Source organism: Priestia sp. MDV22-iso46, from assembly GCF_058629175.1.
Map to the genome: position 1 here is coordinate 1 of NZ_JBZVWT010000007.1, position 56,437 is coordinate 56,437.

The window sequence follows — 56,437 nt, forward strand, 5'->3', positions numbered from 1 at the left end:
CATGTATTAGGCACGCCGCCAGCGTTCATCCTGAGCCAGGATCAAACTCTCCGAAGAAATGTTTGACTTGCTCAATTAAAAAATAAAATTTAACGTTGACGTTTGTCGCTTTGTTCAGTTTTCAAAGTTCAACCGCCGCTCTTAAGCGACTTTTTAATCTTACCAGTTTATCTCTTTCTTGTCAACAACTTTTTTAAGAAGTTTTTTCAAGTTTTTGATAAATTTAGTATCGCTCATCGGCGACGTATATAAATTTATCACGGATATTTTAAAGCGTCAATAGATTTTTTAAAATAAATCGTGTTTTTTTAGAAAAACCTTTTATCCAGGCTATAAAGTCATATGTCAGGGTATCTACACGTCATAACCGCACCGTATCAGATACCCTTTATCCTCTCTATCATTTCGCCACATAGTGTCTATGGTACAAACTCTTTCCCTTGGTTTCTACTTTTTTTACCATAATGATATCTTTTTCAATTAAAAACTCAAGAAGTATTCCTAAATCAATAGCATAAGGGCGTATTTCGGGATGATGAACCAGTTCATTAAACGTCCATTCCTGCTTTTCACTTTTCATAATATGAACAAGATGCTTGGCACCCAATTCAGTTTTTTTATTTACTAGAAATTCACTCGCTAAGAAAAGCAGCTCTAAACGCTTGCTAACCTCTTCTTGGCTAATAATTAGTTCTTCGTAAAGACGATGAATTTCAGGTTCTATTTTTTTCACTTGGTTCCATACTGTCACTTCTGGGTGAAATCCATTTTCCAACACAGACAGTCGTGCTAAATGATGAAGAGCATGAATGACATGATTGAATGCATCTAAATAATGATTAGACGCATAAAAGTCTTTTCCTTCTTTAAATCGGCGAATCAACTTAGCAAACTCGACACCTATTCTCTTTGTCCGATCTTCTCTAGGGAAATCAATTAAGCGTTTCTTTAAATTTTCCATATATTCGTTGCGATCAAATAGCACTTTACCATTTAAGATCCAATCAATAATACGGCGGTTCGTCCCATTCATAATCCATTCACTCATTTGCTGTTCAGAAGCCATATAAAGTGCCGCACGCTCATTTTCATATTCGTATTGTTTAATAAAAAGAGACGTTTCTGTAGTTTTGGTCACAATAAATAAGATAGCATCCAAATTATCCGTCACTGGAGATTCTGATTTCTTTTTTTCAATCAGTAAAATACCTAGTGTGTCTTTATTGCTAGCTCTTTCTTGATATATTGGCCGTAAAACATCTTCCATTTTGAGCTCTCCTAACTGTAATAAACAAATATTTTTCAAACTTTTAAAGGCTATGGACTAAGATTTCTTTTTTTATTATATACGATGTATAACGGATATCCCACTCAGAATTATGGAAATCATTCAGAAAGCTCAAAAACCAACGATAATTTTCCGAAGATTCAATTTTTATTATCATTCACTGTCTCACTCTATGATATATTGGTAACAGGGGGGATACTGATGGGGATAAAGTATTCAAATAAAATTAACAAGATTCGCACGTTTGCACTCAGCCTGATCTTTGTTGGTTTCATTGTTATGTATGGGGGAATTTTCTTTCGGTCTTCAGTCTGGCTAATGACTATTTTTATGCTTTTGGGGTTGCTGTGCATCGTAGCTAGTACCGGCGTTTATTTCTGGATTGGCATGCTTTCTACAAAAGCGGTTCAAGTAACCTGCCCTACATGTCAAAAGCAAACCAAAATGCTAGGGCGCGTAGATATGTGTATGTATTGCAACGAGCCGCTTACGCTTGACCAGTCTCTTGAAGGAAAACAATTCGACGAAAAGTATAATAGAAAAAAACAAAAAGAAAGCTGATAGTATCACTACTATCAGCTTATTAATGCGCTTTTTTAGCCGTACAATCAGGACACGTTCCGTAAATTTCCATTCGGTGGTGACTAATATCAAAGTCAGTAATATGAGCAGCCAGCTTTTCTACTTCGTCTAAACCAGGATAATGAAAATCCACAATTTTTCCGCAGCTTTCGCAAATCACATGGTAATGCTCTGTTGTAACATAATCAAACCTGCTTGATGCATCACCGTATGTTAGTTCCTTTACAATACCTACTTCGCGAAATACTCTTAAATTATTGTAAACGGTTGCTACACTCATATTTGGAAACTTACCTTCCAGCGCTTTATAAATATCATCTGCTGTTGGATGTGTCATTGAATTGATTAAATACTCTAAAATAGCATGACGTTGTGGTGTAATACGAACGCCAGTACCTTTTAACGTTTCAAGGGCTTCTTGTAAATGATTTGACACGTCATGCACCCCTCTTCTGTAAGTATTATTACTTTATAATTCTTATAATTAGTCTACATGTTTTACCCACGTTTTGTCAACTTGATGCCTATTCCTATTTTATGTAATAAGTAGAAATTTTTCATATATTTTATGCAAAAAAAGAAGTGTGGAAATCAATCCACACTTTTAAATATATTAACATCTGAGGAGGTATGCCCTACACTGATATTGTATGTTCAAAGACTAAAACTGCTCTAGTTATCTGCCTGTTTTTATGCCATTTTTTCTTTAATAAATGATAAAGCTTCTTCCACATGCCCTTTCACTCGAACCTTGCGATATTCTTTTACGAGCATTCCTTCTTTATTAATGATAAAAGTGGAGCGTTCAATGCCCATATATTCTTTTCCAAAGTTTTTTTTCAGTGTCCATACTCCATACTCTTCAGCTACGCTGTGATCTTCGTCAGCTAAAAGTAAGAATGGAAGGCCGTGCTTATCAATAAACTTATGGTGTTTGTCGATTGGATCCGGACTCACTCCTAGAATCACCGCATCTAGCTCTTCAAAATTTTCATGCTGATCTCTGAAATCACAGGCTTCTGTTGTACAGCCTGGCGTCATATCTTTCGGATAAAAATACAGCACAACGTTTTTGCCTTTCATCGACGCTAGTGATACTTGCTCTCCATTTGTAGACATCAATACAAAATCGGGTGCTTTTTCTCCAACTACAGCTGTCATATTTATCTTCTCCTTTACGCTTTTCATTTTCTTTGAATAGCGTACCCAATATTAGATAAGATGACAAGTTTAAGTGCGGGTAACAGTTCGCATCACAAAGATTGCAGGCATAATATAGCCGATAAACGCTTCAAAAGTTGCAAATAATTTCCCAATTCCAACCGGATACATATCTCCGTAGCCTACTGAAAATAACGTCGCTGCGCTGAAATACATACTGTTAAACAGGGTATAAAAATAATGACCTTCATGTTCAAACCCTCCGCTTAATACTGGAATACTCCCCATCTCACATACTGTATAAATAAGGCTAAATCCCAATAAAACTGTAATATATGAATAAAACAAGACAAAGAAATGACCAATTGAGAAAAAATGAAATTCTCCAAGTTCTTTTTCAAAGAGAAACTTCATACTACCAATTACAAAAACAATGATAACGAGGATTAGAAAAACAACCATCATTCTACTCCTTTAATTTATACTCTACTACCACTATACGCGCGTTCTTGTCCATTCATTACTACTCCGAAGCCACCAAAAAGAGCAGGCATTTAATTGCCTGCTCCTCTGTATTTTTTGACCCCTGTATTCCATAAGAAAATAGAGATTACAAAAAAGACGATTCCCATAACTGGAGTTAAAAATGCATATCCATACCATTCTGACCTTCCTAAGAAATAAGCAGCTGGATATACGCCTACAAATGCAAAAGGAAGAATCCACGTTAAAACATATCGGATGACATTATTATAAATATCTACAGGATACCTTCCGTAGTTTCCAATATTATAAATAGTAGGCATAATAGAGGTTCTGGCATCGGACCAGAAGCCTATGCTTGCTAAGGCGATGAAAATTCCTGCGTATACAAGCGCTCCTCCTAAAATAAATAATAGAAAAATAAAAACATCATACCACTGGAAATGAAGATGTAAAGAAGACGCAGCATAAGCCATTACTGCAATCCCTGTGATACCACCAAACAATGATTCTAGTTCCATCCGCTCTAAAATAACTTGAAACAAACTGTGAATTGGCCGCGTTAAAATTCGGTCCATTTCTCCTTTAACAATGTACCGCTCGTTGAAATCCCAAATGTTAAAGAAAGACGAAAAAATAGCAAAAGGGACCAAAAAGAAACCATAAATAAAGATAATTTCCTCTCGTGACCATCCGTGCAGCGACTGAGTATGTCCAAATACAACTAAAATAAAAATCAAATTAACTGTTTGAAACAATAAGTCTGAAATGATTTCAACTACCATGTCGGTGCGGTACTGAAGCCTTGTTTTCATATATTGACTAATGTACTGAAAAAAAATCGAAAAATAAAACATTTTCATAGACTACCCTCCTTGAATAACCATTTTTTTCTTCGCTATGTTCCACAAACATGCAATAGGGATAAATAGAAGTCCTGACCAAACTGCTTGTGTGATAAGAGCATTTATTACTTCCTGCCCTTTAAATCCATTTGTGAAAATCATGCTCGGAATATAACTAATGGCTTGAAAAGGGAAATAGCTCATAATATGTTGCGCCCACAAAGGATAGAAGCTGATGGGCAGAAGAAGTCCTGAAAACAAATCAATAACAACGCGCTTCGCTCGAATGAGTCCATCATTGTTAAAGAGAAAGAAAGTCGTAATACCCGTTAATAAATTAATTTGTGTATTAATAATGAAACTAAAAATTAAAGACAGTCCAAAATAAAGCCATGTTGCTGCATTTGCTGAGAACTGTACTGGAAATAAAAACGCGACAATAATCATGCCGGGCACTGAGAAAAACAGCAGCCGAAAAATCCCTTCTCCCAGTCCTTGCATTGTTTTCATACCAAGGTAGCTATAAGGCTTAATTAACTCTACTGCCACTTTGCCATCTTTAATTTCCATTGCCATTTCACGGTCAATGTTATTAAAATAAAAGGCTCTTGCCATCCATGAAACTGCTACATACGTTGTCATTTGGGTAATGGATAACCCTTGAATATTCTCTTTTCCTCCATAAATAGCGGACCATAAAAAGTAGTAAGCACCAATATTAATCGCATAAATCAATATTCCGCTGTAATAATTCGTCCGATACGCCAGCATCATTAAAAAGCGAATGCGTATCATCTCTATATATTTATCCATTCACAACACCTTCTTCATAAATGTTGCGGATGATTTCTTCCGTTGAAATTTCTTCAATGTTAATATCACTGATTTCATGCTTTGCCACCACTTTAGCAATCAGCTGCGACATCAAGTCCCCTTTATTTTGAAGCTGCGCTGTCCACAAATATTTTTGATCACCTTCAATCCAGTTAACAGGCATCCCTTGCGTCAATAGCTTCAACTGTTCTTTATTTGGCGCGGTTCCAAATTCAAACGTAACTTGTTTAAGATCTCCCCAATTCGAACGCAGCTTTTGCAGCGATCCGTCATAAATAATACTGCCTTCATCCAGCATTACGACGCGTTCACATAAAGCTTCAATATCTGCTAAATCATGTGTCGTAAGCAAAATCGTCGTATTATATTTTTCATTAATTTCTTTTAAAAATTGGCGGATTTTTAATTTAACTAGTACATCTAAACCGATCGTCGGTTCATCTAGAAATAGAAGCGGCGGATTATGAATAAGAGCAGCAGCCAGCTCACAGCGCATTCTTTGACCTAGCGAAAGCTTTCGCACCGGCTTATCTAGTAGCGGTCCAATATCTAAAGTTTGAATAACATGCTCCATATGAGCGTTATAATCTTCATCTGACACTTTGTATACTTTTTTTAACAGGCGAAAAGATTCTTGTACGGCAATATCCCACCACAGCTGAGAGCGTTGACCAAAAACAACACCAATCGTTTGGGCAAACTTTTCTCTTTCCTTATGAGGATTCATTCCATTTACGGTAATGTCGCCTGAAGTAGGAGTTAAGATTCCTGTCAGCATTTTGATTGTGGTCGATTTCCCCGCTCCGTTTTCTCCTATATACCCTACCATTTCCCCTTGTTTTACGGTAAACGATATATCGTTCACCGCTTTCATGACTCTATAATTACGGGTAAATAAATCCCGGAATGCCCCTTTAAGGCCAGAGCGGCTAGAATAGGCTTTAAATTCTTTACGAAGTTGATTCACCTCAATAGCATTTTTCATTGTATTCCCTCCGTTACGTGGACGTATTAGTGGTTTCTTTTATTGTTTCCAGCGCCCTTGCTAGCAACTCCTCCAAGAGACGAGGAACTATTTTCTAGCAGTTAGCTCACAAATTTCTATCATACACGTTCTCGAATGTTTTTCAAGAAACAAATAAGTTTGATAGAATAAAGAAGTTGAACTTTTCATTAGGAGGCATACTATGCAATTTACAAAATCAGAACAATTACACGCTGAAGCACTCGAACATATTGTAGGCGGCGTTAACAGCCCTTCACGTTCATATAAAGCCGTAGGAGGCGGAGCGCCTATTGCAATGGAGAAGGCAAGCGGAGCTTATTTCTGGGACGTTGATGGAAATAAATATATTGACTATTTAGCAGCTTACGGTCCTATTATTACGGGACACGCTCATCCTCATATCACGAAAGCTATTACAAAAGCAGCTGAAACGGGTGTTCTTTACGGTACTCCAACTGCTCATGAAGTCACATTTGCTAAAATGCTCAAAGAAGCGATGCCCGCATTAGATAAAGTGCGCTTCGTCAATTCTGGAACAGAAGCCGTTATGACAACGATCCGTGTAGCACGCGCTTATACTGGACGCGATAAAATTATTAAATTTGCAGGTTGCTATCACGGCCATTCAGACCTTGTATTGGTGGCAGCTGGATCTGGCCCTTCTACACTCGGAACTCCTGACTCTGCAGGTGTACCAAAAAGTATCGCTAATGAAGTCATCACAGTTCCTTTTAACGATATTGAGCCTTACAAGGAAGCATTAGAAAAATGGGGCGATCAGATTGCGGCTGTTTTAGTAGAACCAATCGTTGGAAACTTTGGAATTGTTGAGCCTGAACCTGGCTTTTTAGAACAAGTCAACGAATTGACTCACGAAGCTGGAGCACTTGTTATTTACGATGAAGTTATTACAGCGTTTCGCTTTATGTACGGTGGAGCTCAAGATTTACTTGGTGTAAAACCTGATCTGACTGCCTTTGGAAAAATCATCGGCGGCGGCCTTCCAATCGGAGCCTACGGCGGTAAAAAAGAAATCATGGAAAAAGTGGCGCCGCTTGGACCCGCTTATCAAGCAGGTACAATGGCAGGAAACCCAGCTTCTATTCTTTCTGGGATTGCTTGCCTAGAAGTACTAAAGCAAGAAGGTGTTTATGAACAGTTGGATAAGCTAGGGGCGATGCTCGAAGAAGGTATTTTAAAACATGCTCGTACATATAACATGCCTATCACTATCAATCGATTGAAAGGCGCTCTTACTGTCTACTTTACAACGGAAACGGTCAAAAACTATGAACAAGCAGAAAATACAGACGGCGAATTATTCGCACGCTTCTTTAAACTAATGCTCCACCAAGGTGTCAACTTAGCTCCTTCGAAATATGAAGCATGGTTCCTTACTACAGCTCATACAGAACAAGATATTGCCGAGACATTAGAAGCAGTAGAAAAAGCATTTAAACAATTAAGTGAAGAACGCTAATTCTTATTCTAAAGAGGCTGAGATAAAAGAATTTTAGACGAAGTGAAAAATGAACCATTAATCAACATGTTTGATTTGTGGTTCGTTTTTTTTGTTATGGTGAATATAGTTTCATGCGTGTAGGTCTTTCTAGCAGTTGATTAGAGGGCAAGGCGAAGACTCCTGCGGGAAAAGCAGAACAGGCGAGACCCCACAGGAGCGTATGCGACGAGGAGGCTTAGCGGCCGCCCGCGGAAAGCGAAGTCTTGCATGGAAATCAACTGCTGTGTCACAAGCGGTTCAGCTCATGTATCCCATTTGTTCGTCTTGAGATTGAATTTATTTCGTTATGTCTCGACCTCTTTTTCGTTTTACCTTTGGGTTTCCTTATAGAACATTCCCACCTTTCATAACCATTTCTTACGCGTCATCTCCTTTTTGTCAGCCTGTCGAAAAATCCCGAGAAATACCCTTATTTTTCTGCTTGTTTTCTCTTGATATCCATTCTTAAACCTTGTATAGTATGTTATTGTTTATATTATTTCCAACAGGTTATGTAATAAAGAAGGATTGATTTTTGCAATTTATCATTTGTTTTGGGGAACATTCTTCATAACGAAAAAACTTTTTTACAGAAAGGAACTACGAACGCACATGAAACTTGGTGCCCGCATCTTAAAAACGGGAATTGCCATTACACTTTCATTGTTATTAGGTGAATTTCTAAGTTTACCATCTCCAATATTTGCGGCAATTGCGGCAGTTTTTGCAATTCAACCGTCTATTTACAGATCTTATTTAACAATATTGGAGCAAATACAGGCGAATGTGATTGGAGCTGCTTCTGCAGTTTGTTTTGGACTTATTTTTGGTACCCATCCCATCATTATTGGTTTTACCGCTGTTGTTGTCATCGCAGTCAACTTAAAATTACGTATTAATAATACAATTGGGCTTGCGCTTGTGACAGTAATTGCAATCATGGAAAATCCAGGAGATAATTTCGTTGAATATGCACTTATACGCTTTGGTACAGTGTTACTTGGGGTATTCTCAGCATTTATTGTCAATCTTATTTTTATTCCGCCAAAGTATGAAACAAAGCTGTATTATAAAATTGTAAGCACAACGGAAGAAATTATTAAATGGATTCGCATGAATCTTTATCACGCATCTGAGCACACATTGTTAAAAGAAGACATTGAAAAAATGAAAGACAATGTGGCTAAAATGAATCAACTTTTCGATTTTTACAAAGAAGAACGCACTTATTCAACCAAAAAACGTTTTGTTAAGTCACGCAAGCTCGTTTTATTTCGTCAAATGATTACCGTAACAACACGAGCTCTTACAACCTTGAAGCTACTCCACCGAGTAGAAAATGATCTCCAGGTCATGCCACAGCAATTTCAAGATTTAATCAAATCTGAAGTTGAGTGCCTGTTAATGTATCATGAGCAAGTATTATTAAAATTCATTGGGAAATTACGCGTACAGCCAACCACTACTGTACCAAACGAAGCCTGCGTTGGAAAACGAGCTTTAATCGATAAATTTATGCAGTACAAAATATACGATAATGATGAAGAGAATAAGGTTATTTATCATATCTTCCCTTTGATCTCTGTCATCATTGAGTATAGTGAAGAGTTAGAGCATCTTGATAAGCTGATTGATACGTTCCAAAACTATCACAAAGATGATAACTCATTTGATATTAATCATCAGCGACAAGAAGATTAAAAACACCACCTATTGTTAGACAATAGGTGGTGTTTTTAAATTGTATCAAGCTGCTGAACGTTAAAGAGCTGATAGTAATGACCTTTTTTCTTAATTAACTCCTCATGAGAACCTCGTTCGACTACTCTTCCATTTTCTAAAAGTACAATTTCATCAACATGAGTAATTGTAGATAAACGATGGGCTACAATGAAGGTCGTGCGATCTTTTGCTAGTTCAGCTAATGCTTCTTGAATATAGTGCTCACTTTCTAAATCTAGAGCTGAAGTGGCTTCATCAAAAATAAGAATAGCTGGATTTTTTAAAAATACGCGCGAAATGGAAATACGCTGCTTCTGTCCCCCTGATAGCTTCATTCCCCGCTCTCCCACTTTTGTATCATATCCTTCAGGCAAATTCATAATAAAATCGTGGGCATTTGCGGCTTTTGCCGCAGCAATTACTTCTTCATCTGTCGCTCCTGGCTTTCCAAGCAGTATATTGTTTTTAACCGTGTCACTAAACAACACCGTATCCTGCAGGACGATTCCAATCTTATCTCGCAGGCTGCGTACTTTATAGGTTTTGATATCAATGTCATCAATGAGAATTTTGCCCTCTGTCACATCGTAAAAGCGCGGAATTAAGCTGATAAGCGTGGATTTACCGCCTCCGCTCATTCCAACAAACGCAACGGATTTTCCTTTTTCTACATCTAAATTAATATCATGAATCACCGGTTTTTCTTCTTCTTCATAAGCAAATGAAACGTGCTCAAACTGCACCTTTCCATGAAGCTCAGTGCATTCTTTTGCATCTTTCTTGTCTGTAATATCGTATTCTTCATCAATGAACTCAAACACCCGGTCCATAGATGCAACAGACTGCGTGAGCGTAGTCGATGAATTAACCAAGCGGCGAAGCGGATTATACAAGCGGTCAATGTAGGCAACAAATGCTACCATCGTTCCTACGCTAAGACTTTCTGTGATGACTTGATATCCAGCAAATGTAATCACGATTAAAGGCGCCAAATCGGTAATGGTATTTACTACTGCAAATGTTTTTGCATTCCAATTCGTATGATTGATTGCTTTTTGTAGAAAATTTGAATTTTGTTTATCAAATTGTTTCTGCTCATGAGGCTCAATAGCAAAGCTGCGAATAACAGAGATCCCTTGAACCCTTTCATGTAAGTGCCCCTGCACTTCCGCTAAAGCCTGCGAACGGACTCTTGTTAAATGGCGAAGACGACTGTAAAAATATTTTACAGAGAACGCATAAACCGGCAGCAAAATAATCGATACCAGTGTTAAAGGTACATTCATCGTAAACATAATCACAATGGCTATTACAATCGTCATCATATCAAGCCATACATTCATTAAGCCTGTGATAACAAAGTTTTTTGTTTGCTCTACATCATTAATGACTCGTGAAATCACTTCACCCGCTCGAGTATTTGCATAATAACGTAAGCTAAGCTTTTGAATATGGCTAAACAGCTGATCCCGTATATCATATAGTACTTTGCTCGATACCCACTGAGCATAATACTGCCTGTAATATTCAATGGGAGGTCTTAACACTAAAAATATAACAAACGAAATCCCCATAATCGTCACCATTTTATGAACTTTTTCAGAAGAAGACATGCCATGTCCATTTACGATATCGTCCAAAACATATTTCAAAAGCAGCGGAATTAATAAAGGAATAGCAAATTTAATAATACCAATTAATACAGTGCCGACAATTTGCCATTTGTATGGCTGTACAAACTTCATGTAGCGTCTTATACTTCCCATAAAATCTCCCCTTTCTATCTATGAGGGCAAGCTTTCTTAGTATATGTACACGCGTCGATTTTTTAGTGCTTTTATCTCTTCTAAAAGATGGTGAGCATAACGCCAAAAAGAACATTATATCAAACAGTCAGCTTTAGACGGCCTAACATAATGTTCTCTAGATCATTCATCAAGAATGCCGATATGTTAAAAAACGCTCATACCAAATGTCAATGAAATCTGGAGCAAACGGGCCTTTTCGCTGTCGAATCCAACCTTTTAACTCCTCGACGTGATTATGTAAAATACGGTCAATCACTTCTGGATAATTCATTTCTTTTCGATGCTTCTCATATTCATCTTCATCAAGAAGGGTGTATGTCATATCTGGATAGACTTTGATATCTAAATCATAATCAATATATTTGAGCGCTTCATTGTCATCATAAATGAACGGCGAACTGATATTGCAGTAATAATAAATTCCATCTTCACGGATCATCCCAATGACGTTAAACCACTGCTGAGCATGAAAATAACAAATTGCAGGCTCTCTTGTGACCCATGTTCGTCCATCTGATTCTGTAACGACCGTACGATCATTTCCTCCAATCACTAAGTTATTGGTTGCTTTTAATACGGTTGTCCGATCCCACACGCGATGAATATGTCCATTATGCTTGTAGCTGTGTATTTGAATTGTTTCTCCTTCCACCGGAATTCCCATCTCCAATACCTACTTTCATTTTAGCACTTAAAAAAATTCATATAACGTCTCCATTTGTCTTATGTTTATTATAACGGTTTCTCTCTCATTTTAACACAAATGTGCTAACCTTCTTGAGTTCAAAAAAGCCACTCCCCCTACTTTTCCTTTGCTTGGCAGCCTTAAAAAAGAGAGGAAGTGACACATCAATGTTCATTAAGCAAGTGTAGAGCAAGCCCCTTCACTTTTATATGTACGAATAATGTCTTCGGTTTGTGCTTCAAACGTCAATTGAATCTCTTTTAATTTTAGCTTCATTTCACTAATCTCACCTTGCACAGAATGAAGTTTTGCTTCTTCATGAAGTTTTATTAGTTCACCTTCGATTTCCTGACAGCGCTCAATCTCAGACTGCAAAAACAGAAGTTGATCCATGGTCTCCAATTGTTGAGTCACTAGCTCATCAAATTTTTTCATACGATAGCTCCTCCCTATTTGCTTTAACCATACACGCGGCACTTCTGTTAACATTCTGTTTAGGTGATACAGATTCCTTTGACGAGTTGTGTAAAGTTTCAAGAAGTTTTGTCATACTTTGTTGCTTTTTATATAAGAAAAAGCGAACTTAACATCGCCGTATGAAAGACGTTAAGTTCGCTTTTGATATTAACCTTGGTATTTACCAGAGTTTTGGTTTTTCTTTGCTTGAGCTTGTGCGTTTTGTTGTCTCACTTCTTGAGCACTTGTTTCGCTAGCAAATTCAGTACCGAAGTTGTTTTTAGATGCTTGAGCATTTTGGCTTTTGTTTGCCGCTGCTTGTGCATTTTGTTGTTTCACTTCTTGTACATTTGTTTCGCTACCAAATTCAGTACCGAAGTTGTTTTTAGATGCTTGAGCATTTTGTTGTTTCACGTGTTGTGTGCTTGTACCAGATGCTGTTTTGTTTGTTTGTTTTGCCATTGTAATCACCTCCACGAAAATTAATATGCCCGGGAGGTAAATAGGGTATGCAAACTTTTTTCAGTATTTTAAGGCGCAAGCACAAAATACATTTACCTTACATTAAAAGTGAACGCCCTCCATCAATAATAAGCGTTTGACCGCAAATCATATTTGCTTGATCGGACACTAAGAACATAACTGCATCTACCATGTCTTTTGGTTCCACCATACGACCAGCTGGAGTATGCTTGCGTGCATCATCTAGAAGCTCATCGCGATTTGGGAAATGTTTTAATGCTTCTGTATCCACAGCTCCTCCAGATACAGCATTTACCACAATATTCTTTGGAGCCAGCTCCACTGCTAAATAGCGGGTCAACGCTTCTACAGCAGCTTTTGACACGCCTACTGTTGTATAATTTTCTAAATAGCGAATAGACCCAAGCGAACTGATGGTAACAATCTTTCCTCCGCCTACTTTTTCCATACGTTTAGCCGCTTCTTGTGCACAGAATAAATATCCTTTGCTGTTAATATCCATTGTCCAGTTCCAGTGAGTTTCTTCCAATTCCATAATAGGACGTAAAACTCCTGACGCTGCATTACTTACAAATACGTCTAAGCGACCGAATACTTCATCAATTTGCTCAAACATTTCTTTAATTTTTTCTACTTTTCCTACGTTTGCTTTAACAACTAATGCTTCTCTGCCTAATGCTTTGATTTCTTCTGCTACTTCCTGCGCTGCACTTTTGCTTCGTGCATAGTTTAATACAATATCGTATCCTTCTTTAGCCAGACGTAAGGCAATTTCTTTACCAATACCTCTGCTGCTTCCCGTAACTAGTGCTACCTTTTGTGACATGATGTCATCTCCCTTATGTATCGTATTATCTTTACATTGTACTGATTTTATCGCATAAGAAACAAGTAATATAGGGAAAATAGATAAAACTTGATGAAATGAATGAGGTGAATAGAATGTATGTAGGTAGAGACATGACGGCTCTTTCAATGATTTCTAAAAGCGAGTGGAAAGACAGCGAGCTTGCGTTTTTCCATCATTCTTTACAGCAAATAACGCCGTATTTAAATGCTGAAGGACAAAGTATTCATCAGCAAATTATTAAAGAAATTGAAGCACGGGGCGGGTTACAGCGCCAGGAAGCAGATTACACACACGGCACGCATGTATCATATGATTAAATAAAAAGAAGCGCGGAGTTTATCCGCGCTTCTTTTATTTAACAAGTAAATATTCTTTTAAGATTTTTTGATGGGAAACAGGAAATGCATATTGTTCTAAATCTTTTTCAGAAACCACTTTCAAATTTTTTAATGCACTGATATCACTTATAAGCTCTGCTTCATATACTGTGATATTCCAGACGATATGAGAAAACACGTGCTGAATCGTCGTAAACGGTGCATGGATTTTAATATCGGCTCCGTACTCATTTTGAATAAATGCGTGAAGCTGCTGATGATCTGGCGCTATACTAAGATCTACTTCTATATTTGGAAATTCCCATAGGTTAGCTAAAAGTCCTTTGCTTGGACGTTTATGAATCAGATAATTTCCTTCCTCGTCTCTAATCACCGCTGCAGCAAGCTGAAGAGCACGCGGCGCTTTTTTCTTTGATTTAACAGGAAGCTCATTCTGCACTCCTTCTTCAAATGCACGGCAGTGTTCGCGAACTGGACATAATAAACAGGAAGGAGAAGTTGGTGTACAAATAATGGCACCAAGTTCCATCATGCCTTGATTGAAATAGGAAGGATTATCTTTTGAAATAATTTCATGCACGATATCTTCAAACAGCTTTCTTGTTTTCGGTTTTGCAATATCATCCCAAACGGATAAAATGCGCGATAGCACACGCATGACATTTCCATCTACAGCAGGTTGCGGCACTCCGTATGCAATACTTAAAATGGCTCCTGTTGTATAAGGGCCTACTCCTTTTAGTTTAGAGATTTCTGCTGGCGTATTTGGAACTTCTCCCCCGTATTGTTCGTGAACTTCTCGAACGGCGGTTTGTAAATTACGGGCACGGGAATAATAGCCTAATCCTTCCCACGCTTTTAACACATCATCTTCATTCGCATAAGCTAAATCTTTAATAGTGGGAAATTTGCTAATAAAATTATTAAAATACGGAATGACCGTATCTACTCTCGTTTGTTGAAGCATAATTTCAGATACCCACACTTTATAAGGGTCCTGATCTTGACGCCAAGGTAGAATGCGCTGTTCCTGCTCAAACCAAGAGATTAAGTCATCTTGAAATGCTCGAATATCGAAATTTTGTACAATATCTTTACTTTGTTTCACGTCATAGCCTCCGAGGTATTAACTATACATATACAATGTGTTGCTTTTTGAATCTTAGTAACTTTATGATAACCTTATAACAACTACAAATATGAATAGTAAAATGAATTGTTCAAATAATGAATAAAAACAGCTAATTTGCTGCGTTAGTAATAAAGCGAGATTTTTCGCCCTAAATCCAGCTTCCATGCTGAATTAGGATAATCTAAGATTGTCATTTTACAAAGGAGGAGTTCGCTCTGGATACTGGTACACACATTGCAATGGGAATCGCTTTAGGCGGCCTTGCAACATTAGACCCCACTGTATCTGCGAATACAGCCACACTGGATGCTGTAATGATTGGCGTAATGGCCGGGTCATTAGCACCTGATTTAGACACTGTTTTAAAGCTGCGAAACAATGCACAGTATATCCGCAATCACCGTGGAATTACACATTCTATCCCGGCTGTTATTTTATGGCCTTTGCTTATTGTGCTCATTCTTTCGCTTCTGCTGCCAGGAGCTAACTTGCTGCATCTATGGATGTGGACCTTTGCAGGCGTCATTATTCACGTTTTTGTTGATATCTTTAACGCTTACGGCACGCAAGCTTTACGACCTTTCACAAATAAATGGATTGCGCTTGGCGTAATCAACACGTTTGATTACGTGATTTTTTCAGCTCACGTCCTTGCGATTATCATTTGGTTTGCTGGAGCAGAGCCGGGACCAACATTCATTACGCTGTATGTGCTATTGGCGTTTTACTATGGACTGCGCTTTTATATGCGCCACCAGATCGCCAAGAAGCTTCGAAAACAGTTTCCTGATGTAATCAAGCTCAATATCTCTCCTACAATGCGTTTCACTCACTGGCATTTAGCTGTGACGACCGAAAAGTATTTTCACGTAGGAAGAGCAATCGGAGAAGAAATTTTTATTTATGATACGTTTGATAAAGTTCCAATCCCTGAATCCGCTGTAATTGAAGTAGCGAAAAAAGATGAAAATTTATCTGCTTTTCTTTCATTTTCACCTATTTATAGATGGGAACTGGACGAATATAACGACCATATTGAAGTGCGCTTTATTGATTTACGCTACCGCAGCAAGGATTACTATCCATTTGTAGCCGTGGTCCAGCTTGATTACGATTTAAATATTATTTGCTCGTACACAGGTTGGATTTTCAGTGAGAAAAAATTGCGTAAAAAGCTTGATTACCTCCCGCACTAATCATAACAAGAACAAATATGAAACCCAAAAACGAACCGTCTTGAGAAGACGGTTCGTTTTTATTTAATGTTTTAAATAGTCATCGTTATTTAATAAATGCTGATATTTAGGGTTTTTAACCGCGATTTCATGAAGTTTGTCACCGTAGCTGTTGATATACATCGTAACAACCTTTTCCGTCGCTTCTTTACCTTTATAATCATATCCTGCTTTTGCGTAAGATGACTCAAAATCTTCCCAGAAAAGTTCAACCCACGTGCGAGCTTGAGCGTATGAGAGCGAACTGTTTTTATTTAATAGCTGATTCGTTAATCTTTCAAATATATCGTTCATAAGAACACCTCGATTACCAAAATTCTTTATGAGTATGTTTGCACTTTTAACTTACACTATAAATGCGGAGTTATTCACTCCCTCATGTACTATATCATAACCGCAACGCTTTCTGTTGTAAAAGGAGAGGTATCGATGCGCAATAAAGCAAAAGATTTTCCAAACCAACATCATACTAAGTTTGAAGGCGAACCTCGAGCAAAAGCTGAGTACGCTTCAAAACGTGCAAATGGAACTATTAACACGCATCCTCAAGAACGTATGCATGCTTCTAATGAGCGCGAAGAATAACCGCTTGCTTTACGTTTAAAAATAGAGTGAATATAGAAATCAAACAAGCAGCACACTTCGTGCTGCTTGTTTATCCCTTTATTTTTTCAACATGGAAATAGGCAATGCCTCTTCGTTTTGCGGTGAGCCAAGCCTAAATCCCCACGCAAAAACTCCGTTCATATAATCAATTTTAAAATATGAACCCGGATCTCCTTGAATTTCATATACTTCCCCTGCTTTAAACGTTTCGGGATCCAATAAATACGACCTAGCCATTGTTACCTTTCTTTCTAATACTGCATACTCATTGACCATGCCAAGCTGTTCAGCTTTTCGTGCTTTTTCTTGAAGAGACCCAATTTCTTGTTGAAGTTCATACGTCGTCATATCGCTGTAACGTTTTTCAGACATGCTGTTTTCCCCCTTGTTTGCTTTCATTTTATTATAACAAAAGGTATAACTAAAGGGAGACTATGAAAAGGGAGTTTTGGGAATGAAAACAGTGCTAATCACGGGCGGTGCGACGGGTCTTGGAAAAGAACTCGCTAAATTTTACGCAAAAGACTACAACGTCATTCTAGCTGGACGCAATCAATATAAATTAAAAGAAGCGCAGCATGAGCTAGGAGACAACGTATATACGATGTCTGTAGATATTACAAAGTATGAAGAAGTAGGAAAATCTGTAGAAAAACTGCTGGTGCAGCATTCAGTAGATATCCTTATCAACAATGCAGGCATTGGACATTTTGGTCCTTTGACCGATTATACAAAACAAGCCATCGATGAAGTCATCGATACAAATGTAAAAGGAACTATTTTTTTAACACAAGCGCTTATGCCTCATCTCTTGACGAGACCTGAACCTAAAGTTATGAATATCATTTCAACTGCAGGACTTCGCGGGAAAGCTAATGAAAGCGTCTATGTGGCAAGTAAGTTTGGCGTAAGGGGATTTACAGAAAGTTTAAAAGTGGAATACAAAGATACCAGCCTTCATGTGATTGCAGCTTACATGGGAGGCATGAATACCCCTTTTTGGGATCACAACAACCACATTAAAGATAAAAGCCGATTGCGCTCGGCTTCAGAAATTGCTGAGATTATTTATAAACAGCAGAATGACTCAGAAGATATTTTGTTTTAAAAAAGAGTGAAACATACCTACATCAATCTAATCTAAAGATAAACAAATTGTATAAATGATCTTATAGGAATTGCTTGTGACACAGCGGTTGATTTCCGTGCAGGACTTCTCCCTTTCCGGGGACGGCAGGAGTCTTCGTCTTGCCCTCCAATCAACTGCTAGAAGCAACTAAACATATGAAGTTTACGTTTACCATCACACTGAAAAAATCCGAACGAGTTGGATTCTCCATCAAGAATCTCGATTCATCGTTCGGATTTCCCTTCAACTAACATACTTTTTTCCCGCCTTTATTCCTCTTCAATAGAATCTAGAAATGATTGAATTTGGTCAATAGAGAATCCTTTTCTATAAAGAGCCTGCTTCATTTTTTGCTGATATTCCCAGCCTTCATACTTTGAAAAACGACGATGAACTTTCATTCCTTGGTATTGCAGAGCTTCCCATGCTTCATCGCTTTCTTTTTCTGTATTCGTGCGCTGAAATGCTTCTTGAATAATAGAAAATGAATAGCCCTTCACTGCCAATGCTTGTTCCATTTTTTGTTTCATCATTACTTGAGATAATTTTTTATATTTCCCTTTTAACTTTTCAATTAATTTCACAGCAGTTTGAATTTGCTGTTCTTCAGGGTATTCACATAAACTAAGGGTAATAATGGAATCAGAAATTCCCTTTTCTTTTAATTCTCTTTGAATCACATTTGGTCCTTTTGATGTCGTGTTCATTTGAGTTAACACGAATGCTTTTGCAAACTCTTCATCATTTAAATAACGGTGGCTGACTAATTTCTGAATAACTTGTTGAATAATAGTAGAGTTAATTTCTTTTTTCTTTAAATAATCATGTACCTCTTTTTCAGAGCGCATTCGATAAGATAAGTAAGTGATCGCTAAATTATAAGCTTTTTTCTCATCATCTGCGTACTGAATTTCCGTTAATTCAAATTCATCAAGCTCACGACCTTTTTTCAAGTCATATTTGATGAGGACATTTTCGTCAACACCAAAGCCAAACTCTTCACCTTTACCGTAATCTAAATACACATTATAACGTTCACCGCTATTCTTTTGCGTTGTGATTTTTGTGACAACAGGCATAACCTTCACCTCATATTTCTTATTAAATTGATGGCTGAAGAACCGCCAAACGTATCATACACATTTTTATTTATCTCAATAAAGGAGGAAATTCGTATGAAAATTGTTATTGCTGGAGGAACTGGATTCGTAGGTAAAGCTTTAACAAAACATTTTTTAACACAAAAACATTATGTATATATTTTAACACGCAATGCAGATAAAGCTGCAAGAGATCCGAAACTTAAATATGTAGAGTGGATGCAAGAAAACAGCCAACCTGAAGAGCATGTAGAAGGAGCAGACGTTTTTATCAATTTAGCTGGCGTTTCACTTAACAGCGGCCGCTGGACGGACGAGCGCAAAAAAGCCATTGTGGAAAGTCGCCTTTCTTCTACTCAAGAAATCCTTCGTATTATGGCTGCCTTACCCGAAAAACCGTCCCTTTATGTAAACGCAAGCGCAGTTGGTTATTACGGGACATCAACTACAGAAACGTTCACAGAAGCTTCTCCATCCATGGGCACAGATTTTTTAGCTGAAACAGTAAAAAAGTGGGAAAACGAAGCGTTAAAAGCGATGGAACTAAATATTCGTACTGTTTTAACAAGGTTCGGCGTTATATTAGGCAAAGATGGCGGGGCACTCCCTTCTACTGCCCTTCCTTATAAATTATTTGCAGGAGGAACAGTTGGTTCGGGAGAGCAGTGGATGTCTTGGGTGCATCTTCAAGACGTCGTCAAAATTATTGATTATTGTATTCATACCGAACAAATAGAAGGACCTGTTAACGTAACTGCCCCAAACCCTGTTCAAATGAAAGAGTTTGGAAAGACGATTGGCAAAGTGTTAAATCGCCCTCACTGGATGCCCGTACCTAGCTTTGGCCTTCAGCTGCTGATGGGAGAAATGAGTATGATTATTTTGAAAGGACAGCGTGTTTTACCTGAAAAATTGATTCAACAGAATTACATTTTTACATATACTGTATTAGAAGATGCATTGCGAGATTTACTCTAGTTATTTTCTGATATTTACCTAAAACAGGTGACTAAGCTGCCGATAGATAGGAGCATCCTTTATGAAAACCATTCTCTTGAAAAATGCAACGCTCTATCCTATTACGTTAAAACCTATTTATAATAGTGATGTGCTCATTCAAGATGGAAAAATTGTTTTAATTGGGCCAAACTTGCAGCCTCCTCTTCAAGTAGAAGTCATTGACTGCAAACAGCGCTACTTATTCCCTGGATTTATTGATGTTCATACACATCTAGGACTATATGATGAAGGAACCGGCTGGGCGGGAAATGATGCTAACGAAACAATCGAGCCTATGACTCCCCATATCCGAGCTTTTGACAGCGTACATCCTTTAGATCCTGGGTTTAAAGATGCCATTGAAGCGGGTATTACGTCTGTACACATTATGCCTGGAAGTGCAAATGTGATCGGAGGTACAACGTCCGTTATTAAAACAGCCGGAACAAGTATTTCTCAAATGTTGATTCAAGAGACAGCTGGACTTAAGATTGCGCTAGGAGAAAATCCAAAACGAATCCACAGCCATGGCAATAAAGAATCCATTACACGAATGGGCATTATGGGGATGCTGAGAGAAGCCTTTTATCATGCAAAAAGCAGTGACAATAAAGATGATTTGCGAATCAAACCGCTCATTCAAGCACTGAATAGAGAGATTCCCGTTCGAATTCATGCTCACCGAGCCGATGATATTCTATCAGCTCTGCGCTTAGCAGATGAATTTAATTTAGACGTTCGTATTGAACACTGTACAGAAGGTCACTTAATTGCTAAAGAGCTAAGTGGAAGAAACTTAAAAGTAAGCGTGGGACCAACTTTAACACGCCGCTCAAAGGTTGAATTGAAAAATAAAACGTGGAAAACCTATCAAGCTCTCTGCAATGAAGGAGTAGAAGTTTCCATTACAACAGACCACCCTTATACGCCCATTCAGTACTTAAATATTTGTGCATCCATTGCCGTACGTGAAGGACTCGAAGAACAAAAAGCATTAGAAGGCATCACGATTGCTGCTGCTCGAAATCTCCGTATTGATCAGCGAATCGGCAGTATCGAAGCAGGAAAAGACGCTGATTTAGTGCTATGGAGCCATCATCCCTTTCACTACTTAGCAAAGCCCCTTTTCACCATGATAGATGGTAAAATATTATTTAAAAAAAATTAACATTTTACCTATTTTCTTTTTTTATTTTTTTTAGTATGATACGTTTAGAAGCATGTGAATTTCACAAAAGCATAAACATCACACGTTGACTTTTTATGTTTGTTGACTTGTAATGGGAAGGCAAATGGTGCGCCACCAGGTAACTGGTTCTAGTGGGTTCGATTCCCACCCCGAAATTTTTTTAATTATTAAAAAATTTCGAGGGTGGGGACTTGATTGGAGTCTGTATATACCCTCGATCAGGAGGGAAAAGTTATGTTAAAAAAACGTGACCTAAATGACTGTCAATCTCTATACGAACTCATGGTACATCCTGATGTCTTCCCTTTTGTTCGTCATAAAGCCCATTCCTATGAAGAATTTTTATTTGTGACTAAACAAACGATGGAAGCAGAAGATCATGGAGAAATTATTTCTCGCACGATTTTAGACGAATGGGGTAACCCTATCGGCACCATTAATTTATTTGATGTACAGGACCAAGCTGGTTTTTTAGGCACTTGGCTTGGCAAACCGTTTCATGGAAAAGGATATAATCAAATTGCAAAAGAAGCGTTCTTTAATGAACTGTTCTTTGAGTTAAATATAGAGCGAATTTTTATGCGAATTCGCAAAATTAATATTAGGTCTATTAAGGCTGCAGAAAAACTGCCTTATGCAGTACTTGCGAATGAAACACACAAAGCTTTATACGATGAAATTAATCAACATGAAGACGTATATGATTTATACGAAATTCCAAAAGACTTATATACATTATACTACTTGCGTCACGAGCAAGACGTTCAAGAAGATCACCAGCTTAAAGAAGCGTAAGAGTCTCTCCGTGTAACGGAGAGCTTTTTTTATGATTAAAAACGAGAGATTCTGGAAAAAATAAGTAGCATGATCGAAAAACGTTAATTGGAGGTTTTTTTATGTCTGAAAAAAAACGAAAAGAAAACGCAAAAAATACGTTAAGTAGCGCTCAAGAAATCTATTACGGCCGCGAGTTTAAAAAAGCAGACCGTGCAGGCGGCTACACGAAAAAATAAGTGAGGCAAAACATCTCTATCCAACGCTTGATCATCCCAACGTCCTTTCTGTACAGTTTGTATCGGAAGGACGTTTTTATATTATGTAAAAATAATAACACGAAGATTTCAAGCGTATGATTTACGTTTTTTTAACACTCTACTATATCCACAAAGTTTACCCACAATTATGTGGATAATGTGCATAACTTTATTGGATATGCATATTACCGCTTTCATAACTTGAAATAACAGTGGGTAATTTTTATGTAAATTTTCTGAAAAAATGTGAATAGTGTGGATAAAGTTGTGAATATCCTATATAATTCAGCAGTTAACTTCTTGTTAACCTGTGGATATCTTCTTTAGCACTTTCATTTATTTTAGTACCATCAACGCTTTTGATATATTATAAGTATAATAATAAAAAGTAGGGGAAGTTCCCCTACTTTTTTATGATTGGAAACAATATATCCACACTTGTTCCTTTATCTAACTGACTAGAAAACGTCATCTGCGCGTGGTGAGCTTTAATAATCCGATAGCTGACCATCAGTCCTAAACCTGTACCTTTTTCTTTTGTACTATAAAAAGGCTCACCTATCTTCGCTAACCGTTCAGGAGGAATACCCTGTCCTTCATCAGCTAGCTGCAGCCAAAGGTGGTTTTCTTTTATTTTAATCGTAATATGAATAGCTCCTCCTTCAGGCATTGCTTCGATAGAATTTTTAATAATATTAATAAATACTTGTTTTAACTGATTTTTATCTCCATACACCTTTGGTAACTGGTCGTCTCTTTCAAATATGAAAGCTACTTCCTTTTCTACTGCTTCAGGTTCAAGAAGTGAGCACACTTCTTGAACAAGCGCTTGCATGTTCAAAGATTCAACCTTCATTACCTGAGGTTTTCCTAACATCAAAAATTCTTCTACGATTCCATTCATTCGTTCTAATTCAGTTTCCATGATATCTATATACAAAGCATCTTTAGGATTTTGTTCTTTTAATAAGTGAACAAAACCTTTTAAAGAAGTTAAAGGATTTTTGATTTCATGAGCCACTCCAGCTGCAAGTTCTCCTACCACGGCAAGCTTCTCAGAAGTTCTAAGCTTCTCTTCTGCCTTTTTACGCTCCGTAATATCTGTCGATACGCACAGCATTTGAATCACTTCCTGTTTTTCATTCATAATAGGAAGTTTTGCTGTTTCGACCCAGCGCCGGTTTCCTTTCGAATCTTTAAACTGTTCTTCTAATACCATCCCTTTTTGGGTACAGTTTGAAAACTCCCCTTTATATAAAAGATCTGATTGAAGGTTGAACTGATATTTATCAATCGATTGTCCAATTAAGTCATCAGATTTTTCACCTAAGAGCATCGCAAAAGATTCATTAACGAGAATGAATTCCCTTTTTTGATTGATAGCATAAATATAGCTTGGATTAATGTCAATAACTTGTCTTAAAAACGTTTTTTGTTCCTGCAGCTGATTTTCTTTTTGCTGTAAATTTGCTTTAGAATGGCGTATATAGCTAATCATTTCATTAAACTGTTTAGATAAAATACCGATTTCGCCCCGCTCAATTTCTCGTTCCGGAATTTTTTGATTAAAATTCCCGCGCGCTACTTGTCCCGCCAATTCATATAGTTTATGAATTGGATTCACAATTTGCCTTGCATATAACGCAGTAAAAAAAGAAAGCAGTAAAATCGTAACGCCTGAAACGATCCAAAGCGTTTTTTCAAACATTTCATAAGGCCTGTAAATTTCTTCAACGGGTAATTCAGCGACAATTCCCCAATCCAAAACAGGAATATATTCGAAAGACGCAAAGAAATACTTACCTTCGGTGTTCACAACCCGCTGATATCCTGATTTATGATTCATCGTTTTCTGAACGATTTCATTTTTCTTAGCATTTTCACCGATTCTCTGTTTCTCTGGGTGGGAAATAATTCTACCATTGCGGTCTACAATAAATGTATAGCCGTTCTCTCCTATATCAAACGTTTGAAAGATGGATTGAAAACTTTTATTTTCTTCAATTCGCAGCGCTAAATTTACAACCTTTTTTACATTTTGCTGCCCATCCAAAATAGGAATCGCCATCACCACAATGTAGTGCTTTGTATCTGCTGAAACGACATCGCTTAAATATATTTTTTTGGTTCGCAGCGCTTCCTGAAAATATTTTCTTTTACTTAAGTTCACATGTTTCATATTCTTTAAATCATTCGGGTAATAATGCTCAACATACCCTTTTACATTAAAAATGGTTCCGCTATCGATATACGGTGAAATATTAACTATTTTCTGCAATTCTTCGTCTATTTCTTGTTCATCATCCGATAAAAAAATAGGATCTTGCTGTACCTCGTCGCCCAGGCTCCAAATATCTTTAATGACGACGTTAATTTGCTCTTTCATTCTCTTGACGGTTTTATCAGTTACCTGTCTATATTGATCTTGAGAAATATTAGGCAGCATCACTCTTGAAACAATAAACATTAGCGTCAGTACGGTACAAATAAGAAGCACATTAATCGTGAAGATTTTCCAAAACGTATGAGATTTAAACCATTTCATGTTTGTTCACCTTAATCTAATGAAGTCTACCTCCATTGTACTGCAAAATGAAAACTTTTCCATATAAATGACGGAATTCCATCTTTAGACACAGAAGAAAAGCAATTTGTTCTACATTCCTATCAGAAAACTATGAGCTTTCTCACTGTGTTTTCTGTTAGAACAAATTTTTAGTTTTCTTCTATAAACTTTGCTTCCTGCATTTTATTCATGCAGTAGAAATCAATTATTTATCCTCCACTAAAAAGACCTCATCACGGAGTGATGAGGTCAGAAATTTACTATATTCTTTTATAAAAAATCATGTTTATTCCCTGCTGATTTTCTAGCCTTTAAAGATTTATTTTCTTTTTCCTTCTAGTCCAGTAAAAAATAAATAAGAGAATAAACCAAACGGGCGTCAACAATAAGGCTGGGCGCGTCGCGTCAGAAAACAGCATAATAACAAGAATCACCGCAAACAAAGCTAGCACAACATAGTTTATAAATGGTGTTAACGGTGCTTTGAATGCTGATGCTGCATGCAGCTGCGGACGCGTCTTTTTATACCTTAGATGGCAAATAAGAATGATACTCCACACCCAAATAAAACAAATAGCGCTAATGGTCGTGACGATGCCGAAAGCTTGGTCTGGTATAAGTTTGCTTAAAAGAGCTCCCGCTGAGATGACCAGCGTAGATACAAACAATCCGTTGCTTGGTACGTGGTTTTTGTTCAGTTTTGCAAACTTAGATGGCCCTTGGTCATTTTTACTTAAATTATATAAGATACGGCTTGTTGAAAACATTCCGCTATTACAAGCAGAAGCGGCTGAAGTTAATACAACAAAATTAATAATTCCAGCAGCAAGCGGAATTCCGACTAAACTAAAGGTTTTAACAAATGGGCTTTCTGCTGCATTTAATTCCATCCACGGGTTAATAAATAAAAGGACGATAAGTGCCCCAACATAGAAAAATAAGATTCGCAGCGGAATTTTATTAATGGCCGATGGAATATTTTTTTGGGGATTTGATGTTTCTGCTGCCGATACCCCTACCAATTCAACCCCGACGTATGCGAATATAACCATTTGGAATGAAAGTAAGAAACCTGAAACCCCATTTGGAAACAGTCCTCCGTGATTCCAAATGTTTTGAACAGTAACGGATCCCGCGTCTGTTTTAAATCCCATTACCAGCAAAATAACGCCAATAATAATTAATGCAAGAATCGTAATAACCTTTATTAAAGCAAACCAAAACTCTAATTCTCCAAATAATTTTACGGTTAATAAGTTAAGACCTAATAAAATGATTACACAAATAAGTGCGGGAATCCACTGAGGAATATTGAACCAATATTTCACATATACGCCAACTGCAATCACATCAGCCATAGCTGTCATAATCCAGCAAAACCAGTAGGTCCATCCCGTTACAAATGACGCCCACGGTCCAAGATACTCTTCAGCAATATCTGTTAACGATTGATAACCTGCTTTAGACAGCAGTAGTTCTCCTAGCGCTCTCATCACAAAGAAAAGCGCAATACCAACAATTAAATAAGCAAAGATGATAGAGGGACCTGCAAGCTGTATTGCTTTACCAGAACCTAAAAACAAGCCCGTACCAATGGTTCCCCCAATCGCGATTAGCTGAACATGACGATTGGATAAATCCCTCTTTAATTCTCGTTGTTCCAACTCTAACTCCTCCTAACAATAAAACCTTTGATGCGATCGTGCGGACTACAAATAAAGTCCAATAAAAAAAAGAGATTGGATGCGCTCCAATCTCATGGTCATAAGAATAACAAATATTAAGGTACATGCTACCAATTAGTAACATGCCAAATAAATATCCGGTACTCTTCTGTCCTTTTGCCTGAGATTGTGAACCCTTCGGCGTCGCGAAACTATCGCGATCTCTCCAGAAGCTGCTCCTGCTATAGTGTGATCCATAGCAATCATAGCTTTCTACGTATTAATTTTTTCAATCAATAGAATGACTGTCGAATAGTTGTTTATTCTAATACCAGTTAGATGCTTTGTCAACAGGAAAGATTACTTTCATTTATTTACCTTCTTCGACAGAAGGTAATTGAACAGTTTCAATCGTCAACTTAGTATCCTTTTCCTCGCGCTACCTGAGTCCTTGCGGGAACCTGAACACATTAAACGGATCATACTTTTTGTTCACTCTTTCTAATCTCTCTGCGTTGTCTCCAAAATACTCACGTTCGTAGTTTCTCAGGTTGCTGATAGGAAAATTCACATAGGAACCTACCGTAATACTTTTAATATATTCAAATCGCTTGCGAAGCCAATCTCTGTTTGCTCTTGCAAATACATCTTCTGTCCAGACAGACTGAAACCCCATAATATATCTGGCGTTTCTGTAGAAAAAAGCCGTTTCTCTTTTACCAACACGGCGAATTTCTCCTCCTAGTGCATAAAAAGAAATCGCATCATACACGGAACCTTCTGCCGGACGCTGTATGAGATCTGCAAGATTTTCAAGCTCACCACGTGAATAGCTTCTGTGCACAAATCTTCCCGTTGACTTAAATTTTTCAGACGGAGGATAGGTTGCTTCTATTTTTTTTACCGCTTCAAGAAAAGATAATGATTCCAGCTCTACTTGAAACCCTTCTACTTCTGCAAAAGGCTGCAAAATCTCCCGAGCTCTTTCTGGGGAGCCGTAAAAGAATCCGTTTGCAAATATGCCTAACCCTTCTCCTCCTGCATTATAAAATGCTTGCAACTAGCGTCATACGTTTGTCCAGTTTGGGCAGCCAGTTTTGCCATATATTCATCACTTGTGCCTGCTTCTCCTTTGTAGTACCTACATAAAAGAATCGAACGAGCGTCACAGAGCTGTTCGTGGGCTTTGGAAGCTGAAACGTCATGCTTACCACAACGCCAAAGTTACCGCCACCGGCACCGCGGCATGCCCAAAAAAGATCCGCGTTACACGATTTGTTTGCCTTAATGAGCCTTCCTTCATAATTGACTAATTCTAGCTCTATCAAGCTGTCGCACCCTAACCCGTAAAGTCTGCTCGAAAGTCCCCAGCCTCCACCAAGTGTAAAGCCAGATACCCCAACAGTCGGACACGTTCCTCCTGGAAACACATATCCGTTCGAACCGATGAAATCATACACTTCCGTATTTTCCTCTCCTGCTTTCATCTTTAAAATGTTCCGTTTCCTATCCAATTTCAACCCATTTAATCGACTAATATCAATGACTAATACACAGTCACCCGTAGAATACCCTTCATAATGATGACCGCCAGATCGAATGCGAATATCAACACGATGCTTGCGCGCCCAGCGGATCGCATTCACAACATCCTGCTTTTTTTCACAGTATACAATCACAAGCGGAAATTTATTAACAGCACGATTCCATCCCTGACGAGCTTCCTCATAAATTGGGGCTTTTGGCGTTACCACTTCGCCCGTAAGCCCTTTTAAAAACATTGAGTCCATTTTGACCTCTGCCACCTCTGTACATACTTTTTATTAGATTTATTACTATAGTATTATCAATGTGGTTAAAGGTTTGGGTTTTGGGATAGAATTTGCGTTTATTATTTGTATAAAATACGTCATTATAGTTTGTTTTAAAAGCATTAACTCTCTTATGTAATTTCTCTTTAGCGATGTAAAACTTTCTAAATCTAGACTTTATGGGAATTTCGATTCACTATACTAAAATATTTTCTACTCTAAAAGAACAGATGTTTAATTTTAACAATTTCCCCATTAATAAAAGTACAGCTCAAAGAAAAAAGAGCAGAATCAAATCTGCCCTTTACTCTTTTTCTATTCATTTCTTTAACGTCAAACTTACCACATTCTCCACATGCGCCGTATGAGGGAACATATCAACAGGCTGAATGTAATCAACATGATAAGCCTTCGACAGCTGCTGCACATCTTTCGCTAATGTGGATGGATTACAAGAAACGTAAACCACTTTCTTTGACTTCACTTGTAAAATCGTTTTTAGAAGCTTGTCATCACAGCCTGTTCGCGGCGGGTCAACGACGATTACGTCTGGCTTCCAGCCTTCTTTTACCCACTTCGGCATCCACTTTTCAGCTGGACCCGTCACATATGTGGCATGCTCAAATCCATGATCTTTGGCATTTTTTCTCGCGTCTACAATCGATTCTTCAATCGTATCCATTCCGCGAATTTCTTTAGCATCTTTAGCAAGCCATAAGCCAATTGTACCTACTCCGCAGTAAGCATCTACAATTTTTTCATTGCCTGTTAGCGCAGCTGCTTTTTTTACTTCATCATATAGCTTCACTGTTTGAAGAGGGTTCAACTGGAAAAATGCACGCGCTGAAAGTTCGAACGAGATATCTCCTAACGTTTCTTGAATCACCGACTTTCCAGCGAGTGTAAACGTTTCGTCTCCAAAAATAAGCGATGTTTTTTGGCCGTTTACGTTTTGTACGAGCGATTTCACTTCCGGTAGGCGGCGCTGAATTTCTTTAATGAGCAGCTCTTTTTTCGGAATTTCTTGTTTAGCCGTGATCAAGACAATTTGCACTTCACCCGTTTCAAATCCTACTCGAGATACGATGGTACGTACAATACCACGGCGTTTGCGTTCATTGTAGATAGGAATTTGAAGTTCTTGTAAAATTCGTTTTATTTCTTTTGTCACGTGATTCGTGGCTCCATGCTGAATAGGACAGTTTTCAATGTCAATCAGTCGATGAGAATTCAGTCCATACAAACCAGCGATGACTTTTTGTTTATCTACACCTACTTGGAACTGTGATTTATTACGATAGCCCCAAGGATCTTCCATGCCAATTGTTTGGCGTGTTTTTTCCTCTACTTTTTTTAATGAACTGTGACGTTCGAACGCTTGCAGAACAATATCGCGCTTAGATTCTAGCTGACCTTCATAGGATAAGTGCTGAAGCTGACAGCCTCCGCACTGTTCATAAATAGGACAGGGCGCATCTACGCGATGAGGAGATTTTTTGCGAATTCGCTTGATTTTCCCTTCCGCAAACTTATGCTGGACATTTGTTGCTTCTACAACCACTTCTTCATTTGGTAATGCTCCTGGTACAAAGACGACTTGGCGCTTAAAATATCCTACGCCTTCTCCATTAATACCGAGTCTTTTTATCGTTAACGGAAACGTTTGTCCTTTTTGAACTTTCATTTCAGTTTTTGGTTTATTCATGAGACCAACTCCGATTAGTTTAAATTCTTTATATAGTTATTAACGGTCCTTAGCTGCTTAAAACCTATTAGACCGTATCGCTTTAAAAAAGACATCAACGCATATTATAACACTTCAACAGCAAAAAACCGACAGGAGAAACATTCCCGTCGGTTTTTATCTTTATTTCGTTTCAGAAGGACTTTTCTTCATTTGTTTGCGTTCGTTCATTAAATCATCAATACTTTTAAACGTATAGCCCTGCTTTTTTAAATCCACAATTGCTTGATCTAATGCATCTGCGTTATCCTTTGAAACGGTATGCAGAAGCATGATTGCACCTGGATGTATTTGAGCCATCATATTGTCGTATGAGTAGCGCCAGCCTTTTTGTTCATTCACTTTCCAGTCAACGAATGCAAGTGACCAAAATACATTCGTATAGCCCTCTTGCTTTGAAAGAGCTAGCGTTCGTTCACTAAATACACCTCTAGGTGAGCGAAGATACTTCATTTCATCACGACCAGTAATATTCTTGTATTCATCTTTTACTTTTTGTAATTCCTCTTTAAAACGTGCGTCATCCACTTGAGTTAAGTCAGGGTGATGCCATGAATGATTGCCGACAATATGCCCTTCTTTTACCATTCGCTTAATTAGCTTAGGCTCTTCTTTTAAATAGTGTCCTGTTACAAAGAACGTGGCAGGAACCTTTCTTTTTTTGAGCACGTCTAATACCTGCGGTGTATAACCATTTTCATAACCGTTGTCAAACGTTAAATAAATATTTTTTTTATTTGTATCTCCGAGGTAAAAAGCATCATACTTAGCAAGAATTTGTTCATAAGCTGTACCTGCGGATGCGGGCTTGTGATTTTTACTTTTTTGAAATCCCCAGCTGATCGGAGTGTTTGGATACATTTGTGCTTCAACAGATGCTATGCCTGTTGACATCACGAATAAAAAAACGAGAAAAAAGGTGAACCGGCGCATAAGAAGCTCCTTTCGGAAGTCATTTTACGCTTAGTATCCACTCAATTTTCTCGTTCATGAACGTTATTTTTTACCATACGTTCCGGACGTATGTTTATTTAAATACCGGTTCTTTAAATTGCTCAAGCTTTTCAAATGAAGACTTGTCTACATCTGCATGCAAGCTGTTTCCGTGTGAATCCATCGTCACTACAGCTGTAAAGCCTTCTACTTTTAAATGCCACATTGCTTCAGGAATACCGAACTGCATCAAATCAACGCCTTCTACGCTCTTGATACAATCAGCATAGTACTGTGCAGCTCCGCCGATCGCATTTAAGTACACACCGCCATGCTCTTGAAGAGCAGCAAGCGTTTTAGGACCCATACCGCCTTTACCGATAACCGCGCGGATACCAAATTTCTTCATAATATCTCCTTGGTAAGGTTCTTCACGGATACTTGTTGTTGGTCCTGCAGCGGTTACGTGCCATTTTTCATCTTCATCTTTTAACATAACCGGACCACAGTGATAAATGATTTGTCCATTTAAATCAATTGGCGCATCGTGATCTGTTAAATGCTTATGAATAGCGTCGCGTCCTGTGTAGAGCATACCGTTGATGCGCACCACGTCGCCAACTTTTAATTCACGAATTTGCTCTTCTGTAATAGGTGCTTGTAATACAACTTCTTTTGTTTCATCCGCATTTTGTTTGTCTTCTGCGCCTGCATTTTTATTAAAATCTACTTCTTCGCCTTCTTGATACAGCCACTCTTGAACGCTTCCTGTATCGGCATTAATTTTAACGCCCAAACGACGGTAAGCCCAGCAGTTATACGCAACTGACACATAGAAGCTAGCAGGAATACGATTAATTACGCCGACTTTACAGCCAAGTAATGTCGTTTCTCCGCCAAAGCCCATTGTACCAATTCCTAACTTATTGGCATTTTCCATTACATACTCTTCTAATTCTTTCAGCTGAGAATTTGGATTTTCGTCATCTAAATTTCGGAACAGCTGCTCTTTTGCTAATTCATAGCCTGTTGTACGGTCGCCACCGATTCCAACACCAATGACGCCGGCACTACAGCCTTGACCTTGTGCTTGATACACAGAGTGCATCACACATTTACGAATGCCGTCTAAATCACGACCAGCTCTACCTAAACCTTCTACTTCACAAGGCAGGCTGTACTGAATGTTTTTATTTTCGCAGCCGCCGCCTTTTAAAATAAGACGCGCATCAATATAGTCATTTTCCCACTGTTCAAACTTAATAACCGGCGTGCCGCCGCCTAAATTATTACCGCTGTTTTCTCCCGTTAACGAATCTACGGAGTTAGGGCGAAGCTTTCCGTGCTTTGTTGCTTCTTCAATTGCCCAATAAATTGCTTCTTTAATTTGAAGCTGATTCACTCCTACAGGGGTTTTAATTTTAAATGTTGGCATACCCGTATCTTGACAAATTGGCGATAAATTATCATCCGCCATCTTAATATTATTGGTAATGGTCGCTAAAGACATTGCTGCACGCGTTCCTGCATTTTCACGCGCTTTTGCCTTTGCGATAGCACGTCGAACGTCTTTTGGCAATTTTGTAGATGTTTCAACAATTAAATCGTACATGCTTTGTTTTAAAGCTTCAATCATCACTTAATTCCTCCCATATCCCGCTAATGTATGTATTTATCTATCTGTCGTACAACTTTCAAAATTTATTATACTCCTTCAAAAATTGTTTCGAAAGACCTTTATAGGAGGATTTCCACTTCAAGCAAAAAAGCGCTAGTTTTTCTAGCGCTTTTTCCTTTGTTCATTCTTTATCTTTTTTAAACTGCTCACATTTTGCTTCAAGGTCATCAATCATCGTAATCAAACGGTCAATGTCTTCTAGATCTGTGTTTTCAGGCTCCATGGAGTCTAATACGTGTACAAACATATTTAAACGATCTTTTAAATAACGTACTTGTGAATCTTTATCTCGAACGGCGTTTCCCATTTTAAACCCTCCTGATATAGCTTTTTCATTCGTATTTCTTTATATCCTAACGAATACTTTCATATTTGACAACTAAAAGCAATAAAATCCATAATAGTCACTGGTGTCCGTTTTGAATGAGACGTATAATTTAGTCTAGCAGGACGGACCGTGAGATGTTTTCATCATCATTTCACTTTACGGAAAAATAAAAGGAGTTTTTTTATGGCCACTTTACAACGAATTACCCCGGAGTTCGATCCGTGGGAAGCGTATTTAGATATGAAACAATATGGCAAACCGACGCTTACAAACGTTGAATTCACCACAACGACACTTTGTAATATGCGATGTGAGCACTGCGCAGTTGGATATACGCTGCAGCCAAAAGACCCAAACGCACTGCCGCTTGATTTAATTTTAAAACGTCTGGATGAAATTCCAACTCTTCGAGCGTTAAGCATTACCGGCGGAGAGCCGATGATGTCTCTATCTTCTGTGAAAAATTATGTGGTGCCTTTATTAAAGTATGCACATGAACGAGGTGTCCGTACACAGATTAATTCAAATTTAACATTAGATCTTGCTCGTTACGAACAAATCATTCCTTATTTAGATGTTTTACATATTTCTCACAACTGGGGAACGATGGACGATTTTGTGGAAGCTGGCTTTGCAATGATGGAGCGAAAGCCTACTTATGAGCAGCGCGCCAAATATTTCGACCGTATGATTGAAAACAGCCGCGCGCTTGTAAAAGCAGGTGTAACCGTATCAGCTGAAACGATGTTAAATAAACGTACGCTTCCTCATATGGAAAAGATTCATCGTCAAATTGTTGATGAAATGCTTTGTCAGCGTCATGAAGTACACCCTATGTATCCAAGTGACTTTGCTAGCACTCTAGAAACATTATCTCTTCCTGAAATGCGTCAAGCTATTCATCACCTTCTTGATATTCGAGATGAAAATGTGTGGATGCTATTCGGCACGTTACCATTTTATGCATGCAGCAATAATGAGGAAGACTTAACGCTCTTACAGCGCTTATATAGCAGTAAAAATGTAACTGTTCGAAACGATCCAGACGGGCGCTCTCGCCTAAATGTAAATATTTTCGACGGAGATATTATCGTAACGGATTTTGGTGATACGCCTCCTCTTGGCAACATTCAAGATACAAAGCTTACAGACGCTTTTGATACGTGGCAGCAAAGCACAATTTCTAAAGAACTTAGCTGTCATTGTTCAGCAGTGTCTTGTTTGGGACCTAATATTTTGGTGAAAAACAGCTATTATCAAGATACTGATTTCAACAAACTCCAAGCGAGCATTACAAAATAACAAAAAAGAGATTCCATCGTGGGAATCTCTTTTTTGTTATCTCGGCTGGTCATAAGCTCCAAAGCTTAAGGAAACATAATCTTGTACTGGAATCCATGCTCCAATTCCTTGAGACGTTACATTTCTCACCACAATTGCGCGCTTGCTGCCTTTTACTGTGACATACACTTCTCCATATGTTACTTTTCCCTTTTCACTTACAGCAGGCGTATACGCATACAGATAACCTACTTTTTTAGGAGCTACGTTATAGACCTGGTCTTTTTTCGTTCCGGCACCTACAAACGTTTGAAATGATAAAGTGAGCTTTGTTTTTTTAGCTGCTTCAATTAGCATCATTTGTTTAACATGATCAGGCTGAGGCACTTTTGCTGTTAATCCGCCTTTTACATGACTTTGATTTTCCTGACTGTACATCATTTTGTACTGAGTTTTTCCTGCTCTGTTATCATAATGATTTGTATTGATTCGCTGGTGCTGCCAGTTAACGTTCGTTTCTGTTGATTCGTAATTTAATGGCCACTGTCCTAAAAAGACGGTTGCTCTGAAACCAATTGCCCATGGAGTTTTAGAAATGTTTGATTCATTTAATATACGAATTAAATCAGGGTTTTCAATTTTTACATTTGATGTTTCAATGAGCTCTTTTGTAAACTCACTCGGCTGCAAATATGGCGTGTCTTGACTAGCATTTGGATAGGTATTTTCTTTTGAAATATTTAAAGCTGAAGAAGGCACGTTGATGGTAGGCTGAGCTGTTTTAGCAATGGCGATCTTCGTTGAACATGAAAATGAAATAATGATGGTAAACACAAATAAAAGCAATTTACGTAACATCTAGAAACTCCTTTCAACATCGTTAATGAATGCAATCATAGTTTTTTCAAACATCCCCTGTTTTATCCTGAATACCGAAAGGGAAATTCTTCTATTTGCTTACACAAAAAGAATCCGAACGATTAATCGTTCGGATCTTCCTTCAACTAAAACATGTTTGTCCCAGTCTCTTCTTTTTAAATAAGATAAAAACCAATTCCCATAATAATATAAGCACCTAAAAGAGTTGCGCCTTCAAACCAGTTTGTATCTCCGTCATTAGAAATCGCAATAGTTAAAAATACGGCCGTTACCATCGCGATCAACTCGGGCCAAGTAAAGACAAGAGACATTTGGTTTTCGAACATTAGCGAAACAAGTACTAATATCGGTGCTACAAACATCGCTACTTGTAAAGTTGATCCAACAGCAATTTCAACAGCTACACCCATGCGATTTTTAACGGCCATAATAATAGCGGAAGCATGCTCTGCCGCGTTCCCAACAATCGCTACAATGATGACCCCTATGAACAGCTCACTCCAGCCAAAGCTTTCCGATACAATTTCGATTGTGCTAACCAAGCTTTCGGATACGTAAGCTACAGCTAACGTAGACAAAAAGAGAACAGTAATCGCTTTCCACATTGACCACTCTGGCTCCTCATGTTCTTCCACTTCTTCACTTTTATGCTGATACACGCCTCGATGCGTTACCAGCTTAAAAAATAACGCCGCTAAGTACAAGATGATGAGAATAATGGAGATTCCGACACTCAGGGACATGGTCTTCGCTTCGTTCATTTCGCTAGCAAACACTTCAGGAATAACAAACGCAACGATAACGGCAAAGATCAATAATCCAGAATTATGTCTTGCATCATAGACATTAAATTCTTGACGCTTAAATTTTAATCCCCCGATGAAGAATGAAAGACCGCCTACAAGAAGAAGATTTCCTAATACAGAACCGGTTAACGATGCAAGCACCACCGCTGTAAGGCCTTCTTTCAGAGCAAAAATAGAAATAATTAATTCTACAGCGTTACCAAACGTAGCATTTAATAGACCTCCTATTCGAGGACCAGCTACAACAGCTAAGCTCTCTGTTGCTCTCCCCATAAAAGCTGCGAGGGCAATGATTGTTAAACAGTAAATAATAAACATAAGAACATCTGACCAGTGCATCATGTGCCCAATAACAGATAGCGGCACCCCAAGAATAACCGCTATAAGAAAAATCCGATTGATCATCGATATGTACACCTACCTTATTCATTTTTTGACAACAAAATCAATCATATCAAATTAATGGAATTTGTATAGACTCACCGTCAATGTTAGTATTTTTAACCTATTTTTATAAATGATAAACCCTTAATTGATTTTTGATTAAGATAGTTAAAAATCAGCCAAACTACCAAGGGTAAAAAGATATAATAAGGAGTGAAAAAATGAGCAATAATGATGTGAAAAATCAAATTTTATCCGTACTGGATGACTATACAATTGGAACGTTAGCTACAATTCAAGATGGAAAACCTTATTCACGCTTTATGATGTTTTTTCATGAAGATCTTGTGCTCTACACCGCCACCAATAAAGATACCCATAAAGTCGAAGAACTAGAAAAAAACCCTTACGTTCATATTTTGTTAGGCTATGATGGGCAAGGTTGGAGTGATCCGTATGTAGAGGTAGAAGCCAAAGTAAATGTAGAAACAAACGAAGAGTTAAAAAAGAAATTTTGGAATGAAAAGTTAAAAGAGTGGATTAAAAGTCCAGATGATCCAAATTATTTGCTTCTTCAGTTGACTCCTGAACGCATGCGCTATTTTGATAAAGCCGGAAGCAAACCGAAGGAAATATGAGATTGAGACGTAGCTAAGTCCATTCCATCTAAAGACGAACAAATGGGAACAAGGAGCTGAACCGCTTGTAACAACACCATAAAAAATCCGAACGAGTTTGATTCATCGTTCGGATCTTCTTCAACTAAAATACTTTTGCCCCAACCTCATTTAATTTCGAAGGTTTCTGTCACTTCTATACTGTCAATAACCGACTGTAGCATCGAACAATTTTTTCGTGCTAGCTCAATTGATTTTTCAATTTTGTCTAATGGCAGCTCTTCTCCTGTGATGATATAGTGCAAATGAATTTTCTCGATTCGCCCCGATTTTTCATCATTTCGTGTCACATCAGCTTGGATGCGTAAATCGGAAAAAGCAATTCTTTTTTTCTCTAGAATTTTTCTTAACACGCCTCCGCTGCAAACAGCAATGGACGATGTCATTAGCTGATACGGACGAAAGCCATACTCTTCATCTCCGGCGATATGTAGCTCTCCATAAGGAAGATTTGTTGTAAATCCCGCCTCTTTTTTCATGTTAAATTCCATTTTCTTCACTCCTTTACTTTATTATAAACCGCTTTTTATATAACCCACTACTCTCAATATGGATCACTTGTTACACCGCTGTTTATTTCCGGGCACCATCACAATAAAAAAATCCGAACGAATTTGATTCTTGATCAAGAATCAAATTCGTTCGGATCTTCCTTCAGCTAACATAATTTTGTCCTAGCCTTTTTTATGACTCCGTATTAAATTAATTTTCCAGCGCGAATATCATTCGTCATTCCTTCATAAGGGGCTTGAGCTACAACTTCCTCATTGTTCTCTCCGACATTTTTGATAAATGTAATATCAGCAAATTCCGGAACCACATATTTCGGGTACGTTTCATATTTCTCACGAGACTCATGCATTAAATCGAGATGATCATTTTGATAGCACACGGTAATTTCAGGATGTTCATGTACCCATTTTGGGAAGAAAATAATGCCGTGCATCCGTTTTTCATCAGGCATAAAGTTCAAAGATACATCTGTTCCAGTCGGTTCAGTCCACGATACTTTATATACACCTTCTGTTAACTTCACGATATCTACTTTTTGGTCACGAACCCATCGTCCTGCCACCATTCCGCTATGAATACGGTAATCGATTGTATTTTCGTTTTTGATATAAATTTCATATTCCCATCCGTTTTCGTATGTGTAAATCATATGATTTCCAATAAACTTTTCCATTTTTATATCGCTCCTTTGATTTATAACACTTCGTATATGTCTGACACAACGCGATCTAAGTGTCTCACAGCAGTGCCTAGAAAAACGCAGTTGTGTAAGCGTTTATATTTTGCACTTCCTGTATGACCAATGACACTCGTTGTACCGACATTGATTGTGAATGTCGCTATTTTCTTAAGCACTGTTTGTATCCTAGCGATCGCCTTTTGATTGTAAAATAAAACATGTAACTATTTACATGTTTTATTTTACTTTCCTTATAGAAAGATGTCAAATTAACAGCACAGCACGTCTACATCCTTGTCAATAAAGCGTTTTCCTTGTACGATGAAACAGTTAGATTGACAAAATATAGATAAAAAGAGGTTGAATGCTATGAGTGCTACTCATAAACAACGTTTCTGGATTTTAGTTAGCCTTGTCGCCATTTCTGGATTCAGCCAAGGTATGCTGCTGCCTTTAATTGCTATTATTTTTGAGAAAGACGGTCTTTCTTCTACTATAAACGGATTAAACGCAACTGGATTGTACCTAGGCATTTTATTTATTTCTCCTTTCATGGAAGCCCCGCTTCGCAGATACGGATATAAACCAATTATCGCAGCAGGCGGACTTTTAGTTATTGTATCTTTAGCTTTGTTTCCCCTGTGGAAATCTGTTGTTTTTTGGTTTGTGCTCCGTTTATTTATTGGAATAGGAGATCACGCGCTGCACTTTGGTACTCAAACGTGGATTACATCGTCTTCACCTGCTGATAAACGAGGTCGAAACATTTCATTGTACGGGCTTTTTTTCGGTATTGGTTTTGCTGTTGGCCCTTTAATGACGCCGTTAATTGAAATTAATCAAGCGCTTCCTTTTATGATTTCTTCAGCTCTCTGCCTCATAACGTGGGTGTTTTTATTTTTGATAAAAAATGAATTTCCCTTACAGGAAGTGGAGGTTAATTCATTAAAAGAAACGGCTAAGCGATTTTCTAAGGCCGCTAAGTATGCTTGGATTGCTTTTTTGCCGCCTTTTGGATATGGATTTTTAGAATCATCACTGAACGGAAGCTTTCCTGTATATGGCTTACGAATTGGTTTGCAAGTAGAGTTTATTTCACTGCTGCTGACTTCCTTTGCAGTTGGAGCTATTGTATTTCAGCTTCCTCTGGGAATACTGAGCGATAAATTTGGGCGGAAATTGGTATTAGGATGGATTTTATCAATTGGAGCCGTTACGTTTTTTACAGCAAGCCTCTTGGAAGAGACCGCTATTCCATTAGTAGCCTGTTTATTTATAGCTGGCATGGTTGTAGGCTCGACGTTCAGTTTAGGAATCAGCTATATGACGGATTTGATTCCTGCTCGTCTACTGCCTACAGGTAATTTACTATGCGGCATTGCTTTTAGTATCGGAAGCCTTGCCGGCCCTTACATAGGCGGCACGTTTATTCAGTTCTTTCACTATATCAGCTTTTTTAATATTATTAGCGGGATGCTTGGCTTTATTTTTATTATTCTTTTTGTATTCGGACAAAAGATGCCTAGGCAACAAAAAACAAGCGAGAACCTATAGGTTCTCGCTTGTTTTTTAAACTTTTAGCGTTCGATGCTGAAGAGCTGATTTTTCAACTTGTATCGTGGTATGCTCAATGCCGCAGTGATCATGTACTAAATCGATGGCTTTTTGCAAAATTTGCTGACTATCTTTTTCATCTTCTACGCGCATATGACAGCTCAATGAGTCCAGTCCTGAAGTAATCGTCCAAATGTGTAAATCATGCACATCTTTGACTCCTTCAATGTTTTCAAGAAGGTTTTTTATTTCACTGTGATCTACCCCTTCAGGAGAGCCTTCCATCAAAATATGAACGCTATGAGCAAGCACGCCCCAAGCGCTTTTTAAAATTAATACAGACACAACTACAGAAATAATAGGATCAGCAATATACCATCCAAACAGCATCATAAGAAATCCCGCTACAATAGCTCCAATAGATCCTAAAGCATCTCCCAATACGTGTAAGTAAGCGCTGCGTAAATTTACATTTCCTTTTACATCGCCTTGTCTCATAAGTGACCAGGCGCTGATTAAATTAGCGAGTAAACCAACGGTAGCAATCAGCATCATGCTACCGCTTGCTACAGACTGCGGCTCTAATACGCGCTGATAGGCTTCATAGATGATAAATCCTGCTATTACAAACAGTGCCACTCCGTTAAAAAGAGCCGCTAATATTTCAAAACGATAATAACCGTACGTTTTTTTAGCCGATGCAGCTCGATTAGCAAACCATATCGCTACAAGGCTAAGAGCAAGTGAGCTTGTATCAGAAAGCATGTGTCCGCTATCGGATAATAACGCTAAACTATTTGTAAAAAGCCCTCCAACAAACTCAAGAACCATAATACCCGCTGTGATAATGAGTGCAATTAACAGACCTTTTTTGTTGCCTTCACGCTGTGTATCAAAATGGTGATGGTGACCATGATAGTGGTGATGATCATGACTCATGCAAAGCCCCTCCTTTTACTCGTTATGTGCGCATTCTACGTGCTGAATTACTTGATGCAGTATTCCGACCACGTGTTCATCATCATACGTATAGAAATACGTATTCCCTTCACGGCGATATTTTACTAAACGTAAATGACGCAAGTGAGTCAACTGATGTGAAATAGCTGATTGTGAAACACCAAGCACTTCAACCATATGACCGACTGAACACTCTTCTTGAAATAGTAAATAAAGAATTTTCATTCTCGTAGGATCTGAAATAGCTTTTAGTATTCTTGACGCTTCTTCTACTATTTGAGGCGATAAAAACGAATGTTCATCTTTTTTCATAACATCTCTCCGTTCATTATATGCAAGTATATGAGCATATGTTCATATATAAATTATAAAACACCTTTTTCTATATAGTCAATTATTTACGTCTTTCTAAATTTTTTTGCCTATTTTTAAAAAAAATCCACACAAAATACTTTTTCTGTTATATAATACAATTAAATATAATAAACTGTATTAAAACAGATGGAGAGGAGAATAATAAATGAGCAGACAAGAACGCAAAAACATGATTACATTTATTGAAACAATGAAGGGGATTGACCGTGAAACCTTAATGTACATGACGGATGCCGATATCGAGCACATTTACACTTCCGCTTATAAATATTATGAAGAACATTTAGATATGTAGTACGTTTTTTACAGAATGCAGACGTCCAGCTGCATTCTGTTTTTATTTTTTAGGCGTTAGTCGTTACCTCCTTGCTTGTTCCGTGCTATACTATACTAAATATCCCAATTTAAAAGAGAAGAACTGAAAAAATGTGCTGCTATCGCTGAGATGGCAGCTTTCGTGTTTTTTTAGGGGTAATGATTGTGATTATTCTTCTCAATTATCGTTCAAGGAGGATTTGTATGGAAAATGCGTTACCTAAAAAACAAGAACAAACGCCTCAAACATCTTCTGCTGTCAACGTATTAAAAACACATGGTGAACTCATTGCTGCACTGTTAAGCGGCGTGCTGATTTTAGCCGGCTGGCTGCTGTCAAAACAGCAGGATACTGCTGTATCTATTACGCTCTTTGTATTAGCTTACGTGATAGGCGGATTTGCTAAAGCAAAAGAAGGTATTGAAGAAACGATTGAAAATAAAGAATTGAATGTCGAAATGTTAATGATTATTGCAGCCATTGGAGCGGCTGTAATTGGCTACTGGACAGAAGGTGCTATGCTTATTTTCATTTTTGCATTAAGCGGTGCATTAGAAACGTACACCATGAATAAAAGCAACCGAGAAATTAGCGCCTTGATGAATTTACAGCCGCAAGAAGCAACGCGTCTGATTGGAGATCAAGAAGAAATTGTATCCATTTCGGATTTACAAATCGGTGACTTGCTGCTAGTTAAGCCGGGTGAACGAGTGCCATCCGATGGTATTGTTGTCTCAGGTCAAACAACGATTGATCAGGCTGCTATTACAGGGGAATCTGTTCCTGTACTAAAACAGCTCGATGATGAAGTATTCGCGGGCACGGTGAATGTGAAAGGCGCCATTACCATTAAAATGACAAAGCCAAGTGCTGAGACGCTGTTTCAAAAGATCATTCAACTTGTTCAAACGGCTCAAAGTGAAAAGTCGCCTTCTCAATTGTTTATTGAACGATTTGAAGGCACATACGTAAAAATTGTTCTATCGGTTGTGGCAGTTATGCTATTTCTCCCACACTATGTGCTTGGATGGAGCTGGACCGAGACATTTTACCGTGCAATGATTCTCTTAGTTGTAGCGTCTCCTTGCGCTCTGGTTGCATCTATCACCCCTGCTTCGCTGTCTGCTATTTCAAACGGAGCAAAAAAAGGAATTTTGTTCAAAGGCGGCGTGCATTTGGAAAGGTTAAGCCATTTAAGCGCAATTGCTTTTGATAAAACAGGAACGTTAACAAAAGGAAAGCCAGAAGTAACAAATGTCATTGTCCGTTCTGATATGAACGAACAGGAATTTCTTGTTAAAATCGCATCAATTGAACGTCAGTCCAATCATCCGCTTGCTCAATCCATTGTTGAATTTGTGAAAAATAAGCAGGAATTGACGCTCGTTCAGCCAGATTCGCTTGAAGACGTTCCCGGATATGGTGTCATTGGGTCTCTTCAAGGAGATACGTGGAAGATAGGAAAAGCAGATTTTGTAGGTAAAGAAGATGCAGCTGAATTTGAAAATGGGATTTCATCTACGCTTGCCAGTGAAGGAAAAACGATTGTGTACGCAAAAGACCAGCATGGTATTGTGGGATTGCTTGCGCTAAAAGACGTTGTACGAACAGAAGCTGTAGACGCTGTTAAATCTCTTAAAGAGCAGGGCATTCATACCGTCATGATTACAGGAGACAGCGAAAAAACAGCCGAAGCCATTTCAAAAGAATGTGCAGTTGATGAATACATTGCAGAATGTTTGCCTGAAGCGAAAGTAGATAAAATTAAAGCGTTAAAAGAAAAATTCCCTACCGTTTCAATGGTGGGAGATGGCATTAACGATGCACCTGCTCTGGCTACTGCTAACGTTGGAGTAGCCATGGGAGAAGGAACGGATGTGGCACTTGAAACAGCGGATATCGTTTTAATGAAAAATGATCTATCAAAAATTTCGGATGCAGTAGCTCTTTCCAGACGGATGAACTCAATTGTGAAACAAAACGTTATTTTTTCTATTGCCGTCATCTTTTTATTAATTTGTTCGAATTTTTTCCAAGTACTTGATATGCCATTTGGTGTTATAGGTCACGAAGGCAGCACCATTTTAGTTATCTTAAACGGCCTTCGCTTGCTAAAATCTTAACGCAAAAAAGCCTAACGTATTTGTTAGGCTTTTTATTATGAAAATCAATGCCTTAATGGTAACCGTTTTGTCCATTTTGGCTGTTGCTTGTTTTATGCTTCGGCTGGCTCTTTTTATTTTGCTTTGTATTGCTTCCGTCTTTTTTTGTATGCTTTGTCATGATGTAAAACCTCCCTTTCACTTTGTTAGTATGCTCATTATCTTGCGAATTATTTCATCCCAATTTGTGACTATGAAGATTTGACTCGACGGTCGTAGAAAATAGCGTTAATTTCTCCTCCAATAACGATAATCATCCCCGATAGGTACAGCCAAATAAGCAGGATAATAATTCCACCCAAGCTTCCATATGTAGCTGTATAGTTATTGAAATGATTTACGTAATAAGCAAATAGCATCGATACCACTGTCCAGCCGACCGTAGCAAAAGCCGCTCCTTTTACAACATTTCGAATCAGCAGCTTTTTATTAGGAGCAAAGTAATATAACCCCGTAAAAACAGTAAACAAAATGAGGCCGCTGATAATCCAACGGGAAGCAGACCATAAAGCGAGAAAAGTTTCTGAAAACCCAAACGTAGACGATAAATAAAGGCCAATCATATGACCGAAAACAGGAAGTAAAAGCGCTACAATAATAACAAATATCATCGCAAAAGTAAGGAGAACTGCCATACCTCTCGCCACTAAAAAAGGCCGATTTTCTTGTACGTGATACGCCCGGTTAAATGCTCTTACGATCGCATTAATTCCATTTGAAGCAGACCACATCGTGGCAATGATACCAAAGGACAATAGCTTTTCATTATGAGAACCAATGATATGGGAAACGTTGCTTTCAATCATGTGCAGCGTTTGCTGTGGCGCTACATTTTCGACCAAGTCAAGCAGGTCTGTTGATTCCAATGGCAAAAATCCAATCAGCGTAATTAAGAAAATTAAAAAAGGAAATAGCGAGAGCAGCAAATAATAAGCCAATTCAGCTGATAAACTGGGCAGCTCATCTCGATGAATGCGGCCCATCAGTTCTTTGCCAAACCTTACGATGTTATTCATGTACATTCCAGCCATATGTGCCTCCTTATTTATTTTTGTTCATCACCATACTTCTCCACAAATGCTTCTTTTGTATCGTTTACAATTTCCATCACCTGAGGCGTTGTTTCTTTTAACTTTTCTACTTTTCCTGCTACAAATGATACATCTTCAGAAACTTGCTCGATGGTCGTACGGATGGTTTCATATTTCTCTTTGACAGTATCCGTTACAAGTTCAGGGTGCTGAATAAGAGTTGTTGTTTTGTCTTTCAGTTTTTTACTTCCTTGAATGACGGAGCTTCTTGTTTCTTTATCAAATAAAGAAACAGCTCCTCCTATAATTGCTCCAATGACAATACCTTCTACTAGCTTATTTCGTTTACCCATTTGTCGTTTCTCCTCCGTTTTTTATTTTTTAAGTATCGCTTATTCCGAGAAATGCTTCTCTATAATTTCGTCTAAAAGAGCCTTGCATCCTTCTTGAACTAAGTCATATACTTCGTCAAAATTTCCCGTGAAATAAGGATCAGGCACATCTTCAATATGTAAATCGGGCACAAAATCCAAAAGCCTTGCAATATAACCTGTTTTAGTATGTCCAGCCATCCTTCTCAGGTTTCCTACATTTTCGACATCCATTCCAATAATATAATGGAATTTAGCTACATCCTCTTGAATCACTTGTCTTGCTGTTTGCCCTTTAAAATCAATGTTGTTTTTCGTTAAAATAGATTGCGTCCCTTCATGAGGAGGATTGCCTTTGTGCCAGCCTCCTGTGCCTGCAGAATCTACGTGAATTTGTCCTTCTAGCCCTTTTTTCTTCACCATATCTTTAAAGACCGCTTCTGCCATGGGTGAACGACAAATATTTCCCAAACAAACGAATAATACGTTAATCATAGTCTCGACTCCTTTCCCTTATTACAAACATTATATACAATCATTTTTAAACTAAAAAATAGTTTTCTTTTATTTATATCGTTTCCACTCTTCTGTGGATAAGAACCTGACATAAAAGTGTTCACACGATAAAAACATGTTACAATAAAAAAAACGCAACTGGAAGGATGAACAAAGTGGATTTATCAGTAAAATCTCCAGAGAATATTAAACATATGGTCGATAGCATTAGTGAAAAACTGCGCATGCTAAATATCGGAGCAATTAAAGCTGAAGCTTTTGACGAAGAAATGTATGAAGACTTAAAGTACTTATACGATATGGTAATGAGAAAAGATTCTTTTAGCCCAAGTGAAATGCAAGCAATCGCGGAAGAATTAGGTACACTGCGTAAACAAGCTTAATGACAACTCCGTCAATGACTAATAGCCATTGACGGTTTTTTCTACATTTTTTTCTATACATGAATGCTGCACCTTTTAGCGAGCAAATAAGAGTTAAATCGTTTACATACACATAGATGAAATATTCCCAAAAATCTTTCTTTTTCATTAGGAATTGACGTTTTTATTATTTGTCTATAGAATGTATCGAAATACCTAAAGCTCGTATAATCTTGGAAATAGGGTCCAAGAGTTTCTACCGAACTACCGTAAATAGTTGGACTACGAGGGGTGAACATCATTCATACTGCATTTTTATTCTTCTTTATGTTCTCCCTTACATAGTCCTTCATTGTTATTCAGTTATACAATGAGAGGAGTCACATTCATGTCAAATACAAAAACAATCTTAAAAAAACAGCTTGCTGTTGCCAATAAAAAAATACCTGCAGATCTTGTAGTGAAAAACGGGAAAATTATCGATGTCTTTACGCTTTCCATCATTGAAGCGGATATTGCGATTGCTGATGGAGTGATTGTTGGAATAGGTCAATACGATGGGAATAACGTCGTTGATGCAAAAGGAAAATACATTTCTCCTACGTTCATTGATGGACACGTTCACATTGAATCATCAATGGTTACACCTAAAGAGTTTTCAAAACTTCTTGTACCTAGAGGCGTCACAACTGTCATAACGGACCCTCATGAAATTGCGAATGTTTCAGGGAAATCTGGCATTGAGTTTATGCTTCAAAACTCGGATTCCATTCCTTTAGACGTATTTGTGAACTTACCTTCAAGCGTGCCAGCAACTCCTTTTGAAAGCTCTGGAGCCGTCTTAAAAGCAGCTGACTTAGCGCCATTTTTCTCTCACCCTCGCGTGCTTGGATTAGCAGAAGTGATGGATTTCCCTGCTGTGCGAGATGGAGATGACGATATGCTCGATAAATTACAAGCAGCTAACGATGCAAACGGCGTAATTGATGGGCACGGCTCAGGGCTAGATGCTACGGGCGTTAATATTTATCGTACCGCTGACATTTCAACAGATCATGAATGCGTAACAGCAGAAGAAGCAATTGAACGTATTCAGCGCGGGATGTATGTTCTGATCCGCCAAGGTTCTGTCGCTAAAGATTTGAAACAACTATTACCTGCTGTAAATGAACGTAACGCGCGCAGATTTTTATTCTGTACCGATGACAAACACCTAGATGATTTATTAACGGAAGGTTCTATTGATTACAATGTTCGTTTTGCTATTGAACTCGGGCTGGATCCGTTAATTGCGATTCAAATGGCTTCGTTAAATGCCGCTGAATGCTACGGGTTAAAAGATAGAGGTGCGGTTGCTCCTGGTTACAAAGCGGATTTTATTCTATTAGACGACTTAACCGATATATCTGCAGCACATGTCTATCAAAACGGAGAGCTTATTGCTGAAAATGGAGAGATGCTTTCTGTTCAAGAAGAACAAATTGATCTTCCAACAGAACTAATGAATTCTGTTCATCTCAAAGAGTTTTCCATTAAAAAACTTACGATACCACTTCAGCACAATCGCGCTAATATTATTGAAATTAATCCAAACAGCCTGCTTACAAATCATATTGTAGAAGAAGTTCAAGTGAAGCAAAACGAATTTCAGTCTTCTGTAGAAAACGATCAGCTGAAAATGGCTGTTGTTGAGCGTCATCATCTAACAGGGAATATTGGTCTTGGGATTGTAAAAGGTTTTCAGTTAAAAGACGGAGCGATTGCTACCACGATTGCTCACGATTCACATAATATCGTAGCCGTAGGAACAAATGATGAAGATTTAGCAAAAGCAATTGCGGCAATTGAAGAAATCGGCGGAGGTATTGTTATTGTAAAAGGCAATGAAGTGATTGGCTCCCTCCCTCTTTCCATTGGAGGATTAATGTCACCTCACCCTTATAATGAAGTAAACAGCTTACTTAAGCAGCTTCACGGGGCTCTTCATGAGCTTGATATTTCACAGAAATTCAATCCGCTGCTGACACTATCTTTCTTAAGCTTGCCCGTTATCCCGTGTCTAAAATTAACCGACAAAGGATTATTTAACGTAAAAGAATTCAAGCATATCACCGTTCAAGCATAAAATAAAAAGGACTCTTTCGAGTCCTTTTTATTTATATCCTTTAGACGGCGTAGTTCGAGTTTTACGATTTTTATAATGACGATATCCTTCTTTTAAAAGGATAGGAAAAACAGCGACTAGAATTTTTTTTAATATACGTCCCAATTTAAGGCACTCCTTTACGTGTTCTTACTTTACTATACCCAAATTGGACAGCTAAAAACGCAAAAAAAGAGCAGGTATATCCTGCTCTTTTTGTATTACTTACCGATAAATTGTTGAGTCCAGTACGTAGTATCACCTTTTACGTATCCAACACCAATTTCAGTGAAATCAGGGTTTAGAATGTTTTTGCGGTGACCGTCACTATTCATCCAAGCATTCATTACATCTTCAGGAGATTGCTGACCTTTTGCAATATTTTCACCTGCTGTTGTATATTCAATGCCGAATTGTTTCATCATATCAAATGGTGAACCATATGTTGGTGAATTGTGGTCAAAGTACCCTTTATCCATCATATCTTTTGATTTAGTGCGTGCAACATCACTTAATTTTTTGTTAAGTGTTAGAGGTTTTAAACCTTGTTTTTCACGCTCTTGGTTCACTAAATCTACGACCTTTTGTTCGAATTGACTAGCATCTTTTGTTTGTTCTGCTTTATCAGTATTTTCTGATTGTTGAGCTTTTGTGTTTTGCTGTGTTTGCTCTGGTGCTTTTGCTTCTTCACTTTGCTCTGGTGCTTGTGCTTGTTCCTGTGGAGCTGCTTCAGCTTGCTCTGGTGCTTGTGTTTCTTGTTGTGGAGCTGCTGCTTGAGCAGATTGTCCTTGAGCGTTAAATTTCTTTAATAGCTCATCTACATTTATATTTTGTGCTGCTTGAGCATCTTTAATGTTAATTTGTTTTGGAGTGTTGCAATCAGGAGCTGCTGCATTTGCTTGTCCTGCTGTTAGTAATCCTAATGATACGGCACCTGCGACAGTGGCAATACGAAACCTTTTCTTCATGTTTGAAATCCTCCTATGTGATAATAAAGTTTTTTTGTAAAACCGCAACGCATCTAAGCTTGTAGCAAGCCAATCTCGTGATGCACCCTCATTGTTGCATGAAAACTATGAAACTCGCAACGTCTTTTAAGCTACCAAAATTATACTTTCATTTATGTGAAAAATATTTCGATTGTGTTACGTAGCTTCTATCTATTGATAGTAAAAGGTTTTCATATTCTTTTAGAAACCGCTTCATCCAATGCAGTAATATAACTGTAAATTCCTCGTCAAAATCGTTACATACAAAAAAGGCGACAGCAGAGTGGTAAACCACCCTGTTATCGCCTTTTACAGAAAGTTTTACTAATATTATTTACTTATTTTAAGACATTTACTGATTCACGTACGAATGCTTCCATATCATCTGGTGTACGGCTTGTAACTAGTTGATTACCGCATACCACCACTTCTTTATCATGGAAGTTTGCACCTGCATTTTTCAAATCAATAGCAATTGATTTGAAACCAGTTACGTCACGTCCTTTTAATGTTTCAGCATTGATTAGCAGCTGTGGTCCGTGACAGATAGCCATAACCGGTTTGCCTTCATCCATAAATGATTTTGTGAAAGCTACGACTTGATCGTCCGCACGCAAGATATCTGGTGAGAAACCTCCCGGTAAAAACAATGCGTCAAAATCTTCTGGTTTTACATCCGCAATCGCTTTATCAATTGTTAATGTTGTTTCGCCTTGTTTACCTGTTACTTCACCTGTTTTAACATCGATTTTGGTTAGCGTATGGCCTTCTTCTTCAAAGGCTTCGGCTGGATCTGTATATTCCACATCTTCAAATAAATCTGTTACTAATACTGCAATTTTCTTACTCATTCTAAGCAACTCCTTAATTGATTTGTGTACTAATGTTCTATAAATAAAATACCCGTACACTATTCTTTTAAACATAGTTTATGAGTAAAAAACTTTTCTACAATAATCAAAAACCAAATTGAAGATTTTTATAAATCAGAAATTCAAAACAAATTAAATGTCTGGAACGTCGTCTCTTCTGGAACCAGATACACGTCTCTCCCTGCAATCACGTTCAGAATACGCTGATTGCGCTGAACGGATAAACCAAGATTTGTTGCGCCAGATCCATGTGAATGTTCGATATTGGTTAACGTAAAAAAGTGGTGGTTACGGGGTTGTTTAAAGACAAGCCGGTAATCTTTTGTGACTTTAAAACGCTTGTCATCTTCCCATTCGATATCATCTTTTATTCGTTCGATGAACGGCGAAATTTTTGGCTTATAGCCCGTGGACAATATCAAACGATCCGCTTCGTATTGAAAAGAGCGTTCAGCCTTTAATTGTTTGCACTCCAGCTCATATCCATTTCCTTTTTTATGAATATCACTTACTTCAGTCGAAGCTTGAATCGTAACTGGTACTTTTCCTTTAAGTGAACGATGATAAAGTAAATCATAGATTTTCGTTAAAGTAGAAGATTCAATTCCGTGACGTAAAGGATTTAAATCTTCTACCGTGCTTGTACGTTCCTCAAAAGACAGCGAATGAAAGTAATTTACATAGTCTGGCGAAAATAACTCTTGAGCAAGCTTGGATTGATCAAGCTGAAAAAAATTCGAGGATCTTGTAAACCATGTAAGGTGGTAATGATGTTCAGTCTGTTCTTCTAGTAAATCAAGAAAAATCTCTGCAGCACTTTGCCCTGAACCAACGATCGTTACATGCTTTCCTTTTTGAATCTCTTCTTTTTTATGTAAATAGCCGCTGCTGTGTAAAATATGCTCATTCAGCTTTTCTTCAAAAGCCGGAGGCACAAGTGGAATGCTTCCTGTTCCCATTACAACGTGTTTAGCATTTACCGTTTGAATTCCCTCAGGTGTTTCTATCTTTACTTCATAATACTCTTCTTCATTTTTTGGTATCACGTCCACAACTTTTGAAGAAAAGTGGCAGGAAGATAGCTGCTCCGCTACCCATTTTGCGTACTCGTTGTATTCTTGACGCGGAATGTCAAAACGATTAAAGAAAAAGAACGGATACAAGCGTTTTTGCCTGTGAATATAATTTAGAAAAGAATAAGGGCTTGTTGGATCCGCAAATGTAACTAAGTCTGCTAGAAACGGAATCTGCAAGTCCGTGCCGTCAATTAACATGCCCGGATGCCATTCGAATTTCTCTTCTTTATCAAAGAAGACGGCATCAATTTCATCAAGAGGCTCAGCAAGGGCCGCTAAGCCTAAATTAAAAGGTCCTATTCCTATTCCCACCATGTCATACTGCTTATTTGTCATCTTTAAACTCCCTTTCATAAAAAAAGCTAACAGTATTGTCTACTGTTAGCTTTTTACCCTTTTTCCATACATTTATGCGGAAGGAGTCATACTCATTTTCGGGCCAAACGATTCATACATGATATTTTCTTGGGAAATACCCATTTCAGCTAGGCCTTCTAACACCATTTGCGTAAATGAAGAAGATCCACAAACATAATAATATGCATGTTTATCGGCGGCATATTTAGCTAGCTCTTTTTTAGTTAAGCGACCATACGTTATATGTTCATCATGCTGTTCTGTTTGCGCTTGACTATAGAAAACGTGTTGTTCAAACGTATATGTCTCTGACAACGATTGAAGCTCTTGTTTCATTGCATGAAACTGCTCATTTTTAGCACTGTGAATAAATGTTACTTCTTGATTGTTTTCCAGTGCTTGATGAAGCATTGACATCATTGGAGTAATTCCTACACCTCCGCTGATAAATACTGATTTACTATTTTCTTTTAAGACAAAATCTCCTGCTGGAACGCTGACTTCAAGCAAGTCTCCTTCTTTCAATTGGTCATGTAAATAAGTTGACACAACCCCGTCTTCCATTTGCTTTTCTTTTTTCACCGTAATTTTATAGTATGGTTGGTTTTGATAGCCAGATAAGCTGTACTGACGAATGGATAAATACTCTTGACCAGGAATTCGTACACTCACATACTGACCTGGCAGAAAAGCAGGCAGCGCTTTTTGATCAGGTGATATTAAATAAAACGAGTACACGTCTTCTGCTTCTTTTACTTTTTTATGAACCATTAGTTTTTTATAATCTTTCCATCCTTTTTCTTCGGCTTCTTCATATAATTCTTGCTCCACACTTATGAATACATCCGCAATGGCACCGTATGCTTCTTTCCAAGCTTCCATAATCTCATCGGTCGCAGCTTCTTTTAAAACATCTTTAATTGCTTTTAATAAGAACTCTCCGACAATTGGATAGTGCTCTGCTTTTACGCCGATACTGCGGTGTTTATGAGCGATTTGCTTTACAACTGGAAGCAGCGTTTCAAGCCGATCGATGTACTGCGCAGCGGCATAAACTGTATTAGCTAACGCCATTTGCTGACGTCCCGTTTTTTGATTTGTTTGGTTAAATACATTTTTTAAAGAAGGATACTGTTCAAAAAGCATCTCATAAAAACGAGTGGTAATTGCTTGACCATGCTTTTCTAAAACAGGAACTGTACTTTTTACAATAGAAATAGTTGTTTGTTTCATAACTTTCGCCTCCGAAAGATTCATTTTTAAAAGATATATTTTTAATACATCTTTATAATACTCACATCTAACTCAAAAAGATATATTTTATATACATATTTAAAGAAATGTTCACAAATTCGCCTCGTCAAAAATGTGAACATTCTTTCTGTATTTCTTAGATATAGACATGCTATTATAGATATATAAGCTGCTGGTAAGAGAAGAGGTAAAAAGATGAGGCTCACACAATATACAGATTACTCACTGCGAGTTTTATTATATTTAGGCGTTCGCGATAATAATAAACTAAGCAATATAAAAGAAATTGCTGAAGCGTATAATATTTCAAAAAACCATCTTATGAAAATCATTCACGAGCTTGGAAAACTTGGCTTAATTGAAACGATCCGAGGACGAAACGGCGGTATTCGTTTAGCTCAGCTTCCAAAAGACATTAATATCGGAAAAGTGGTACGTCAAACAGAAGAAGATTTTCATATCGTGGAATGTTTTGACCGTGAAGGAAACTTCTGCATTATTAGCCCCGTCTGTAAGTTAAAAAGTGTTTTACATGAAGCCATGCAAGCCTTCATTAAGGTATTAGATCAATATACGCTAGAAGATCTAATTCAAAATAAAGATGAATTAAACCTCCTCCTTCTATCTCAAAAAAATGAGGAATGAGTAAACTAAAATTCATTTGAAATCATTCTCGTTTTTTTAACCTTTTTCCCTTTCATCATAAAATAAAAGATGTTACAATGAGGCACGTATTGGAAAGACAAGATGTCTCCATTCGAGCAGACAATGAACCTCATTCTGTTCATCCTAAAAAAATGACGAAAGGGTGTTTGAGTATGCACGTAGGAAGCAAAGGTTGGTATGTTGAGGAACTTAAGAAACGAGGAGTTCGCAACCACGAGGGCCGCAAAGTAGAAAAGTACAAAACATATGTACTTGCTAACTTGCTTGATAAACACAAAAATTAATTAACGTGTAATAAGAGAGTACAAATGCGTACTCTCTTTTTTGTTCATTTAATAAGCAGTGTCTTGATAAAAATAATTTGGTGATAATACTTTATTTTTATAAGGCTTATGAAAAATATGCGTGGTAGCTGGCGAAACCGGCGGGATCAACCACGTCCAGTTCCCAGTCACTTCGCGGCCATTTTTTTGCTCTCTTTCTTCAAACAAGTGAAATTGCTGAGCAGCGGTGTGATGATCTACAATGCTAACTCCTTCTCGTTTAAAAGAAGAAAGCACTGCAACATTTAATTCAACAAGAGCTTTGTCCTTCCAAAGCGTCGCGTTGTAATCCATATTCAATCCCATCATAGAAGCTATTTTTGGAAGTTGATTATAGCGATACGTATCCGCTAAATTTCGCGCCCCAATCTCAGTTCCCATGTACCATCCATTAAACGGTGCCGCGACGTAATCAATCCCTCCAATTTCTAGCTTCATATCTGAAATCATCGGGACAGCGTACCATTTTAACTGTAAGTCTTCAAATTCAGGAAGTTCTGGATGCGTAATAGCTACTTCTTTCACTAAATGTTTTGGAATCTCAAAACATCGAGGTGACTCTTCATTAACTTGCAGTACCAGAGGAAGAACATCAAAGTGAGTTCTCTCACCTTCCCACCCTAAATTTTGGCAAACCTCCGTGAACGCAATAGAATCAGGATCTCCTACCATACCGTATTCCGTCTCATATCCAGCATAGCGGATTAGCTGATGATTCCATATTCTAACCGGCTCTTTTGCTTTCATTTTCGGTTTAAACACCGTAATAGTAGGCCGGATTTTCCCGTCATTTGTTGCATATTCAATATGGTGAAAAAGCACGTCTCTTACCTCTTCAACTGTGCTTGCCTCTCGCTTATCAAATACATTAAGCGATTGCCAAAATAACCGTCCGATACATTTATTGCTGTTTCTCCAAGCCATACGAGCTCCGTGCTCTAACTCTTCAAATGTATGATCATAATGTCCGAGTGACATAATTTGCTGATGGATTTCTTTTAACCGCTTGTTTTTATCCGCTTCGCTTTTTTCAAGTTCAGCGTAACACGTCTCTATAAATACACGTGCTTGTTCAAATAATTCTTCTTGCTTCAACGTTTGTTCCCCCCTAGAAGAACAGATTTCATTCTTTTCGTTCAAGAAAAGCAAGTTTCAGTATACCATTCTCATAGCGGAAACGCGCATCATAATGCTTTAATAGCCTCTTTCAATACTAACCAAGTTAGAAGGCAATTCGCCTTGTTCAACTTTTTGCACCGTTTCAACAAAGCACTCGACGGCTTCTTCAGGCGTAGTCACCGCTGAAATATGAGGTGTTATGATGATGTTTGAATGATCCCACCAAGAAGATTCTTTCGTTAACGGCTCATGCTCAAACACGTCTATGTATGCTTTTCGAATACGTTTTTGCTCAATAGCCTCTACTAACGCATTTTCATCTACAGTTGCTCCTCGTCCAACATTTATAAAGTATGCATTTTCAACTACATTCATCCATTTTGGATCAAAGTAGCTTTTTGTTTCATGTGTTAGGGGCATTGTACTAATAATCCAATCGGCTTCTTTTAGCAATTCTTTTTCCTTCGAAATCGAGACCACTTGATCAAATGACGGCTTTTCATTTCCACTTTTAGATACACCAATTACTCGTACACCAAAAGATTTTAAAACGGCTGCAAGACGCCCGCCGATTTCACCTGTTCCGTAAATTATGACCGTTTGAGTAGAAAGCTGCTTAGGCTCTACCACTTTCCACTGCTTTTGTTTTTGCTGACGCTGAAACTGTGCGTGGTGCTGAAGTTCAGCTAGCATATAGCTAAGACAATATTCACTGATTCGCTGACCGAATGAACAAACCGTACGTGTTAACATCACACTCTTTTTCCAATTACCGCTTTCTAAGAACCGGTCGACTCCTGCGCCGAGAGAATGAATCCATTTAAAGCTATGATCTTCAAAGCAATTCGTTGGACCGAAGGATAAAAGCGCGTCAGCCCAGTCTAAATCTTCAATTGTAACGTCTTGCTCTTCCATAAATCGAAACGTCTGAGACAGCTGCTTTTGATTGATTATCTCCTGCAGCTCTTTATGCATTCTCCCTGCCACTAGTATCGTATGAATGTTCATTTCTTTTCCCCCTGCCTTTTTATTCTTTTATATACTCTATTTGAATGATTCGATATAACCGTCCCTTCGTCATGAAGGATTTTCTACATTGATATATATAGTATGAATGAAGTGAAAGGAAGACGCGAGTGAATTTTATATGACTTTCAAGGCTGGAAAACTCATATGGATTTATGTATATAAGTTCGCTATAATCGTTATGAATCAATTTGTTTATAACGAAACGTACGATAGATATTTTAAAAGAAAAGGTGTGTCAGCATGAGTGTATTAAACGTAAAAAATCTAAGCCATGGTTTTGGTGACCGTGCGATTTTTAACGATGTATCATTTCGATTGTTAAAAGGTGAACACGTCGGCTTAATTGGAGCAAACGGCGAAGGTAAATCAACATTTATGAACATCATTACAGGCAAGCTAGAACCGGATGCTGGAAAAGTAGAATGGTCTAAAAAAGTGCGCGTTGGCTATTTAGATCAGCACACAGCATTAGAGCGCGGCCTTTCTATTCGTGATGTACTAAAAAGTGCTTTTCAATATTTATTTGATTTAGAAGCTCAAATGAATGGCCTCT

At 38.0% G+C, this 56,437-nt stretch carries 60 protein-coding genes, 1 pseudogene and 2 riboswitches (1 of these 63 cut by a window edge); of the genes and pseudogenes, 22 read left to right on the plus strand and 39 right to left on the minus strand.

The window, feature by feature from the left end; all coding sequences use genetic code 11:
* Nucleotides 1–400: 400 nt before the first annotated feature.
* Nucleotides 401–1,267 (minus strand): nucleotidyltransferase-like protein, encoded by an 867-nt coding sequence (locus AC4NPH_RS24250; protein ID WP_013055174.1) that lies wholly within the window; start codon nucleotides 1,265–1,267, stop codon nucleotides 401–403.
* A gap of 222 nt (nucleotides 1,268–1,489) precedes the next feature.
* On the opposite strand from AC4NPH_RS24250, the gene AC4NPH_RS24255 reads away from it, so the two are divergent.
* Nucleotides 1,490–1,849, plus strand: coding sequence for a YgzB family protein (locus AC4NPH_RS24255; protein WP_013055173.1), 360 nt, complete (start codon nucleotides 1,490–1,492; stop codon nucleotides 1,847–1,849).
* A 22-nt stretch (nucleotides 1,850–1,871) separates the two neighbouring features.
* On the opposite strand, the gene perR is transcribed toward AC4NPH_RS24255, so the two are convergent.
* From perR to AC4NPH_RS24285, 6 genes are all read right to left on the minus strand, one after another.
* On the minus strand, nucleotides 1,872–2,306 hold the full coding sequence (perR, locus tag AC4NPH_RS24260; RefSeq protein WP_013055172.1) for a peroxide-responsive transcriptional repressor PerR: 435 nt from the start codon (nucleotides 2,304–2,306) through the stop codon (nucleotides 1,872–1,874).
* Nucleotides 2,307–2,560: 254 nt separating this feature from the next.
* Entirely contained in the window at nucleotides 2,561–3,031 is a 471-nt protein-coding gene (gene bcp / locus AC4NPH_RS24265) for a thioredoxin-dependent thiol peroxidase (RefSeq protein WP_013055171.1), read from the minus strand.
* 69 nt (nucleotides 3,032–3,100) lie between these two features.
* Nucleotides 3,101–3,496, minus strand: coding sequence for an ion channel (locus AC4NPH_RS24270; RefSeq protein WP_231101659.1), 396 nt, complete (start codon nucleotides 3,494–3,496; stop codon nucleotides 3,101–3,103).
* Nucleotides 3,497–3,585: 89 nt separating this feature from the next.
* Nucleotides 3,586–4,371: an ABC transporter permease gene (locus AC4NPH_RS24275; RefSeq protein ID WP_013055169.1), complete on the minus strand. Its 786-nt coding sequence runs from the start codon at nucleotides 4,369–4,371 to the stop codon at nucleotides 3,586–3,588.
* Nucleotides 4,372–4,380: 9 nt separating this feature from the next.
* Complete coding sequence (locus tag AC4NPH_RS24280) at nucleotides 4,381–5,172, minus strand: ABC transporter permease (protein ID WP_013055168.1); 792 nt, start codon at nucleotides 5,170–5,172, stop codon at nucleotides 4,381–4,383.
* Nucleotides 5,165–6,178, minus strand: a complete 1,014-nt coding sequence (locus AC4NPH_RS24285; protein ID WP_013055167.1) for an ABC transporter ATP-binding protein — start codon at nucleotides 6,176–6,178, stop codon at nucleotides 5,165–5,167. The genes AC4NPH_RS24280 and AC4NPH_RS24285 overlap by 8 nt, the downstream gene beginning before the upstream one ends.
* A gap of 202 nt (nucleotides 6,179–6,380) precedes the next feature.
* Between AC4NPH_RS24285 and AC4NPH_RS24290 the strand changes: the two genes are divergently transcribed.
* The 3 genes from AC4NPH_RS24290 (at nucleotide 6,381) to AC4NPH_RS24300 (ending at nucleotide 9,401) form a co-directional block, all read left to right on the plus strand.
* Complete coding sequence (locus AC4NPH_RS24290) at nucleotides 6,381–7,679, plus strand: glutamate-1-semialdehyde 2,1-aminomutase (RefSeq protein ID WP_013055166.1); 1,299 nt, start codon at nucleotides 6,381–6,383, stop codon at nucleotides 7,677–7,679.
* A gap of 136 nt (nucleotides 7,680–7,815) precedes the next feature.
* Nucleotides 7,816–7,989, plus strand: coding sequence for a hypothetical protein (locus tag AC4NPH_RS24295; RefSeq protein ID WP_171843209.1), 174 nt, complete (start codon nucleotides 7,816–7,818; stop codon nucleotides 7,987–7,989).
* 323 nt (nucleotides 7,990–8,312) lie between these two features.
* A complete protein-coding gene (locus AC4NPH_RS24300; protein WP_013055165.1) occupies nucleotides 8,313–9,401 on the plus strand; it encodes an FUSC family protein in 1,089 nt (362 codons plus the stop codon).
* Nucleotides 9,402–9,436: 35 nt separating this feature from the next.
* Here AC4NPH_RS24300 and AC4NPH_RS24305 read toward each other — a convergent pair whose 3' ends face one another.
* The 5 genes from AC4NPH_RS24305 to fabL all read right to left on the minus strand — a co-directional run bounded on the left by AC4NPH_RS24305 (nucleotide 9,437) and on the right by fabL (nucleotide 13,680).
* Nucleotides 9,437–11,188 (minus strand): ABC transporter ATP-binding protein, encoded by a 1,752-nt coding sequence (locus AC4NPH_RS24305; protein ID WP_013081549.1) that lies wholly within the window; start codon nucleotides 11,186–11,188, stop codon nucleotides 9,437–9,439.
* 169 nt (nucleotides 11,189–11,357) lie between these two features.
* Nucleotides 11,358–11,894, minus strand: a complete 537-nt coding sequence (gene ntdP / locus AC4NPH_RS24310) for a nucleoside tri-diphosphate phosphatase (RefSeq protein WP_013055163.1) — start codon at nucleotides 11,892–11,894, stop codon at nucleotides 11,358–11,360.
* A gap of 195 nt (nucleotides 11,895–12,089) precedes the next feature.
* Nucleotides 12,090–12,350, minus strand: a complete 261-nt coding sequence (locus AC4NPH_RS24315; RefSeq protein WP_013055162.1) for a YgaB family protein — start codon at nucleotides 12,348–12,350, stop codon at nucleotides 12,090–12,092.
* Between the two features lie 189 nt (nucleotides 12,351–12,539).
* The gene (locus AC4NPH_RS24320) at nucleotides 12,540–12,833 is read right to left on the minus strand and encodes a gamma-type small acid-soluble spore protein (RefSeq protein ID WP_013055161.1); all 294 of its coding nucleotides are present in this window, start codon (nucleotides 12,831–12,833) and stop codon (nucleotides 12,540–12,542) included.
* Between the two features lie 97 nt (nucleotides 12,834–12,930).
* Complete coding sequence (gene fabL / locus AC4NPH_RS24325; protein ID WP_013055160.1) at nucleotides 12,931–13,680, minus strand: enoyl-[acyl-carrier-protein] reductase FabL; 750 nt, start codon at nucleotides 13,678–13,680, stop codon at nucleotides 12,931–12,933.
* A 116-nt stretch (nucleotides 13,681–13,796) separates the two neighbouring features.
* On the opposite strand from fabL, the gene yfhS reads away from it, so the two are divergent.
* Nucleotides 13,797–14,021 (plus strand): mother cell protein YfhS, encoded by a 225-nt coding sequence (yfhS, locus tag AC4NPH_RS24330; protein WP_025752758.1) that lies wholly within the window; start codon nucleotides 13,797–13,799, stop codon nucleotides 14,019–14,021.
* Between the two features lie 34 nt (nucleotides 14,022–14,055).
* Here the strand turns inward: yfhS and mutY are convergent, their stop codons facing one another.
* The gene (mutY, locus tag AC4NPH_RS24335; RefSeq protein ID WP_063670469.1) at nucleotides 14,056–15,150 is read right to left on the minus strand and encodes an A/G-specific adenine glycosylase; all 1,095 of its coding nucleotides are present in this window, start codon (nucleotides 15,148–15,150) and stop codon (nucleotides 14,056–14,058) included.
* A gap of 239 nt (nucleotides 15,151–15,389) precedes the next feature.
* Here mutY and AC4NPH_RS24340 point away from each other — a divergent pair, with 239 nt between their 5' ends.
* The gene (locus tag AC4NPH_RS24340; protein ID WP_029324552.1) at nucleotides 15,390–16,370 is read left to right on the plus strand and encodes a metal-dependent hydrolase; all 981 of its coding nucleotides are present in this window, start codon (nucleotides 15,390–15,392) and stop codon (nucleotides 16,368–16,370) included.
* 63 nt (nucleotides 16,371–16,433) lie between these two features.
* Here AC4NPH_RS24340 and AC4NPH_RS24345 read toward each other — a convergent pair whose 3' ends face one another.
* Nucleotides 16,434–16,703: a YfhJ family protein gene (locus tag AC4NPH_RS24345; protein WP_013055156.1), complete on the minus strand. Its 270-nt coding sequence runs from the start codon at nucleotides 16,701–16,703 to the stop codon at nucleotides 16,434–16,436.
* 135 nt (nucleotides 16,704–16,838) lie between these two features.
* Here AC4NPH_RS24345 and AC4NPH_RS24350 point away from each other — a divergent pair, with 135 nt between their 5' ends.
* Complete coding sequence (locus tag AC4NPH_RS24350) at nucleotides 16,839–16,994, plus strand: small, acid-soluble spore protein K (protein ID WP_013055155.1); 156 nt, start codon at nucleotides 16,839–16,841, stop codon at nucleotides 16,992–16,994.
* A 78-nt stretch (nucleotides 16,995–17,072) separates the two neighbouring features.
* Here AC4NPH_RS24350 and AC4NPH_RS24355 read toward each other — a convergent pair whose 3' ends face one another.
* The gene (locus tag AC4NPH_RS24355; protein WP_013055154.1) at nucleotides 17,073–17,387 is read right to left on the minus strand and encodes a YfhH family protein; all 315 of its coding nucleotides are present in this window, start codon (nucleotides 17,385–17,387) and stop codon (nucleotides 17,073–17,075) included.
* Between the two features lie 82 nt (nucleotides 17,388–17,469).
* On the opposite strand from AC4NPH_RS24355, the gene AC4NPH_RS24360 reads away from it, so the two are divergent.
* A complete protein-coding gene (locus tag AC4NPH_RS24360) occupies nucleotides 17,470–18,123 on the plus strand; it encodes an SDR family NAD(P)-dependent oxidoreductase (protein ID WP_013055153.1) in 654 nt (217 codons plus the stop codon).
* A gap of 290 nt (nucleotides 18,124–18,413) precedes the next feature.
* Here AC4NPH_RS24360 and recX read toward each other — a convergent pair whose 3' ends face one another.
* Nucleotides 18,414–19,223 (minus strand): recombination regulator RecX, encoded by an 810-nt coding sequence (gene recX, locus AC4NPH_RS24365; protein WP_013055152.1) that lies wholly within the window; start codon nucleotides 19,221–19,223, stop codon nucleotides 18,414–18,416.
* 96 nt (nucleotides 19,224–19,319) lie between these two features.
* Here recX and AC4NPH_RS24370 point away from each other — a divergent pair, with 96 nt between their 5' ends.
* The 4 genes from AC4NPH_RS24370 to AC4NPH_RS24385 all read left to right on the plus strand — a co-directional run bounded on the left by AC4NPH_RS24370 (nucleotide 19,320) and on the right by AC4NPH_RS24385 (nucleotide 22,445).
* Complete coding sequence (locus AC4NPH_RS24370) at nucleotides 19,320–20,222, plus strand: TIGR01777 family oxidoreductase (protein WP_013055151.1); 903 nt, start codon at nucleotides 19,320–19,322, stop codon at nucleotides 20,220–20,222.
* A gap of 61 nt (nucleotides 20,223–20,283) precedes the next feature.
* Nucleotides 20,284–21,411, plus strand: a complete 1,128-nt coding sequence (locus AC4NPH_RS24375) for an amidohydrolase (protein ID WP_097813112.1) — start codon at nucleotides 20,284–20,286, stop codon at nucleotides 21,409–21,411.
* A gap of 255 nt (nucleotides 21,412–21,666) precedes the next feature.
* Nucleotides 21,667–22,227: a GNAT family N-acetyltransferase gene (locus AC4NPH_RS24380; RefSeq protein ID WP_013055149.1), complete on the plus strand. Its 561-nt coding sequence runs from the start codon at nucleotides 21,667–21,669 to the stop codon at nucleotides 22,225–22,227.
* 101 nt (nucleotides 22,228–22,328) lie between these two features.
* Nucleotides 22,329–22,445, plus strand: coding sequence for a YfhE family protein (locus AC4NPH_RS24385; RefSeq protein WP_013055148.1), 117 nt, complete (start codon nucleotides 22,329–22,331; stop codon nucleotides 22,443–22,445).
* 424 nt (nucleotides 22,446–22,869) lie between these two features.
* Here the strand turns inward: AC4NPH_RS24385 and AC4NPH_RS24390 are convergent, their stop codons facing one another.
* From AC4NPH_RS24390 to AC4NPH_RS24420, 7 genes and pseudogenes are all read right to left on the minus strand, one after another.
* On the minus strand, nucleotides 22,870–25,011 hold the full coding sequence (locus AC4NPH_RS24390) for a PAS domain-containing sensor histidine kinase (protein WP_161515464.1): 2,142 nt from the start codon (nucleotides 25,009–25,011) through the stop codon (nucleotides 22,870–22,872).
* 332 nt (nucleotides 25,012–25,343) lie between these two features.
* Nucleotides 25,344–26,696, minus strand: coding sequence for an amino acid permease (locus AC4NPH_RS24395; protein ID WP_013055146.1), 1,353 nt, complete (start codon nucleotides 26,694–26,696; stop codon nucleotides 25,344–25,346).
* Between the two features lie 159 nt (nucleotides 26,697–26,855).
* Nucleotides 26,856–26,936: riboswitch (glycine riboswitch) on the minus strand.
* Nucleotides 26,937–27,135: 199 nt separating this feature from the next.
* A pseudogene (locus AC4NPH_RS24400) lies at nucleotides 27,136–28,486 on the minus strand (FAD-binding oxidoreductase).
* Nucleotides 28,487–28,826: 340 nt separating this feature from the next.
* A complete protein-coding gene (gene rlmD, locus AC4NPH_RS24405; RefSeq protein WP_328251282.1) occupies nucleotides 28,827–30,212 on the minus strand; it encodes a 23S rRNA (uracil(1939)-C(5))-methyltransferase RlmD in 1,386 nt (461 codons plus the stop codon).
* Between the two features lie 162 nt (nucleotides 30,213–30,374).
* Complete coding sequence (pdaA, locus tag AC4NPH_RS24410; protein ID WP_053488244.1) at nucleotides 30,375–31,184, minus strand: delta-lactam-biosynthetic de-N-acetylase; 810 nt, start codon at nucleotides 31,182–31,184, stop codon at nucleotides 30,375–30,377.
* A 94-nt stretch (nucleotides 31,185–31,278) separates the two neighbouring features.
* Entirely contained in the window at nucleotides 31,279–32,820 is a 1,542-nt protein-coding gene (locus AC4NPH_RS24415; RefSeq protein WP_013055143.1) for a fumarate hydratase, read from the minus strand.
* Between the two features lie 163 nt (nucleotides 32,821–32,983).
* Nucleotides 32,984–33,169, minus strand: a complete 186-nt coding sequence (locus AC4NPH_RS24420) for an SE1561 family protein (protein ID WP_013081532.1) — start codon at nucleotides 33,167–33,169, stop codon at nucleotides 32,984–32,986.
* 204 nt (nucleotides 33,170–33,373) lie between these two features.
* On the opposite strand from AC4NPH_RS24420, the gene yfkAB reads away from it, so the two are divergent.
* Nucleotides 33,374–34,492, plus strand: coding sequence for a radical SAM/CxCxxxxC motif protein YfkAB (gene yfkAB, locus AC4NPH_RS24425; RefSeq protein WP_098598145.1), 1,119 nt, complete (start codon nucleotides 33,374–33,376; stop codon nucleotides 34,490–34,492).
* Nucleotides 34,493–34,528: 36 nt separating this feature from the next.
* On the opposite strand, the gene AC4NPH_RS24430 is transcribed toward yfkAB, so the two are convergent.
* Both AC4NPH_RS24430 and cax read right to left on the minus strand, forming a co-directional pair.
* Entirely contained in the window at nucleotides 34,529–35,329 is an 801-nt protein-coding gene (locus AC4NPH_RS24430) for a YfkD famly protein (protein ID WP_013055140.1), read from the minus strand.
* A gap of 176 nt (nucleotides 35,330–35,505) precedes the next feature.
* Nucleotides 35,506–36,561 (minus strand): calcium/proton exchanger, encoded by a 1,056-nt coding sequence (gene cax, locus AC4NPH_RS24435; RefSeq protein WP_013055139.1) that lies wholly within the window; start codon nucleotides 36,559–36,561, stop codon nucleotides 35,506–35,508.
* A 200-nt stretch (nucleotides 36,562–36,761) separates the two neighbouring features.
* Here cax and AC4NPH_RS24440 point away from each other — a divergent pair, with 200 nt between their 5' ends.
* Nucleotides 36,762–37,178 (plus strand): pyridoxamine 5'-phosphate oxidase family protein, encoded by a 417-nt coding sequence (locus AC4NPH_RS24440; RefSeq protein ID WP_013055138.1) that lies wholly within the window; start codon nucleotides 36,762–36,764, stop codon nucleotides 37,176–37,178.
* A gap of 146 nt (nucleotides 37,179–37,324) precedes the next feature.
* On the opposite strand, the gene AC4NPH_RS24445 is transcribed toward AC4NPH_RS24440, so the two are convergent.
* The 3 genes from AC4NPH_RS24445 to AC4NPH_RS24455 form a co-directional block, all read right to left on the minus strand.
* Nucleotides 37,325–37,708: an OsmC family protein gene (locus AC4NPH_RS24445; RefSeq protein ID WP_013055137.1), complete on the minus strand. Its 384-nt coding sequence runs from the start codon at nucleotides 37,706–37,708 to the stop codon at nucleotides 37,325–37,327.
* A 206-nt stretch (nucleotides 37,709–37,914) separates the two neighbouring features.
* Complete coding sequence (gene padC, locus AC4NPH_RS24450) at nucleotides 37,915–38,403, minus strand: phenolic acid decarboxylase (protein WP_013055136.1); 489 nt, start codon at nucleotides 38,401–38,403, stop codon at nucleotides 37,915–37,917.
* A 20-nt stretch (nucleotides 38,404–38,423) separates the two neighbouring features.
* The gene (locus tag AC4NPH_RS24455) at nucleotides 38,424–38,585 is read right to left on the minus strand and encodes a DUF3237 domain-containing protein (protein WP_141425884.1); all 162 of its coding nucleotides are present in this window, start codon (nucleotides 38,583–38,585) and stop codon (nucleotides 38,424–38,426) included.
* Nucleotides 38,586–38,778: 193 nt separating this feature from the next.
* Between AC4NPH_RS24455 and AC4NPH_RS24460 the strand changes: the two genes are divergently transcribed.
* Complete coding sequence (locus AC4NPH_RS24460) at nucleotides 38,779–39,963, plus strand: MFS transporter (RefSeq protein WP_063670463.1); 1,185 nt, start codon at nucleotides 38,779–38,781, stop codon at nucleotides 39,961–39,963.
* A 15-nt stretch (nucleotides 39,964–39,978) separates the two neighbouring features.
* Here AC4NPH_RS24460 and AC4NPH_RS24465 read toward each other — a convergent pair whose 3' ends face one another.
* Nucleotides 39,979–40,902 carry a cation diffusion facilitator family transporter gene (locus AC4NPH_RS24465; protein ID WP_335482370.1) on the minus strand — a complete coding sequence of 308 codons (924 nt, stop codon included), beginning with the start codon at nucleotides 40,900–40,902 and terminating at the stop codon, nucleotides 39,979–39,981.
* 15 nt (nucleotides 40,903–40,917) lie between these two features.
* Nucleotides 40,918–41,235 carry an ArsR/SmtB family transcription factor gene (locus tag AC4NPH_RS24470; RefSeq protein WP_013055133.1) on the minus strand — a complete coding sequence of 106 codons (318 nt, stop codon included), beginning with the start codon at nucleotides 41,233–41,235 and terminating at the stop codon, nucleotides 40,918–40,920.
* Nucleotides 41,236–41,443: 208 nt separating this feature from the next.
* Between AC4NPH_RS24470 and AC4NPH_RS24475 the strand changes: the two genes are divergently transcribed.
* Both AC4NPH_RS24475 and AC4NPH_RS24480 read left to right on the plus strand, forming a co-directional pair.
* Nucleotides 41,444–41,593: a BH0509 family protein gene (locus tag AC4NPH_RS24475; RefSeq protein ID WP_013055132.1), complete on the plus strand. Its 150-nt coding sequence runs from the start codon at nucleotides 41,444–41,446 to the stop codon at nucleotides 41,591–41,593.
* A 224-nt stretch (nucleotides 41,594–41,817) separates the two neighbouring features.
* On the plus strand, nucleotides 41,818–43,737 hold the full coding sequence (locus tag AC4NPH_RS24480; protein ID WP_013055131.1) for a heavy metal translocating P-type ATPase: 1,920 nt from the start codon (nucleotides 41,818–41,820) through the stop codon (nucleotides 43,735–43,737).
* Nucleotides 43,738–43,967: 230 nt separating this feature from the next.
* On the opposite strand, the gene AC4NPH_RS24485 is transcribed toward AC4NPH_RS24480, so the two are convergent.
* From AC4NPH_RS24485 to AC4NPH_RS24495, 3 genes are read right to left on the minus strand one after another with little or no spacing between them, the layout of a single operon-like run.
* Nucleotides 43,968–44,807 (minus strand): YihY/virulence factor BrkB family protein, encoded by an 840-nt coding sequence (locus AC4NPH_RS24485; RefSeq protein WP_013055130.1) that lies wholly within the window; start codon nucleotides 44,805–44,807, stop codon nucleotides 43,968–43,970.
* A 14-nt stretch (nucleotides 44,808–44,821) separates the two neighbouring features.
* Nucleotides 44,822–45,160, minus strand: a complete 339-nt coding sequence (locus AC4NPH_RS24490; RefSeq protein WP_013055129.1) for a hypothetical protein — start codon at nucleotides 45,158–45,160, stop codon at nucleotides 44,822–44,824.
* 39 nt (nucleotides 45,161–45,199) lie between these two features.
* Entirely contained in the window at nucleotides 45,200–45,673 is a 474-nt protein-coding gene (locus AC4NPH_RS24495; protein WP_013055128.1) for a low molecular weight protein-tyrosine-phosphatase, read from the minus strand.
* A 176-nt stretch (nucleotides 45,674–45,849) separates the two neighbouring features.
* Between AC4NPH_RS24495 and AC4NPH_RS24500 the strand changes: the two genes are divergently transcribed.
* Nucleotides 45,850–46,077: a DUF1128 domain-containing protein gene (locus AC4NPH_RS24500; protein WP_013055127.1), complete on the plus strand. Its 228-nt coding sequence runs from the start codon at nucleotides 45,850–45,852 to the stop codon at nucleotides 46,075–46,077.
* Nucleotides 46,078–46,259: 182 nt separating this feature from the next.
* Nucleotides 46,260–46,361, plus strand: a riboswitch (purine riboswitch).
* Nucleotides 46,362–46,444: 83 nt separating this feature from the next.
* On the plus strand, nucleotides 46,445–48,181 hold the full coding sequence (gene ade, locus AC4NPH_RS24505; RefSeq protein WP_013055126.1) for an adenine deaminase: 1,737 nt from the start codon (nucleotides 46,445–46,447) through the stop codon (nucleotides 48,179–48,181).
* Between the two features lie 239 nt (nucleotides 48,182–48,420).
* On the opposite strand, the gene AC4NPH_RS24510 is transcribed toward ade, so the two are convergent.
* From AC4NPH_RS24510 to hmpA, 4 genes are all read right to left on the minus strand, one after another.
* Complete coding sequence (locus tag AC4NPH_RS24510) at nucleotides 48,421–49,167, minus strand: CAP domain-containing protein (protein ID WP_013055125.1); 747 nt, start codon at nucleotides 49,165–49,167, stop codon at nucleotides 48,421–48,423.
* 359 nt (nucleotides 49,168–49,526) lie between these two features.
* Nucleotides 49,527–50,039, minus strand: coding sequence for a type 1 glutamine amidotransferase domain-containing protein (locus AC4NPH_RS24515; RefSeq protein WP_013055124.1), 513 nt, complete (start codon nucleotides 50,037–50,039; stop codon nucleotides 49,527–49,529).
* Nucleotides 50,040–50,182: 143 nt separating this feature from the next.
* Nucleotides 50,183–51,472, minus strand: a complete 1,290-nt coding sequence (locus tag AC4NPH_RS24520) for a lysine N(6)-hydroxylase/L-ornithine N(5)-oxygenase family protein (protein WP_491939029.1) — start codon at nucleotides 51,470–51,472, stop codon at nucleotides 50,183–50,185.
* A gap of 72 nt (nucleotides 51,473–51,544) precedes the next feature.
* The gene (gene hmpA, locus AC4NPH_RS24525) at nucleotides 51,545–52,726 is read right to left on the minus strand and encodes an NO-inducible flavohemoprotein (protein WP_491939030.1); all 1,182 of its coding nucleotides are present in this window, start codon (nucleotides 52,724–52,726) and stop codon (nucleotides 51,545–51,547) included.
* 216 nt (nucleotides 52,727–52,942) lie between these two features.
* Here hmpA and AC4NPH_RS24530 point away from each other — a divergent pair, with 216 nt between their 5' ends.
* Both AC4NPH_RS24530 and AC4NPH_RS24535 read left to right on the plus strand, forming a co-directional pair.
* Complete coding sequence (locus AC4NPH_RS24530; protein WP_028410145.1) at nucleotides 52,943–53,392, plus strand: Rrf2 family transcriptional regulator; 450 nt, start codon at nucleotides 52,943–52,945, stop codon at nucleotides 53,390–53,392.
* 173 nt (nucleotides 53,393–53,565) lie between these two features.
* On the plus strand, nucleotides 53,566–53,697 hold the full coding sequence (locus AC4NPH_RS24535) for a YflJ family protein (protein ID WP_016762840.1): 132 nt from the start codon (nucleotides 53,566–53,568) through the stop codon (nucleotides 53,695–53,697).
* 48 nt (nucleotides 53,698–53,745) lie between these two features.
* On the opposite strand, the gene AC4NPH_RS24540 is transcribed toward AC4NPH_RS24535, so the two are convergent.
* Both AC4NPH_RS24540 and AC4NPH_RS24545 read right to left on the minus strand, forming a co-directional pair.
* Entirely contained in the window at nucleotides 53,746–54,831 is a 1,086-nt protein-coding gene (locus AC4NPH_RS24540) for a nitric oxide synthase oxygenase (RefSeq protein ID WP_013055119.1), read from the minus strand.
* 99 nt (nucleotides 54,832–54,930) lie between these two features.
* Complete coding sequence (locus AC4NPH_RS24545) at nucleotides 54,931–55,863, minus strand: D-2-hydroxyacid dehydrogenase (protein WP_098315305.1); 933 nt, start codon at nucleotides 55,861–55,863, stop codon at nucleotides 54,931–54,933.
* A 261-nt stretch (nucleotides 55,864–56,124) separates the two neighbouring features.
* Here AC4NPH_RS24545 and AC4NPH_RS24550 point away from each other — a divergent pair, with 261 nt between their 5' ends.
* Nucleotides 56,125–56,437, plus strand: the beginning of a protein-coding gene (locus AC4NPH_RS24550) for an ABC-F family ATP-binding cassette domain-containing protein (RefSeq protein WP_013055117.1). It continues 1,244 nt past the right edge of the window; the window shows 313 of its 1,557 coding nt (coding positions 1–313); it begins with the start codon at nucleotides 56,125–56,127; its stop codon lies beyond the right edge, outside the window.

What these genes read in the sequence shown, in the direction of transcription:
- AC4NPH_RS24520 (WP_491939029.1), bottom strand. Translation starts at nt 51,472, where the DNA reads ATGACAAATAAGCAGTATGACATGGTGGGAATAGGAATAGGACCTTTT.
- AC4NPH_RS24315 (WP_013055162.1), bottom strand. Translation starts at nt 12,350, where the DNA reads ATGAAAAAATTTGATGAGCTAGTGACTCAACAATTGGAGACCATGGAT.
- AC4NPH_RS24470 (WP_013055133.1), bottom strand. Translation starts at nt 41,235, where the DNA reads ATGAAAAAAGATGAACATTCGTTTTTATCGCCTCAAATAGTAGAAGAA.
- AC4NPH_RS24415 (WP_013055143.1), bottom strand. Translation starts at nt 32,820, where the DNA reads ATGATTGAAGCTTTAAAACAAAGCATGTACGATTTAATTGTTGAAACA.
- AC4NPH_RS24530 (WP_028410145.1), top strand. Translation starts at nt 52,943, where the DNA reads ATGAGGCTCACACAATATACAGATTACTCACTGCGAGTTTTATTATAT.
- AC4NPH_RS24445 (WP_013055137.1), bottom strand. Translation starts at nt 37,708, where the DNA reads ATGGAATTTAACATGAAAAAAGAGGCGGGATTTACAACAAATCTTCCT.
- AC4NPH_RS24270 (WP_231101659.1), bottom strand. Translation starts at nt 3,496, where the DNA reads ATGATGGTTGTTTTTCTAATCCTCGTTATCATTGTTTTTGTAATTGGT.
- AC4NPH_RS24255 (WP_013055173.1), top strand. Translation starts at nt 1,490, where the DNA reads ATGGGGATAAAGTATTCAAATAAAATTAACAAGATTCGCACGTTTGCA.
- bcp (WP_013055171.1), bottom strand. Translation starts at nt 3,031, where the DNA reads ATGACAGCTGTAGTTGGAGAAAAAGCACCCGATTTTGTATTGATGTCT.
- AC4NPH_RS24370 (WP_013055151.1), top strand. Translation starts at nt 19,320, where the DNA reads ATGAAAATTGTTATTGCTGGAGGAACTGGATTCGTAGGTAAAGCTTTA.
- AC4NPH_RS24440 (WP_013055138.1), top strand. Translation starts at nt 36,762, where the DNA reads ATGAGCAATAATGATGTGAAAAATCAAATTTTATCCGTACTGGATGAC.
- AC4NPH_RS24475 (WP_013055132.1), top strand. Translation starts at nt 41,444, where the DNA reads ATGAGCAGACAAGAACGCAAAAACATGATTACATTTATTGAAACAATG.
- AC4NPH_RS24390 (WP_161515464.1), bottom strand. Translation starts at nt 25,011, where the DNA reads ATGAAATGGTTTAAATCTCATACGTTTTGGAAAATCTTCACGATTAAT.
- recX (WP_013055152.1), bottom strand. Translation starts at nt 19,223, where the DNA reads ATGCCTGTTGTCACAAAAATCACAACGCAAAAGAATAGCGGTGAACGT.
- AC4NPH_RS24375 (WP_097813112.1), top strand. Translation starts at nt 20,284, where the DNA reads ATGAAAACCATTCTCTTGAAAAATGCAACGCTCTATCCTATTACGTTA.
- pdaA (WP_053488244.1), bottom strand. Translation starts at nt 31,184, where the DNA reads ATGCGCCGGTTCACCTTTTTTCTCGTTTTTTTATTCGTGATGTCAACA.
- AC4NPH_RS24345 (WP_013055156.1), bottom strand. Translation starts at nt 16,703, where the DNA reads ATGAACGATATATTTGAAAGATTAACGAATCAGCTATTAAATAAAAAC.
- AC4NPH_RS24285 (WP_013055167.1), bottom strand. Translation starts at nt 6,178, where the DNA reads ATGAAAAATGCTATTGAGGTGAATCAACTTCGTAAAGAATTTAAAGCC.
- AC4NPH_RS24380 (WP_013055149.1), top strand. Translation starts at nt 21,667, where the DNA reads ATGTTAAAAAAACGTGACCTAAATGACTGTCAATCTCTATACGAACTC.
- AC4NPH_RS24535 (WP_016762840.1), top strand. Translation starts at nt 53,566, where the DNA reads ATGCACGTAGGAAGCAAAGGTTGGTATGTTGAGGAACTTAAGAAACGA.
- AC4NPH_RS24420 (WP_013081532.1), bottom strand. Translation starts at nt 33,169, where the DNA reads ATGGGAAACGCCGTTCGAGATAAAGATTCACAAGTACGTTATTTAAAA.
- AC4NPH_RS24510 (WP_013055125.1), bottom strand. Translation starts at nt 49,167, where the DNA reads ATGAAGAAAAGGTTTCGTATTGCCACTGTCGCAGGTGCCGTATCATTA.
- rlmD (WP_328251282.1), bottom strand. Translation starts at nt 30,212, where the DNA reads ATGAATAAACCAAAAACTGAAATGAAAGTTCAAAAAGGACAAACGTTT.
- ntdP (WP_013055163.1), bottom strand. Translation starts at nt 11,894, where the DNA reads ATGGGAATTCCGGTGGAAGGAGAAACAATTCAAATACACAGCTACAAG.
- AC4NPH_RS24460 (WP_063670463.1), top strand. Translation starts at nt 38,779, where the DNA reads ATGAGTGCTACTCATAAACAACGTTTCTGGATTTTAGTTAGCCTTGTC.
- yfkAB (WP_098598145.1), top strand. Translation starts at nt 33,374, where the DNA reads ATGGCCACTTTACAACGAATTACCCCGGAGTTCGATCCGTGGGAAGCG.
- padC (WP_013055136.1), bottom strand. Translation starts at nt 38,403, where the DNA reads ATGGAAAAGTTTATTGGAAATCATATGATTTACACATACGAAAACGGA.
- AC4NPH_RS24360 (WP_013055153.1), top strand. Translation starts at nt 17,470, where the DNA reads ATGAAAACAGTGCTAATCACGGGCGGTGCGACGGGTCTTGGAAAAGAA.
- AC4NPH_RS24320 (WP_013055161.1), bottom strand. Translation starts at nt 12,833, where the DNA reads ATGGCAAAACAAACAAACAAAACAGCATCTGGTACAAGCACACAACAC.
- AC4NPH_RS24465 (WP_335482370.1), bottom strand. Translation starts at nt 40,902, where the DNA reads ATGAGTCATGATCATCACCACTATCATGGTCACCATCACCATTTTGAT.
- AC4NPH_RS24480 (WP_013055131.1), top strand. Translation starts at nt 41,818, where the DNA reads ATGGAAAATGCGTTACCTAAAAAACAAGAACAAACGCCTCAAACATCT.
- AC4NPH_RS24495 (WP_013055128.1), bottom strand. Translation starts at nt 45,673, where the DNA reads ATGATTAACGTATTATTCGTTTGTTTGGGAAATATTTGTCGTTCACCC.
- cax (WP_013055139.1), bottom strand. Translation starts at nt 36,561, where the DNA reads ATGATCAATCGGATTTTTCTTATAGCGGTTATTCTTGGGGTGCCGCTA.
- AC4NPH_RS24355 (WP_013055154.1), bottom strand. Translation starts at nt 17,387, where the DNA reads ATGTCTGAAAAACGTTACAGCGATATGACGACGTATGAACTTCAACAA.
- AC4NPH_RS24275 (WP_013055169.1), bottom strand. Translation starts at nt 4,371, where the DNA reads ATGTTTTATTTTTCGATTTTTTTTCAGTACATTAGTCAATATATGAAA.
- AC4NPH_RS24350 (WP_013055155.1), top strand. Translation starts at nt 16,839, where the DNA reads ATGCGCAATAAAGCAAAAGATTTTCCAAACCAACATCATACTAAGTTT.
- AC4NPH_RS24300 (WP_013055165.1), top strand. Translation starts at nt 8,313, where the DNA reads ATGAAACTTGGTGCCCGCATCTTAAAAACGGGAATTGCCATTACACTT.
- AC4NPH_RS24490 (WP_013055129.1), bottom strand. Translation starts at nt 45,160, where the DNA reads ATGGGTAAACGAAATAAGCTAGTAGAAGGTATTGTCATTGGAGCAATT.
- fabL (WP_013055160.1), bottom strand. Translation starts at nt 13,680, where the DNA reads ATGTCACAAAAGGTAGCACTAGTTACGGGAAGCAGCAGAGGTATTGGT.
- yfhS (WP_025752758.1), top strand. Translation starts at nt 13,797, where the DNA reads ATGTATGTAGGTAGAGACATGACGGCTCTTTCAATGATTTCTAAAAGC.
- AC4NPH_RS24385 (WP_013055148.1), top strand. Translation starts at nt 22,329, where the DNA reads ATGTCTGAAAAAAAACGAAAAGAAAACGCAAAAAATACGTTAAGTAGC.
- ade (WP_013055126.1), top strand. Translation starts at nt 46,445, where the DNA reads ATGTCAAATACAAAAACAATCTTAAAAAAACAGCTTGCTGTTGCCAAT.
- AC4NPH_RS24430 (WP_013055140.1), bottom strand. Translation starts at nt 35,329, where the DNA reads ATGTTACGTAAATTGCTTTTATTTGTGTTTACCATCATTATTTCATTT.
- AC4NPH_RS24280 (WP_013055168.1), bottom strand. Translation starts at nt 5,172, where the DNA reads ATGGATAAATATATAGAGATGATACGCATTCGCTTTTTAATGATGCTG.
- AC4NPH_RS24250 (WP_013055174.1), bottom strand. Translation starts at nt 1,267, where the DNA reads ATGGAAGATGTTTTACGGCCAATATATCAAGAAAGAGCTAGCAATAAA.
- AC4NPH_RS24485 (WP_013055130.1), bottom strand. Translation starts at nt 44,807, where the DNA reads ATGGCTGGAATGTACATGAATAACATCGTAAGGTTTGGCAAAGAACTG.
- AC4NPH_RS24515 (WP_013055124.1), bottom strand. Translation starts at nt 50,039, where the DNA reads ATGAGTAAGAAAATTGCAGTATTAGTAACAGATTTATTTGAAGATGTG.
- AC4NPH_RS24545 (WP_098315305.1), bottom strand. Translation starts at nt 55,863, where the DNA reads ATGAACATTCATACGATACTAGTGGCAGGGAGAATGCATAAAGAGCTG.
- AC4NPH_RS24305 (WP_013081549.1), bottom strand. Translation starts at nt 11,188, where the DNA reads ATGGGAAGTATAAGACGCTACATGAAGTTTGTACAGCCATACAAATGG.
- AC4NPH_RS24290 (WP_013055166.1), top strand. Translation starts at nt 6,381, where the DNA reads ATGCAATTTACAAAATCAGAACAATTACACGCTGAAGCACTCGAACAT.
- hmpA (WP_491939030.1), bottom strand. Translation starts at nt 52,726, where the DNA reads ATGAAACAAACAACTATTTCTATTGTAAAAAGTACAGTTCCTGTTTTA.